58 protein-coding genes and 2 pseudogenes (2 of these 60 cut by a window edge) are annotated in these 53735 nt (G+C 62.2%); 31 read left to right on the top strand and 29 right to left on the bottom strand.

Annotated features, from left to right (window positions below; translation table 11 throughout):
- On the top strand, nucleotides 1-520 hold the 3' end of the coding sequence (locus ABI546_RS13035; RefSeq protein WP_348047010.1) for a hypothetical protein. 632 nt of this gene lie to the left of the window's left edge; 520 of the gene's 1152 nt are visible here — the last part of the coding sequence; the start codon falls outside the window, past its left edge; the stop codon is at nucleotides 518-520.
- Between the two features lie 38 nt (nucleotides 521-558).
- Here the strand turns inward: ABI546_RS13035 and ABI546_RS13040 are convergent, their stop codons facing one another.
- Nucleotides 559-1290 (bottom strand): NYN domain-containing protein, encoded by a 732-nt coding sequence (locus tag ABI546_RS13040; RefSeq protein WP_348047011.1) that lies wholly within the window; start codon nucleotides 1288-1290, stop codon nucleotides 559-561.
- A gap of 160 nt (nucleotides 1291-1450) precedes the next feature.
- On the opposite strand from ABI546_RS13040, the gene ABI546_RS13045 reads away from it, so the two are divergent.
- From ABI546_RS13045 to ABI546_RS13060, 4 genes are all read left to right on the top strand, one after another.
- Nucleotides 1451-3322 (top strand): M48 family metalloprotease, encoded by a 1872-nt coding sequence (locus ABI546_RS13045; RefSeq protein WP_348047012.1) that lies wholly within the window; start codon nucleotides 1451-1453, stop codon nucleotides 3320-3322.
- A gap of 10 nt (nucleotides 3323-3332) precedes the next feature.
- Nucleotides 3333-3911, top strand: a complete 579-nt coding sequence (locus ABI546_RS13050) for a pseudouridine synthase (RefSeq protein WP_348047013.1) — start codon at nucleotides 3333-3335, stop codon at nucleotides 3909-3911.
- Nucleotides 3912-3925: 14 nt separating this feature from the next.
- The gene (locus tag ABI546_RS13055; protein WP_348047014.1) at nucleotides 3926-4543 is read left to right on the top strand and encodes a DUF938 domain-containing protein; all 618 of its coding nucleotides are present in this window, start codon (nucleotides 3926-3928) and stop codon (nucleotides 4541-4543) included.
- A gap of 278 nt (nucleotides 4544-4821) precedes the next feature.
- Nucleotides 4822-5166, top strand: a complete 345-nt coding sequence (locus ABI546_RS13060) for a multidrug efflux SMR transporter (protein WP_348047015.1) — start codon at nucleotides 4822-4824, stop codon at nucleotides 5164-5166.
- Between the two features lie 20 nt (nucleotides 5167-5186).
- Here the strand turns inward: ABI546_RS13060 and ABI546_RS13065 are convergent, their stop codons facing one another.
- The 3 genes from ABI546_RS13065 to ABI546_RS13075 form a co-directional block, all read right to left on the bottom strand.
- Nucleotides 5187-5546, bottom strand: a complete 360-nt coding sequence (locus tag ABI546_RS13065) for a DUF2200 domain-containing protein (RefSeq protein WP_348047016.1) — start codon at nucleotides 5544-5546, stop codon at nucleotides 5187-5189.
- Between the two features lie 61 nt (nucleotides 5547-5607).
- Nucleotides 5608-5967, bottom strand: coding sequence for a metalloregulator ArsR/SmtB family transcription factor (locus ABI546_RS13070; RefSeq protein WP_348047017.1), 360 nt, complete (start codon nucleotides 5965-5967; stop codon nucleotides 5608-5610).
- Nucleotides 5954-6451 (bottom strand): SRPBCC family protein, encoded by a 498-nt coding sequence (locus ABI546_RS13075; RefSeq protein WP_348047018.1) that lies wholly within the window; start codon nucleotides 6449-6451, stop codon nucleotides 5954-5956. Before ABI546_RS13075 ends, ABI546_RS13070 begins: the two co-directional genes overlap by 14 nt.
- A 320-nt stretch (nucleotides 6452-6771) precedes the next feature.
- Between ABI546_RS13075 and ABI546_RS13080 the strand changes: the two genes are divergently transcribed.
- The 3 genes from ABI546_RS13080 (at nucleotide 6772) to ABI546_RS13090 (ending at nucleotide 8638) form a co-directional block, all read left to right on the top strand.
- Entirely contained in the window at nucleotides 6772-6990 is a 219-nt protein-coding gene (locus tag ABI546_RS13080; protein ID WP_348047019.1) for a hypothetical protein, read from the top strand.
- Between the two features lie 8 nt (nucleotides 6991-6998).
- The gene (locus ABI546_RS13085) at nucleotides 6999-7907 is read left to right on the top strand and encodes a peptidoglycan DD-metalloendopeptidase family protein (RefSeq protein ID WP_348047020.1); all 909 of its coding nucleotides are present in this window, start codon (nucleotides 6999-7001) and stop codon (nucleotides 7905-7907) included.
- Between the two features lie 209 nt (nucleotides 7908-8116).
- The gene (locus tag ABI546_RS13090; protein ID WP_348047021.1) at nucleotides 8117-8638 is read left to right on the top strand and encodes a hypothetical protein; all 522 of its coding nucleotides are present in this window, start codon (nucleotides 8117-8119) and stop codon (nucleotides 8636-8638) included.
- A 157-nt stretch (nucleotides 8639-8795) separates the two neighbouring features.
- On the opposite strand, the gene ABI546_RS13095 is transcribed toward ABI546_RS13090, so the two are convergent.
- Both ABI546_RS13095 and ABI546_RS13100 read right to left on the bottom strand, forming a co-directional pair.
- Nucleotides 8796-9431 carry a hypothetical protein gene (locus ABI546_RS13095; protein WP_348047022.1) on the bottom strand — a complete coding sequence of 212 codons (636 nt, stop codon included), beginning with the start codon at nucleotides 9429-9431 and terminating at the stop codon, nucleotides 8796-8798.
- Nucleotides 9432-9688: 257 nt separating this feature from the next.
- Nucleotides 9689-10261 carry a DUF2242 domain-containing protein gene (locus tag ABI546_RS13100; RefSeq protein ID WP_348047156.1) on the bottom strand — a complete coding sequence of 191 codons (573 nt, stop codon included), beginning with the start codon at nucleotides 10259-10261 and terminating at the stop codon, nucleotides 9689-9691.
- A 186-nt stretch (nucleotides 10262-10447) separates the two neighbouring features.
- Here ABI546_RS13100 and trxC point away from each other — a divergent pair, with 186 nt between their 5' ends.
- Nucleotides 10448-10885, top strand: a complete 438-nt coding sequence (gene trxC, locus ABI546_RS13105; protein WP_348047023.1) for a thioredoxin TrxC — start codon at nucleotides 10448-10450, stop codon at nucleotides 10883-10885.
- Nucleotides 10886-11001: 116 nt separating this feature from the next.
- On the opposite strand, the gene ABI546_RS13110 is transcribed toward trxC, so the two are convergent.
- Both ABI546_RS13110 and ABI546_RS13115 read right to left on the bottom strand, forming a co-directional pair.
- Nucleotides 11002-11601 carry a hypothetical protein gene (locus ABI546_RS13110; RefSeq protein ID WP_348047024.1) on the bottom strand — a complete coding sequence of 200 codons (600 nt, stop codon included), beginning with the start codon at nucleotides 11599-11601 and terminating at the stop codon, nucleotides 11002-11004.
- Nucleotides 11602-11911: 310 nt separating this feature from the next.
- Complete coding sequence (locus ABI546_RS13115) at nucleotides 11912-12721, bottom strand: MBL fold metallo-hydrolase (RefSeq protein WP_348047025.1); 810 nt, start codon at nucleotides 12719-12721, stop codon at nucleotides 11912-11914.
- A gap of 119 nt (nucleotides 12722-12840) precedes the next feature.
- Between ABI546_RS13115 and ABI546_RS13120 the strand changes: the two genes are divergently transcribed.
- Nucleotides 12841-13500, top strand: a complete 660-nt coding sequence (locus ABI546_RS13120; RefSeq protein ID WP_348047026.1) for a GDSL-type esterase/lipase family protein — start codon at nucleotides 12841-12843, stop codon at nucleotides 13498-13500.
- Nucleotides 13501-13519: 19 nt separating this feature from the next.
- Here the strand turns inward: ABI546_RS13120 and ABI546_RS13125 are convergent, their stop codons facing one another.
- From ABI546_RS13125 to ABI546_RS13135, 3 genes are all read right to left on the bottom strand, one after another.
- Nucleotides 13520-14131 carry a CinA family protein gene (locus ABI546_RS13125; RefSeq protein WP_348047027.1) on the bottom strand — a complete coding sequence of 204 codons (612 nt, stop codon included), beginning with the start codon at nucleotides 14129-14131 and terminating at the stop codon, nucleotides 13520-13522.
- Nucleotides 14128-14262, bottom strand: a complete 135-nt coding sequence (locus ABI546_RS13130) for a hypothetical protein (protein WP_348047028.1) — start codon at nucleotides 14260-14262, stop codon at nucleotides 14128-14130. The genes ABI546_RS13125 and ABI546_RS13130 overlap by 4 nt, the downstream gene beginning before the upstream one ends.
- Nucleotides 14263-14458: 196 nt before the next feature.
- Nucleotides 14459-15028: a hemerythrin domain-containing protein gene (locus ABI546_RS13135; protein WP_348047029.1), complete on the bottom strand. Its 570-nt coding sequence runs from the start codon at nucleotides 15026-15028 to the stop codon at nucleotides 14459-14461.
- A gap of 270 nt (nucleotides 15029-15298) precedes the next feature.
- Here ABI546_RS13135 and ABI546_RS13140 point away from each other — a divergent pair, with 270 nt between their 5' ends.
- Both ABI546_RS13140 and ABI546_RS13145 read left to right on the top strand, forming a co-directional pair.
- Nucleotides 15299-15736 (top strand): universal stress protein, encoded by a 438-nt coding sequence (locus ABI546_RS13140; protein ID WP_348047030.1) that lies wholly within the window; start codon nucleotides 15299-15301, stop codon nucleotides 15734-15736.
- 90 nt (nucleotides 15737-15826) lie between these two features.
- On the top strand, nucleotides 15827-16027 hold the full coding sequence (locus tag ABI546_RS13145) for a DUF2892 domain-containing protein (RefSeq protein ID WP_348047031.1): 201 nt from the start codon (nucleotides 15827-15829) through the stop codon (nucleotides 16025-16027).
- A gap of 19 nt (nucleotides 16028-16046) precedes the next feature.
- Here ABI546_RS13145 and ylqF read toward each other — a convergent pair whose 3' ends face one another.
- A complete protein-coding gene (ylqF, locus tag ABI546_RS13150; RefSeq protein ID WP_348047032.1) occupies nucleotides 16047-17015 on the bottom strand; it encodes a ribosome biogenesis GTPase YlqF in 969 nt (322 codons plus the stop codon).
- Between the two features lie 432 nt (nucleotides 17016-17447).
- Between ylqF and ABI546_RS13155 the strand changes: the two genes are divergently transcribed.
- Nucleotides 17448-17723, top strand: a complete 276-nt coding sequence (locus tag ABI546_RS13155; RefSeq protein WP_348047033.1) for a hypothetical protein — start codon at nucleotides 17448-17450, stop codon at nucleotides 17721-17723.
- Between the two features lie 21 nt (nucleotides 17724-17744).
- Nucleotides 17745-17957: an oxidoreductase-like domain-containing protein gene (locus ABI546_RS13160; protein WP_348047034.1), complete on the top strand. Its 213-nt coding sequence runs from the start codon at nucleotides 17745-17747 to the stop codon at nucleotides 17955-17957.
- 31 nt (nucleotides 17958-17988) lie between these two features.
- On the opposite strand, the gene gcvA is transcribed toward ABI546_RS13160, so the two are convergent.
- Nucleotides 17989-18954 (bottom strand): transcriptional regulator GcvA, encoded by a 966-nt coding sequence (gcvA, locus tag ABI546_RS13165; protein ID WP_348047035.1) that lies wholly within the window; start codon nucleotides 18952-18954, stop codon nucleotides 17989-17991.
- Between the two features lie 66 nt (nucleotides 18955-19020).
- Between gcvA and ABI546_RS13170 the strand changes: the two genes are divergently transcribed.
- Together ABI546_RS13170 and ABI546_RS13175 are read left to right on the top strand one after the other, a co-directional pair.
- Nucleotides 19021-20157, top strand: coding sequence for an MFS transporter (locus ABI546_RS13170; protein WP_348047036.1), 1137 nt, complete (start codon nucleotides 19021-19023; stop codon nucleotides 20155-20157).
- Nucleotides 20158-20213: 56 nt separating this feature from the next.
- On the top strand, nucleotides 20214-20726 hold the full coding sequence (locus ABI546_RS13175) for a hypothetical protein (protein ID WP_348047037.1): 513 nt from the start codon (nucleotides 20214-20216) through the stop codon (nucleotides 20724-20726).
- Nucleotides 20727-21098: 372 nt separating this feature from the next.
- Here ABI546_RS13175 and gshA read toward each other — a convergent pair whose 3' ends face one another.
- Nucleotides 21099-22670, bottom strand: coding sequence for a glutamate--cysteine ligase (gshA, locus tag ABI546_RS13180; RefSeq protein ID WP_348047038.1), 1572 nt, complete (start codon nucleotides 22668-22670; stop codon nucleotides 21099-21101).
- A 359-nt stretch (nucleotides 22671-23029) separates the two neighbouring features.
- Here gshA and ABI546_RS13185 point away from each other — a divergent pair, with 359 nt between their 5' ends.
- Together ABI546_RS13185 and ABI546_RS13190 are read left to right on the top strand one after the other, a co-directional pair.
- Nucleotides 23030-23755, top strand: a complete 726-nt coding sequence (locus ABI546_RS13185) for a hypothetical protein (protein ID WP_348047039.1) — start codon at nucleotides 23030-23032, stop codon at nucleotides 23753-23755.
- Nucleotides 23756-23825: 70 nt separating this feature from the next.
- Nucleotides 23826-25106 carry an MFS transporter gene (locus tag ABI546_RS13190; RefSeq protein WP_348047040.1) on the top strand — a complete coding sequence of 427 codons (1281 nt, stop codon included), beginning with the start codon at nucleotides 23826-23828 and terminating at the stop codon, nucleotides 25104-25106.
- Nucleotides 25107-25196: 90 nt separating this feature from the next.
- On the opposite strand, the gene ABI546_RS13195 is transcribed toward ABI546_RS13190, so the two are convergent.
- Entirely contained in the window at nucleotides 25197-25859 is a 663-nt protein-coding gene (locus ABI546_RS13195) for an alpha/beta hydrolase (protein ID WP_348047041.1), read from the bottom strand.
- A gap of 284 nt (nucleotides 25860-26143) precedes the next feature.
- On the opposite strand from ABI546_RS13195, the gene ABI546_RS13200 reads away from it, so the two are divergent.
- Both ABI546_RS13200 and ABI546_RS13205 read left to right on the top strand, forming a co-directional pair.
- Entirely contained in the window at nucleotides 26144-26596 is a 453-nt protein-coding gene (locus ABI546_RS13200) for a carboxypeptidase regulatory-like domain-containing protein (RefSeq protein WP_348047042.1), read from the top strand.
- A gap of 87 nt (nucleotides 26597-26683) precedes the next feature.
- Nucleotides 26684-26920, top strand: a complete 237-nt coding sequence (locus ABI546_RS13205; protein WP_348047043.1) for a hypothetical protein — start codon at nucleotides 26684-26686, stop codon at nucleotides 26918-26920.
- 9 nt (nucleotides 26921-26929) lie between these two features.
- On the opposite strand, the gene ABI546_RS13210 is transcribed toward ABI546_RS13205, so the two are convergent.
- Together ABI546_RS13210 and ABI546_RS13215 are read right to left on the bottom strand one after the other, a co-directional pair.
- A complete protein-coding gene (locus tag ABI546_RS13210; RefSeq protein WP_348047044.1) occupies nucleotides 26930-27706 on the bottom strand; it encodes a GDSL-type esterase/lipase family protein in 777 nt (258 codons plus the stop codon).
- A 6-nt stretch (nucleotides 27707-27712) separates the two neighbouring features.
- On the bottom strand, nucleotides 27713-28117 hold the full coding sequence (locus ABI546_RS13215) for a TspO/MBR family protein (protein ID WP_348047045.1): 405 nt from the start codon (nucleotides 28115-28117) through the stop codon (nucleotides 27713-27715).
- 130 nt (nucleotides 28118-28247) lie between these two features.
- Between ABI546_RS13215 and ABI546_RS13220 the strand changes: the two genes are divergently transcribed.
- From ABI546_RS13220 to ABI546_RS13235, 4 genes are all read left to right on the top strand, one after another.
- Complete coding sequence (locus ABI546_RS13220; RefSeq protein WP_348047046.1) at nucleotides 28248-29129, top strand: PhzF family phenazine biosynthesis protein; 882 nt, start codon at nucleotides 28248-28250, stop codon at nucleotides 29127-29129.
- Nucleotides 29130-29201: 72 nt separating this feature from the next.
- Nucleotides 29202-29720 carry a DUF4864 domain-containing protein gene (locus ABI546_RS13225; protein ID WP_348047047.1) on the top strand — a complete coding sequence of 173 codons (519 nt, stop codon included), beginning with the start codon at nucleotides 29202-29204 and terminating at the stop codon, nucleotides 29718-29720.
- A 166-nt stretch (nucleotides 29721-29886) separates the two neighbouring features.
- Nucleotides 29887-30933, top strand: a complete 1047-nt coding sequence (locus ABI546_RS13230; RefSeq protein ID WP_348047048.1) for a methyltransferase domain-containing protein — start codon at nucleotides 29887-29889, stop codon at nucleotides 30931-30933.
- 393 nt (nucleotides 30934-31326) lie between these two features.
- Nucleotides 31327-31851 carry a hypothetical protein gene (locus tag ABI546_RS13235; RefSeq protein ID WP_348047049.1) on the top strand — a complete coding sequence of 175 codons (525 nt, stop codon included), beginning with the start codon at nucleotides 31327-31329 and terminating at the stop codon, nucleotides 31849-31851.
- Between the two features lie 35 nt (nucleotides 31852-31886).
- Here ABI546_RS13235 and ABI546_RS13240 read toward each other — a convergent pair whose 3' ends face one another.
- Nucleotides 31887-32396, bottom strand: a complete 510-nt coding sequence (locus ABI546_RS13240; protein WP_348047050.1) for a DUF1993 domain-containing protein — start codon at nucleotides 32394-32396, stop codon at nucleotides 31887-31889.
- Between the two features lie 227 nt (nucleotides 32397-32623).
- Here ABI546_RS13240 and argE point away from each other — a divergent pair, with 227 nt between their 5' ends.
- Nucleotides 32624-33844, top strand: a complete 1221-nt coding sequence (gene argE, locus ABI546_RS13245; RefSeq protein ID WP_348047051.1) for an acetylornithine deacetylase — start codon at nucleotides 32624-32626, stop codon at nucleotides 33842-33844.
- Between the two features lie 47 nt (nucleotides 33845-33891).
- Nucleotides 33892-34851, top strand: a complete 960-nt coding sequence (locus ABI546_RS13250; protein ID WP_348047052.1) for a tripartite tricarboxylate transporter substrate binding protein — start codon at nucleotides 33892-33894, stop codon at nucleotides 34849-34851.
- A gap of 14 nt (nucleotides 34852-34865) precedes the next feature.
- On the opposite strand, the pseudogene ABI546_RS13255 reads toward ABI546_RS13250, so the two are convergent.
- A pseudogene (locus ABI546_RS13255) lies at nucleotides 34866-35331 on the bottom strand (LysR substrate-binding domain-containing protein); the annotation flags it as partial.
- Between ABI546_RS13255 and ABI546_RS13260 the strand changes: the two are divergent.
- A pseudogene (locus ABI546_RS13260) lies at nucleotides 35326-35454 on the top strand (3-oxoacyl-ACP reductase); the annotation flags it as partial. The pseudogenes ABI546_RS13255 and ABI546_RS13260 sit on opposite strands and share 6 nt — an antisense overlap.
- Before the next feature lie 116 nt (nucleotides 35455-35570).
- Here ABI546_RS13260 and ABI546_RS13265 read toward each other — a convergent pair.
- The gene (locus ABI546_RS13265) at nucleotides 35571-37991 is read right to left on the bottom strand and encodes a cellulase family glycosylhydrolase (protein ID WP_348047053.1); all 2421 of its coding nucleotides are present in this window, start codon (nucleotides 37989-37991) and stop codon (nucleotides 35571-35573) included.
- 319 nt (nucleotides 37992-38310) lie between these two features.
- Here ABI546_RS13265 and ABI546_RS13270 point away from each other — a divergent pair, with 319 nt between their 5' ends.
- On the top strand, nucleotides 38311-39516 hold the full coding sequence (locus ABI546_RS13270; RefSeq protein ID WP_348047054.1) for a multidrug effflux MFS transporter: 1206 nt from the start codon (nucleotides 38311-38313) through the stop codon (nucleotides 39514-39516).
- Nucleotides 39517-39519: 3 nt separating this feature from the next.
- Here the strand turns inward: ABI546_RS13270 and ABI546_RS13275 are convergent, their stop codons facing one another.
- The 4 genes from ABI546_RS13275 to ABI546_RS13290 form a co-directional block, all read right to left on the bottom strand.
- Nucleotides 39520-40377 (bottom strand): PA4780 family RIO1-like protein kinase, encoded by an 858-nt coding sequence (locus ABI546_RS13275; RefSeq protein WP_348047055.1) that lies wholly within the window; start codon nucleotides 40375-40377, stop codon nucleotides 39520-39522.
- A gap of 115 nt (nucleotides 40378-40492) precedes the next feature.
- Nucleotides 40493-40927: an RcnB family protein gene (locus ABI546_RS13280; RefSeq protein WP_348047056.1), complete on the bottom strand. Its 435-nt coding sequence runs from the start codon at nucleotides 40925-40927 to the stop codon at nucleotides 40493-40495.
- Between the two features lie 121 nt (nucleotides 40928-41048).
- Nucleotides 41049-42059 (bottom strand): tRNA-dihydrouridine synthase, encoded by a 1011-nt coding sequence (locus tag ABI546_RS13285; RefSeq protein WP_348047057.1) that lies wholly within the window; start codon nucleotides 42057-42059, stop codon nucleotides 41049-41051.
- A 79-nt stretch (nucleotides 42060-42138) separates the two neighbouring features.
- The gene (locus ABI546_RS13290) at nucleotides 42139-42912 is read right to left on the bottom strand and encodes an IclR family transcriptional regulator (protein ID WP_348047058.1); all 774 of its coding nucleotides are present in this window, start codon (nucleotides 42910-42912) and stop codon (nucleotides 42139-42141) included.
- Nucleotides 42913-43014: 102 nt separating this feature from the next.
- Here ABI546_RS13290 and ABI546_RS13295 point away from each other — a divergent pair, with 102 nt between their 5' ends.
- From ABI546_RS13295 to ABI546_RS13305, 3 genes are read left to right on the top strand one after another with little or no spacing between them, the layout of a single operon-like run.
- Nucleotides 43015-43986 carry a tripartite tricarboxylate transporter substrate binding protein gene (locus ABI546_RS13295; RefSeq protein WP_348047059.1) on the top strand — a complete coding sequence of 324 codons (972 nt, stop codon included), beginning with the start codon at nucleotides 43015-43017 and terminating at the stop codon, nucleotides 43984-43986.
- 10 nt (nucleotides 43987-43996) lie between these two features.
- Nucleotides 43997-44683 (top strand): RraA family protein, encoded by a 687-nt coding sequence (locus ABI546_RS13300; RefSeq protein WP_348047060.1) that lies wholly within the window; start codon nucleotides 43997-43999, stop codon nucleotides 44681-44683.
- On the top strand, nucleotides 44680-45630 hold the full coding sequence (locus ABI546_RS13305) for an NAD(P)-dependent oxidoreductase (protein ID WP_348047061.1): 951 nt from the start codon (nucleotides 44680-44682) through the stop codon (nucleotides 45628-45630). Before ABI546_RS13300 ends, ABI546_RS13305 begins: the two co-directional genes overlap by 4 nt.
- A 94-nt stretch (nucleotides 45631-45724) precedes the next feature.
- On the opposite strand, the gene ABI546_RS13310 is transcribed toward ABI546_RS13305, so the two are convergent.
- The 5 genes from ABI546_RS13310 to ABI546_RS13330 all read right to left on the bottom strand — a co-directional run.
- A complete protein-coding gene (locus tag ABI546_RS13310; protein ID WP_348047062.1) occupies nucleotides 45725-46957 on the bottom strand; it encodes a class I SAM-dependent methyltransferase in 1233 nt (410 codons plus the stop codon).
- A 300-nt stretch (nucleotides 46958-47257) separates the two neighbouring features.
- Entirely contained in the window at nucleotides 47258-48241 is a 984-nt protein-coding gene (locus ABI546_RS13315; protein ID WP_348047063.1) for a dienelactone hydrolase, read from the bottom strand.
- A gap of 167 nt (nucleotides 48242-48408) precedes the next feature.
- Nucleotides 48409-48813, bottom strand: a complete 405-nt coding sequence (locus ABI546_RS13320; RefSeq protein ID WP_348047064.1) for a DUF3592 domain-containing protein — start codon at nucleotides 48811-48813, stop codon at nucleotides 48409-48411.
- Nucleotides 48814-49309: 496 nt separating this feature from the next.
- Nucleotides 49310-50716: an efflux transporter outer membrane subunit gene (locus ABI546_RS13325; protein ID WP_348047065.1), complete on the bottom strand. Its 1407-nt coding sequence runs from the start codon at nucleotides 50714-50716 to the stop codon at nucleotides 49310-49312.
- A gap of 37 nt (nucleotides 50717-50753) precedes the next feature.
- Nucleotides 50754-53735 carry the 3' portion of an efflux RND transporter permease subunit gene (locus tag ABI546_RS13330; RefSeq protein ID WP_348047066.1) on the bottom strand. The gene runs 264 nt beyond the window's last position, so only the last 2982 of its 3246 coding nucleotides appear in the window; its start codon lies beyond the right edge, outside the window; its stop codon occupies nucleotides 50754-50756.

The following is a 53735-nucleotide window of genomic DNA, read 5'->3' on the forward strand; positions in this document are numbered from 1 at the left end:
ACGGTGGGAAGAATTTACAGCGGATACTCTTGCTTCGACTTATCCTTCCGTATCCGCAAACTTAAGCGATGCCGTGGGAAACATTGCAGCATCGGAAGAAGGTGGTGGGATCGAGATAGGGTTTAGATGGTCGCCATTGGTTGTAGCCCCTGTACTAAGCAATGCCGAGAAAACTTTTTTATTCACCAAAAGCAATGCGACTCAGCTTTACTCGATTGCAGCGAAACTTCGTCCAAAGGAATCGTCACTTACAAATAGGTTTATAGGTACTGTAGAAGCACTTCGGGGCGATTTAATAGATGAGAAAAGATCCGGTTGGGTTGAGCTGGCACTACTAATTCCCAACATCGGTATCGTCCGCGCTACAGCCGAATTAAATGCACAGCAGTATCAAATTGCGGATCAAGCGCATATTGATGGTGCACATCAATTCATCGCCATTACAGGGACTGTCGAACCAAGGCCGCGGGTTTGGGTATTTTCTGTAGTTCAGGACTTTGAAGCTGTTAACTCTCCTTAGCATCAATTTCGGTGGAGTACATATATAGCTGCTCTGATTTATCCTTTTTCTGAAGCTTGTTTTAGTCGAACATGGAGATGCACGCCGGCCGAGCCCTCCATGGCAACTTCCTTGACCTCCAGATAAGACTGCCTGCGCATTAGTTCTCCCAGTTTGGAAAAACCATAGTTCCGCGGGTCAAAGGAAGGCTGATTCTTGGTCATCTGGCTGCCAACCGGACCTAAAGCCGACCAGCCGTCCTCACGCGTCACTGCGCCCAGTGCGGCAAGCACCATGGGCTTAAGCGCAGGTAATGCAGGGCCGTCCGTAGTTTTGTCTTCAGCCGGCTCGGTCCGTAAAATTTCCGTATAAATAAACTTGTCGCACGCGGCAACAAAAGCCCCAGGCGTCTTGCGCTCGCCGAAGCCATAAACAACAAGCCCGGCCTCGCGCAAACGGGTAGCAAGGCGAGTGAAGTCGCTGTCCGATGACACCAAGCAGAACCCGTCAACGCTGCCCGCGTGCAACACGTCCATCGCGTCGATGATGAGTGACGAGTCAGTGGAATTTTTTCCGCTCGTGTAGCTGAACTGCTGGATAGGCTGAATGGCCATCCTGTGCAGTGTTTCCTTCCAGCTCTTCAGGTTGGTCGTCGTCCAGTCGCCGTACGCGCGCTTGATGGTGGCGGTGCCGTATCGCGACACCTCCGCCAATAACTCCTGGATGACTGAAGCCTGGGCGTTGTCCGCGTCGATCAACACCGCCAGCCGTTTGTTGTCCTGAGTTGCCATGTTCACCCCTAATGTTGGTGCATCGTACTGGATACGCCGAGCACTGGAAACAAACTGAAACAGCGCCGTTTTGGTGAATTGTTCCCGGCCCATTCAGCGACCAGGCGCATGGCCGCCCGTATGATCGGCCGATTCAAATCAAAACAAAAGGACGTTCCCCATGGCTGCTGCGCGCACGATCCACGCTGACCTCTGGCGGGTTTTTCTGCTGACCCTGGCGTCGCTCTTTCTCATTCCGGCGGCCACGCTGGTTTTCACGCACTACGCGCTGCAGGCCGAAGACCAGAAGTTCATTCAACGCATCAACGCACAAATTAATACCGACAAAGACCTGAGCCCGGCGCAAAAGGCGGACGAGATCGCGTTTTACGACACGCACAGACTGTCGATGGCTTGCGCCGCCACTGGGCCAGAGAACCAGGTCTTTCACGACAAGGTCTGCAGCCCCTACTCCATGCACTGGCACTTTCACTGGGCCGAACGTGTCGCCTTCTGGACATTGATTTTGGGCGCAGCGCTGCTGGTGGCGGCCGGCGTGCTGGGCGCGCTGGCCTTTGTCAACCGCGGGCTGCGCTACGCGAGCTTTGTAACGGGCTGGCGTCTCATGACGTTCTCCAGCGCGGTAGAGGTCACGCTGCAAAGCGTGATGCTGGTATGGCTGTCTTTCTGGCTCACGGCTTACTTCTGGCACAGCTACTACATCAAGCTGGTCGGCCTTGCCGGCATCATGGCAGCCATGGCGGTTTTCTACGCGATTTACACGCTGTTCAAAAAACTGCCATCGGGCAACACCATTGAAGGCGAGCTCCTTTCTGAAGCCGATGCCCCGCGCCTGTGGGACCGCATTCGCCAGCTGGCGGGCCGCGTGAAGACCTCGCCACCGGACCAGATCATTGCGGGCATCGACAACAACTTTTTTGTGACTGAGGCGCCCTGCACGGTGGCCGGGCAGGCCCTGACGGGCCGCACCCTGTTTGTGAGCATTCCGCTGCTGCGGGTGCTGGACACCGCCGAGGCCGACGCCGTGCTGGCGCATGAGCTGGCCCACCTGGGTGGCGGCGACACACGCAGCAGCGCGGCGCTGGGCCCCAAGCTCAACCAGTTTGACCTGTACACCTGGGAAATGCGCAGCGGCGGGCTGACCATCGTGGCGCACTACCTGCTGCGCCTGTACCGCATGGTGTTTGAGTTTGCGCTGGCACGCGACAGTCGCGAGCGCGAGTACACCGCCGACCGCGTGGCCGCGCAATTGACGGCGCCGCAGTCCATCGTGCAGTCGCTGATCAAGATCTCGGCCTATTCCAGCTACCGCAACACGGTGGAAAACAAGCTGTTTGAGCAGGAGCAGCAACACACCGGTGCCTTGGGAATTGCCGGCTTTGTGGCCGACGGCCTGCACCCCTATGCCCGCTCGGGCGAGTTTGCGACGGCCATGAAAACCGCCGCCGTGCCGCACCCTTACGACACGCACCCGCCCCTGCTGGAGCGCATGCGCAACGTGAACCACAAGGTGGCCGAAGACAGCTATGGCGCCATCGTGACCACCGTGCCGCAAGCCACCTGGGCCGATGAAATAGCCACCGCCGCGGCCATTGAGCAGCGGCTGTGGAGCGACTACGAGCAGCGCTTTGCCGCCGCGCACGAGCAAAGCCTGGCTTACCGCTACGAGCCGGCCACCGAAGAAGAACGCGCTGTGGTGCTGCGCTACTTTCCGCCGGTGTCGTTTGACCTGGGCAACGACAAGCGCATTGACATCACCTATGAAGGCCTGCATGCCACCGCAGACGACGGTGTGCCGGTGTCGTGGGACGAAGTCAAGGCCATGGCATTTAACAACAGCAGTTTTGGCAACACGCTCACCATCACCCACTTCGACAAGGGTGTGATTGGCTCGCGCACCAGCAAGGTCAAGCTCAAGGGCCTGGCCAAGCAGGAGGATCGTTTCAAGGCGGTGCTGGGCCACTACTGGGAGCGCCACCAGATCATGCGGGCGCAGCAAAAAGCCCGCGCCGCTGAAGCAGCCGAGGCCTGAAGCACTGCTCATGCCCAACCCGGCCGGCGCCCCGCCGCAGCTCATCTGCTTTAACAAGCCCTATGGGGTGCTGAGTCAGTTCACGCCCGAAGGCCGCTGGCGCGGGCTGAAGGACTTTATCGACCTGCCCGGTGTTTACGTAGCCGGGCGGCTCGACGCCGACAGTGAAGGCTTGCTGCTACTGACCAGCGACGGCCAGCTGCAGGCGCGCATCAGCGACCCACGCTTCAAGATGCTGAAGACCTATTGGGTGCAGGTTGAGGGCGAGCCAGACGATGCCGCACTGGCGGCCCTGCGCAGCGGCGTGCAACTGAACGACGGCCCCACGCGCCCGGCCACTGCCGAGCGCATAGGCGCGCCACCCGGCCTGTGGGAGCGCGAGCCCCCGGTACGGGTGCGCAAGGCCATACCGACCTCCTGGATAGCGCTGGGCATACGCGAAGGCCGCAACCGCCAGGTGCGGCGCATGACAGCCGCGGTCGGCCACCCGACCTTGCGGCTGATTCGTGCGTCCATCGGCCCCTATGCGCTTGACGGCATGGTGCAAGGCAGCTGGCGTGAAATCGAAGAGCAGGCCGAAACTGCCTGAGGCGTCCCCCAACAATGACTCAACCCGACTTCAGCCCCGCTGCCGACCGCAACAAGCAAGTGATTCTGGACGTGCTACGAAAGGTCTTGCCCGAAAGCGGCAAAGCGCTGGAGATTGCCTCGGGCACCGGCCAGCACGTCGCCTGGTTCGCCGCGGGCCTGCCGCAATGGACCTGGCAGCCCACCGACGCGATGCCCACCGCGCTGGACTCAATTGCTGCCTGGGTGGCCGAACAGGGATTGCGCAACGTGCGCCCCGCCCTTGTGCTCGACGTGATGGCTCCCCAGTGGCTGCCGGCCGATGCGCAATTCGACCTGATCTACTGCGCCAACATGCTGCACATCTCACCCTGGGCGACCTGTGCGGCACTAATGCAGGGCAGCGCGCGCCATTTGGCCGATAACGGCGTGCTGGTGACTTATGGGCCCTACCTGGAAGACGGCGTGGCCACGTCAGAAGGCAATCTAAGCTTCGACCAAAGCTTGCGCGGGCAAAACCCCGCCTGGGGCATCCGCCGCAGGGAAGATGTGGAGCAGGAAGCGGCGCGGGCCAGTTTGCGGCTGCGGGCGCGGTATGCGATGCCGACGAACAATTTGTTGCTGGTTTGGTCCGGCGCGTTGCACCAGCCGTAAGACCTGCAGGCGGTGCCGTCGCGAGCTCACCTCGTGCAATCGCGGCCAAGTTTTTTCCGCTACCTGCGCGTCCTCGCATTTTCGGACTTCATGGCATCACCCGGGTGACCCACAAGTTGTCGGTTCTTCTGTCACAAACCGGGGCTGTCAAACGTCTAATAAAGTAGATGACACCGAAATTCCAGTGTGCACCTTCATCCCCCCTATGCCCGGCAGTATCAATGCTCCGCGCTTACCCATCAACCCGAAGCAAAAGCAAAGCATCAGCAAGGAACCCTATGAACATCACCCTCACCCCCACGGCCGCATGGCTGGTTCTGCTGGTTGCCGGCCTTCTGGAAACCGTCTGGGCCACCAGCATGAAAGCGTCTGAAGGTTTCACCAAATTGAACTACACCGTGGTCACTCTGGTCGCGGCCGGGTTGAGTTTTTGGTTGCTGGGCCTGGCCTTGAAGGCACTGCCTGTCGGTTCAGCCTATGCGGTGTGGACGGGCATTGGCACTGTGGGTGCGGCGGTGCTGGGCATCGTGTTGTTCAACGAGCCGGCAACCCTGGCGCGGCTGGGCTGCATTGCCCTCATCGTGGGCGGCATTGCAGGCCTGCAGCTCACCAGCGGGCATTAAGCCGGTGGTATTAAGCCCCGTTAAACGGGTGACTCGCGCAGAATTTTCTGCATCACCTTTCCTTTGGCAAGCTCATCAATCAGCTTGTCCAGGTAGCGTATTTTTTGCATCAGCGGGTCTTCAACCTCTTCTACGCGAACACCGCACACCACGCCTTTGATCAGCGAAGCATTGGGATGCCAGGCGGGGGCCTGGGCGAAGAAAGTTTCAAAATCGTTCTGCTGTTCGATTTGCCGATTCAACCCCGCCTGGTCATAGCCTGTCAGCCAGCAGATGATCTGGTCGACTTCTTCTTTCTTGCGGTGTTTGCGTTCCGCTTTTTTAACATACAGCGGATAAACCTTTGCAAACGCCATCGTGAAAATGCGGGGCTTGGGCATCGTCATTTCTCCTGTGCCGAGATCCAATCGCGGACACGAAGATTGTATGAGCGGCCCTGGCTTAAGCCTCCGCCTCGATCGAAGCCTTCAACCTGCCCAGTGCCAGCTCCCACTGTCGGCCAATGGTTTCCAGTGCCTTGCGGGCTTCTTCCATCTGGGCCGGGTCAAATTGCCACAGGCGTTCTCGGCCCATCTTCAAGTCCTTGACCACACCGGCATCGGCCAGCACCTGCAAATGCTTGGTCACGGCTTGCCGGGTCAGGTCGGTGTTGGCGGTGAGCTGGGCAATGGAGAACGCGCCGCCGGCGCACAGCACGGCGATGAGCTGCAGGCGCGTTCTGTCGCCCAGCGCAAAGAAAACCGAGGCCAGGTCGGTGACGGGCCTGGCCGTTTTGGCGGGTGCCTTGTTATTGCGCGACATAGTTGCCAATGTTGCGCAGCTGGCCTTCCCAGCCGCCACTGTTCATGCGGAAGGCTTCGGCGCGCCGGGCGGCAGGCACCTTGTCAAAACCACTTTCCACCACGGTCAGCAGCGTGCCGTCCGGTGCGTCTTTCAGGGTAAAGACCACGGTGGTGCGTTCTTCTTTTGAATAGTCGATGGCGGCGTCAACCGCGTAGGGGTGCCAGCGGTAGCTGAGCAGGCTCTCGGGCTCGACGCGTTCGAACACGGCGTCAAACATGATCTTGTCGTTGCCGGCCACGGTGAAGTTGATCAACCCCGTGACATGCTGGCCGGGCTTGAAGGGGCCGCCCTTGAGTGTGGCGCCAAACCATTTGCCGAAGTCTTCAGCGTTCGAGATGGACTGCCACACGCGGGAGCGCGTCGCCTTGATGTGGATGTTGCGTTCGATCCGGTCGGTGTTGCCGGTCTGCCTGGCGGGGGCCGCCTGGGTGGTGGTGCTCATGAGGTTCTCCTGTGCAGGGATGATGAATAGGACTAAGCGGCGCAGAGGGAAGGAAACGAACTAAACGAGATCGAGACCAACGAAATCGAAATAATGCAACCGATTAGTTGCTTGTATTTTGCACCTGCTTTTTAAATTGCGCAACCCATTGGTTGCATTTTTTGACCGGCACGACATCAGCTGCCCGGACGCAAGCACTTTCACCCCCGCCAAAACGTCGAGCAAACCCGGCTTTTTCCGACAGACAGACGCTTGTCCAGCGTGCTTAATAGTGTTGAAGCGCCCCAGCCTTGGGAGTGCGTAACCAACAGGAGATAGCCATGCCCCAGTTCGCCATGATTACCGGTGACGTGACTTACACCCCGGGTGACGGAGCCCCCATTGAAATCCCGCGTGTGCGGGTGGAGGTTGCGCTGGAGCCCGACAGCGCCACACTGAGTTGGGACGCCGGCGATGGGGTGCGCGCCGTGACGGCCATTCCGCGCATCCAGTTTGACGACTATGTGCGTGAAGGAAAAATCACGCTGACGCCGCAATAATGGGTGCCATGCCTGATCGCTATTTGCCCCGCGCCGTTCCGTTTACCTCAACTTCCCCCTCGCCTTTCACCCGCCGCGCTGCGCTGTGGGGCGGCTTGGCCTTGTGGGCCCTTCCCGCTTCGCACCTTGTTGCGGCAACGGGCGCCGCACCGCCTGACGTCTGGCCCAGGGCGCTGCAGGTTCCTGGCGGTGTAGCCCGGCTTGCGCTGGGCCCAGCGCCTGAGCGGCCAGTGGCCTATGCGGGCGACATTCCTTTGCTGGTGCTGGGCGATGCCGCCGGCTGGACGGCCATCGTAGGCATTGCGCTTGCCGCCGAGCCGGGTGAAGCCAGCATTGCCATCGAAACACCGGGCCATGGCAGGCGCACTGTGCCTTACACCATTGCACCCAAGCGCTACAGCGAGCAGCGTCTGAAGGTGGCGCCGCGCACCGTCGACTTGTCACCCGAAGACCAGGCGCGCTATGAACGTGAACGCGACCACCAGGCGCTGGTGATGGCCACGCTGACCGAGCCGCCCCACACGAATTCGCTGCAGATGCGCGCACCTACGCCGGGCCGGCACTCGAGCTCGTTTGGGCTGCGGCGTGTCTTCAACGGGCAGGCTCGCAATCCGCACAGCGGCATGGACATCGCGGCGGCCACAGGCACGCCGGTGGTGGCGCCGCTGCCTGCGCGGGTCATTGACACCGGCGACTACTTCTTCAACGGCAACACGGTGTGGCTGGACCATGGCGGCGGATTGCTGAGCATGGTGTGCCACCTGAGCGCGATCGGCGTCAAACCTGGCGACACCCTGAAAACCGGCGAGCGCCTGGGCGCTGTGGGTGCCACGGGCCGTGTCACGGGGCCGCACCTGCACTGGGGCGTGATGCTGAACCGCGCCATGGTAGACCCCGCGCTGTTTTTGGCTGCCTGATGAAAATACCGGTAAACAGCCGGATATTTAAGTGAAATATGGCTGCAGCCCAGTTGGAACGTGCGCAAGCAGCTATCAAAACAATAGCGAAGTCGCCGTAAACAACCCGGGCTCAGCCGATTCTGGACATGCGCCTCTAACCCGGTAGGTCGCCCTCACTAGGGAAAACCTTGATGATGAATCATTGTTCAACCATTGAAGGAAACACCATGACCGCCAAAAACCTGTCGACCGTCGCAACCGACCTCATTGAATCGTCGGGCAACACCGCCCGCCACATGATCAACGCCTACCGCGCCGGCGGCGAACGCGTGGTCAGCCTGCTGGAGCAGCGCTGGAACCGCGCGCTGAAGCAGTCCCGCACCGAGCTGACGGCTGAAACCGCCAAAAATGCAACGGCAGCGCAACTGGCCTTCAGCGTGTACTACACCAAGGGCCTGATGCTGACGACCAACGGCGCACAGCAAGTGGTGAGCCAGCTGGTCAAGGTTCTTGAGACCGGCGTGGAACGCGCCTCTGCCAATGCCAGCCTGTTTGAAGAAAAGACCGGCGTGACCACCCTGAACACGCTGGCCCACGCCACCGCGCCTGGCGCTCTGGCCCTGAGCAAACTGGCCGCGCAAATCGAGCAGAAGTCAGCTGAACTGGCCGGCAAGATCGCCGGTGCGCAAAAGCCCGCAGCCAAGCGTGCCTCGGCTTTCAGCCAGCGCCGCACAGCCAAGGCAGCATAAAGCGTTCAACGACGCGACCATGTGACGCTGAAATACAAAACCCCGGCCTGCGCACTGCGCAGACCGGGGTTTTTTCTTTGGCGGCCTCTTCAAGGTTTCATGAAGCTAGCGAGACCTCAATGAAGACAGAGCAGAGGCCTGGTCGGCTTAAGTCAACTTAACCACGCGGATTAATCATCCGCTCCACTTCGTCACGCAGCGCAGTCAGCTCGGCGCGCAGCTGGCGGCGCTCCTGAGGCGTGACCACACCATCTGATCGGTAGGCGGCTTCGCGGCGCTCAATGGCCTGCTCACGCGCCTGCAAACGCCCGGCCTCCTGCAGGCTCAGACGGTGGGAGCGAACGCCTTCGTCAATGCGCTGGTTGATGGCGAACTCCTGGCTGTCAATTGCGCCCAGCCGGCCATCTTGCTGCGCGACGGGTGTATAGCGGTTGTTGGCAATGGCGCGCTCCACCTCGGCGCTCAGGTTGGCCATGTCGGCGCGCAGTTGCTGGCGCTCTTGCGGCGTGACCCGGCCATCTGATTTGTAGGCAGCCTCGCGGTTCTGGATGTCGCGGTCGCGGCGGTACAGCGTGCGGGCCTCAGACGGCGTGATGCGGCCGGACTGCAAACCCTGCTGGATACGGTCGCTGACGGCTTGCTGGGCGTTGTCAATGCCGGGCGTTTGCCCTTGGCGAGGTGCCGGTGGCGCATACACCGTGTAAGGGCCAGGTTGCGCCATCGCGGGTGCGGCGGCAAAACCTGCGGCCAGGGCTGCGGCAATCATCGATGCGGTCAGAAATTTCGTTTTCATGAGGGGCTCCTTTGCTCAATTTGAGAACCAGCAACCCAGCTGGCAAAGTTTGAAAAAGCCTGAAGGGTTGCTTTCCGAAACACCGGCCTCGGCTGGCCTCTGTGCTTCAGTGGTTTCATCGTGGGCCCCGAAAGTAAAGGGCGTGTAAGGCCAGCGTAGTTTTACCCGCTGTTTACCTCGCAGCATCGGCGAGTATCAGGATGTATCGATGCCTTCACCGCGGCTGTCGGCAAGCTGCTTGCGAGCTATCTATTTATTCATTTCGCGCCGAGCGGCAAATCGTCTACCGTTGCCAGATAGCGGCCGACCAGCTCAAAGAAGCTGTCGTAAAACGTATCCGACGAAATCGTGACGCTGCCTACTCTCACCATGGAGTCATTGCCCGAAATGAAGGGCAATGACACCGAACCAATCGCCCCCACACCGAGGCTGGCGGAATTGTTGCTCTTTTTCAGCTGGTAGCTGTCTTGCAGCGCGGTGACAAACCCCAGGCTAATTTTGCCGTCAACGCTTTCGGGTGCGCACACCACCCTGATCACCATTTGCAGATGCGACTCGGCTTCGGGCTGAAAGCTCTTCTGGCCTTCGACCAGATCGGCGCTGGCCGTGTTGATGATGTAGCCCTGGCTCAGCAGTGCGCGGCGCGAGGCCTCACAGGTTTGCGCCGCTGTCGCGTCAAAAAGGCGCGAATAAGTGGCCGTGGAGCCGAACTTTTCCTGCAACGGAAACGATTTGACGCCGCTTGCGCAGCCGCCCAGGAACAGGGCTGAGCCCAGCAGCACGACGGCCCCACCACGCCCGAATACCCTGCCCGCCAAAGCACTTGCCATGCCCGCTGCCCGCTGAAGTTTCACCACTGTTGCTCCTTTCGTTGTCACAATTCACTGACCTTGTATCCTGACTTTCCCAACTTTTACAGGCCAGGCGGTCTTCACGCTTGAGGACCATGCTACGACGCCCGCGCGCACCCCATGTAACAAGCTTGAAAACCGGCCTCATTGCCCCAGTTAAATCTTATGACCGACCCTCTGCACATCGTCTGCCCCCACTGCCATACCACCAACCGCGTGCAGGCTGCCCAGCTCGGCAGCGAGCCGACCTGCGGCAATTGCAAAAAATCGCTGTTTGTGGCCCATTCCACCGCGCTCGATGAAGCCGCGTTTGACAAGCACATCGGTCGCAACCAGATCCCGGTATTGGTTGACTTCTGGGCGCCTTGGTGCGGCCCCTGCAGGCAAATGGCACCGGCCTACGAACAGGCGGCCGCGCAGCTGGAGCCGCAGGTGCGCGTGGCCAAGGTCGACACCGAAGCCGTGCCCAACCTGGGCGCGCGTTTCAACATCCGCAGCATTCCCACGCTGGCCTTGTTCAAAAACGGCCGCGAGGTGGCACGGCAGGCCGGCGCCATGGGCGCAGCGGACATCGTGCGCTGGGTGCAGGCCAACTCGCGTTAGCACTCGTTAGCACTTGCGCTAACGCCCGCGTCAAGCAGGCCAGACGCAAGAACGCCCCAGGCACCCGCGCAGAGCGGGCAACTGGGGCGAATGTCCTCCTTAACCGTCTTACCGTCTTAACCGCGGCGGCGGTTGTTCATCAGGCGTTCAATCTCGGCACGCAATGCAGTCAGCTCGTTGCGCAGCTGGCGGCGCTCCTGCTTGGTCACGACACCGTCCGACTTGAAGGCGGCCTCATGGCGTTCAATCGAACGCTCACGGCTATGCAGCTTGGCGGCTTCGCGCCGGTTGATGTGGCCGGTGCGAACGCCTTCGTCAATGCGCTGGCTGGCGTTGTATTGGGCGTTGTCGATGCCGTTGGTGTTGTTATTGCCTTGCTGGCCCACTACTTCGCGGTTGGCGATCATGCGTTCGACTTCGGCACTCAGACCGTCCAGGTCGGAACGCAGTTGCTGGCGCTCCTGCGGCGTGGCGTTGCCGTTGGATTTGTATTGCGCCTCGCGCATCGCGATTTCACGGTCGCGGCGGTACAAAACCTGCGCTTCCGACGGCGTGATGCGGCCGGCAGACATGCCCTGCTGGATGCGCGCGCTGATGGCTTGCTGCGCCTGGTCTATACCGGGGGTGTTGGTGCCTTGCGCCATGGCCGGGGCAAGGCCCAGGCCGGCAAACAAGGCCGAGGCCAACAGAGAAAGGGTGAGCAATTTTGATTTCATGGAGGGTCTCCTGTGTTACCTGACATAGCCAGCGCCCAATGGGCAACCAGTCGTGACCGGGAGGAAATCCCGGCGCGGGCAGGCAGCTGTGGAGGCTGTTCCTGAAACGCTGGCTTTTAAGGACCTGGTGCGATTCAGTAAAGCCATTGTTGGCCCGGCCTTGTGGCCCGCATGTAAGGCAAACGGAGCTTTACCCTCTCATTACCTCGCGCTTACAAGGGGCCGAACGTTGCTCGGTGGCAGCAACCGGATCGGGACGGAAGGCAAGGCGGATGCGCGCCGCAGGGGACTTGTTCAGCGCTTCCTTGGCTCACGCGGCGGACGCGGCCCTTTGCGGCAACGCAATGGTCGCAGTGGGCAGCTGGTAGTTTCTATCATCGAACATGTCTATGCCGCACATCAACGACTCGGCCCAGTCAAAGAACTGGCCTATGGCCGGACCCGCCAGCGGCGCACCATGCTGCGGCACCAGCATGCGAATGTCTAGCTGCCGCGCCATGCGAACCCACAGGCGCATCACCTTGCTGGACACCATATAGCGACGGTGAAAACCTTCCATCAGGCGCAGGTGGCCCGCCGAGAGGTCGGTCACCGGCACCTGGGCATCGCGTCCCGAGGTGATGGAAACGCCAAGGTCTCCTGTGAAAAGAATGCGGCTGATCGGGTCGTAAAAGTGGAAGTTGCCTTCAGAGTGCAGGAAGTGGGCGGGCAACAGCCACAGCTCGCCGCGGCCCAGCGGCAGCCGTCCGCCGGCGTCGGCCACGCCGATCACACGGCCATCGGTTTTACCCACCTTGGTGAAGTGCGGCACAAAGCGCTCCCACACGCGCGAGATCACCAGTTGGGCTGGGGTGGAGGTCAGCCAGCGGTCCAGCGACGCAATGATGTCAGGGTCCGCATGCGAGGCAATGATGTAGGAAAGCTTTTGCGGGCTGAAATGGCGCGACATGCCCATAAAAAGCTCATTGAAAGCGAGGTTTCCACCGGGGTCGATTACCGCCCCCGTTCCGTTGTCCACGATGAGAAATTGATTTGCCTGCACGGCCTGGCGGTCCTCTTCGACGAGGTCGGTAAACATCAGGCAGGCGTGATTCTGGTCACGGTATAGCTCGATAGGCATGGGAAGGCTGGCACAACGCCAAGGTGAAAATCCCACTTTAAAAGACCTGCGTGCGGCGGTGTTTGATGCAGATCAAGCGCTGGCAAAATGCCCCGATACGCCCGGCCTAAAATCACGCCATGCCTTTTTCTTCCGATCACACCTTGCAACGCCGGTTGCTGCTGGCGGGTATGGCCTCGGCACTCGCACTGGGCGTGGGCTGCTCCAAAACTGCCAAGCCCCAGGGCACGGCCTTACCGAAAGAGGCGACCTTGCTGTGCCTGGGCGACTCGCTGACGTTTGGGTACGGCGCGCCGGACGGCGCCAGTTATCCGCAGCAACTGGAGCGACTGACCGGCCACGTGACGCAGAACGCGGGCATCAACGGCGACACGGCCGAGGGCGCGTTGGCAAGGCTACCGGCTTTGCTGCAGGAAAACACGCCGGGCCTGGTGCTGGTTTCTATTGGCGGCAACAACTTTCTGCGCAACATGCCGCTGGACGGCACACGAGCAGCCATCAAAAGCATTGTGCAGACTGCCGCCGCCGGCACGCAGGTGGTGTTGATCGCTCAACCCAAACCCGTTCTGCTGTCGGCCGCCACCGGTTCACTGAATGACCATGAGGTGTATGCCGACGTCGCGGCTGAAACCGGCACTGCGCTGTTTGCAGGCGGCTGGTCGTATGTGCTGTCGCGCAGCGAACTGCGCTCGGACCAGATTCACGCCAACGCCGAGGGGTACAAGGTCTTTGCCGAACGCCTGGCGACGTGGTTGCGCGACATGAAATTTGTGGCGTGATGCCTTGCCCGCAGGCGCTTCACACGGATTGGTTCTTTCTGCTCGCGGTGGTTTCCTGAAGGAACGCCTCATGCTTGCCCGGCACCTGAGTCAGGGCGTACACCGCAGCCTGCTCACGAATGGTGTTGCGGTCGCCCTTGAACTGGCGTGTTTCCGTGAAGAGTTTGTCGCCCTTCCCTTCACGGCCCGCAAACAGCCAGGCAAAGCATTGCGTCCCGGCGGGAATGTCGGGGTCGGTGTCGTCTGTGACGCCGGTGTTGGCGATGGCCACATTGGCAGGGCTCTTGTTCAGAGCGCCCCGCGCCATTTCTGTGGCAACCTCTTCGCTGGTGAGGTTGCACCGTGCCATTGTCTCTGCGCTCACGCCCACGCAACGCTGCTTGGCCTGGGGCGAATACACCACGTAAGCACATTCGAGCAAGGAACCAGCCCCGGGCACATCGGCCAGATGCGCAGCAATCAACCCGGCGGTACAGGACTCGGCCGTGGTCAGAACCAATGAGTGGCTTTTCATGTAAGCCGCGACGGCGCGCAGCTGGTTGTTGCCATGTTCGCGGGACGCTTCGCGAAAAGATGCGGAAAGAGAAAAAGAAGAGGAAGCGCTGAGGGCGCCCGCGGTATCACGGGTCATGCGCGGCGGAACAGACCTGAGGTCGTCGGGATGGGGTTCATGGCAATTACTGTGCGCCGCCCCACGGCAAAGAACGATGGCGCGCCACCGACGCGCTCTGTAGGAAGCCGGTGCAGGCAGACGCAGGACATATCTGAATTCTGATCAAAATTGATTTGGCGGTCTGCGCACCGCTATATTTTTAGGAGCTGGTTGCGCTTGCCATTGTTGGGCTGCAGCGTTAACCGCCCAAGTACGCATACCCTGAACGCTCGTGCGCTCGCCCAGGACGAGTCCGGAGTGCGCAACACGCCGCCTGACGGGTCACGCGCGGGTCAGCCGCAAGCCTCAGCCGTCGCCCAAGCCGATGGGCGCCGGCGCCTGCATGACGATGCGCGTGAACAGACGGTCGTACGCCGGGTCGGCGGCGTATTTGCCGGTCAGCGGGTCGCGATTTTGCTGGAAGGCAGCATCCAGCGCCTGCCAATCGGCATCGGTCAACACCTTTTCCGCCTCCGGCAGGATGACGGTTTCCTCCAGCCGCATGTGCTCAAGGTAGAACTTCACATAACGCTGGCACTGCACCTCGAATTCCGGTTTGCGTTGCTCACCCAGGAGCTCCCAGGCCAGCAGCAAGTGCTGCAGTTCTCGCACGGCCTTCTCGCCGCTCATGTGGTCACGCTCGAGTTGCTCCACGGTGGCCATGACCGACGGCGAGGAGCGCACCACACGCGGAAACAGCAGGTCCGACTCTTTGGGATGATGCAGGCGTTCCGGGAACTCATCAATGTAAAAAAGCATGGCCCGAAAGACGTCGAAAAACTGTTGCGCGCGATCACCCGGTCCGCGCGTCACCATCATCTGCATGGACCGCAGCATCGCGGAAAGGGAGGCGTGTTCATCAAGGATGATTTGCACGCTGGCATGTTTGTGAATGGCAGTCTCCGGCGGGGTAGGTGCCACCAAGAATGCCACCAAGCGCCACCCTGAACTTGACGAAGATCAAGCCATGCGGATTTTCTTTCCGGCATGGCCTGGGAACGCATATCAGCCCTGCCGCTGCCCATTTGAGGCGATGGCTTGATCTGCATCAAGGCCGTTTGGCGGCGGTCACCTAGAGTGGAACTGTTTCGTGCTCAAGGTTTGCCGCGTCAGCAGTGAATCGCCCGAGATGATCAGGAGATTCTCATGTTCAAACACATCCTTTTACCGATCGACGGATCGCCCGCTTCGGATCGGGCGATCGCACAGGCTCTGGCCTTCGCCAAGGACGCCCAGGCCAGGATCACGGGCTTGCACGTGATGCAGGAGTTTCACCTGCTGACCTACCAAGTCCAGATACTGGAAGAAACGCGGGACCAATTCACGAGGGAATGCCAGGCCCAGGCGGATGCATTCCTGTCCGCGCTGAAAAACGCCGCCGACAAGGCGGGCGTTCCTTGCGAAACCGTTTGCGTCGCAGGCGAGTATCCCTACGAAGTCATCGTCCGGATGGCGGACGGCAAAGCTTGCGACCTCATCGTGATGGCTTCGCACGGCCGCAAGGGCATCGCCGGTTTTCTTCTGGGCAGTGAAACCCAGAAGGTACTGGCCCACAGCAAAAAACCGGTGCTGGTGCTGCACTAAACGCTGCAGACCGCCCAAGCCCGGCTAATCGCGCGCAGCAGGGGACTTGTTTAGCGCTTTTCCTCAACCACTTTTCCCCAAGGACTCAACATGAACAAGAACGCAGGCACCGCCGACCGGGCGGTGCGCATCGTGGCAGGACTCGTCATTCTTGGCCTGTATTTTGTGGTGGACCCCGCTTACCGCTGGTGGGCGTTGCTGGGAGGGGTGCCGCTGCTGACGGGCTTGCTGGGTTGGTGCCCGGCGTACACGCTGCTCGGCATACGCACCTGTAAAACCGCCCCCAAGTGAGCCAGCGCAGACGCTGGTTTCAGGACTCGTCAGGCTGGTCGGAACGGGGCGGACGCGGGATTTTCTTGAACTTGATCAACCGGTTGGTCTCGATCTTGTCTTTCTTCACTTGTCGCTCGGCATCGAGCAGCTGGCCGGCGGCCAGCCATTCGGCGTACTCCGCCGGGGTTTCCAGTGTGATACGGCCCAGCGTGGCGCCTCGGAATTCGTAGATGACGATCTCGGCGGCTTTCTGCAGGTTGATGCGGCCTTTGCTAAGCACCGCGCCGCGCTTGCGGCCGATTTCTTCGAGCATCTGTTCGTCTGTCACGCCGGGCGTGACCTCGACCTTGTAGCGCGCCTCCAGCAGGCCGGGGTAGTGCTTGATCAGGTAGTCGAGCAGCTCAAGTGCGACTTCTTCCTCGTTGAAGGCATTGCGGCCAATGGCGCCACTGGCAGCCAGGTTGTAGCCGCTTTTGGCGACGATGATGCGCGGCCACAGCATGCCGGGCGTGTCCCACAGATAAAACCCGTCGGCCAGCACGAGCCGCTGCTCGACCTTGGTGATGCCGGCTTCGTCGCCGGTCTTGGTGGCGCGCTTGCCGGTCAGGGTGTTGATAAGGGTGGACTTGCCGACGTTGGGGATGCCGCAGATGAGCACACGCATGGGCTTGACCATGGTGCCTCGCGTGGGCGCCAGCGCATGGCAGGCATCAATCAGGCGCCGGGCCGGTGTGGTCTCGCTGGCGTCCAGCTCGATGGCGCGGGTGGCGGGCAGGCTGTTGTAGTGCTCCAGCCAGAGCGGGGTGCGGGCGGGGTCGGCCAGGTCACGCTTGTTGAGCACCTTGAGCGCGGGCTTCGAGCCGGTCAGTTCGGCCAGCATGGGGTTGGCGCTGGAGCCGGGCAGGCGCGCGTCAAGCAACTCAATGACGACATCAATTTCCTTGATGCGCTCACTGATGGCTTTTTTGGTCAGGTGCATGTGACCGGGAAACCACTGAATGGCCATCGGGGAATCTTTCTTGCTTGCTTGCTTGGATTCAGGGTCAGAGTCCTACAGACCCCGCGACCCCCGATTGTCGCCGCTGCGGGCCCGACCCGGCATGTGAAACCTCAGTGACCGCATGGCAAGGATATTTTGCTACGCACTGAAGGGAATGGTGCCGCCGCGAATTTAAGGACTTTTTAGCGGTATTAAGAAATTGTTAAGCGCCTGGTTTTGCGGCGCGCATAGCATCTGCCACCGCTGAAACCGGTTGACCTGCGATGTAGGACAATCAGGGGGTCCAGGCCTGTTGGCCGGACCGCGGGCGAACAGGGTGGCGTCACCTCAAAGCGCCCGCCCGAAGCATGTCGCCGGCGGCGGCCACCGCAACGGCCCCGGCCGGTTGCCCATCCCGCCTCACCCCAGCCCAATCACCCCAACACGAGCCCTCTTGCCATGCCCTTACCCGCCGCACCCGACCGTAAACCAACCGTTCCCGCCCGCCGGCAGGCCGCAGCCGACCTGAAGGCCAATAACGAACTCATGATCAAAGGCATTCTGTGTGTGCTGATTGGCCTGGGTGTGGTGGTCTCGCCTTACTTCATCACCTCGCCCGGTATGCAAAGCATCGTTGCGCGCTCATCGCTGGTGGGCTGGTTTGCCCTGGTGCTGGGTTGTGCATTCATTGGCCTTTACGTGCGCCGGCGCATGGCGGCTTCCGCCAAGTCCTGACACGCCTTTGATCGAAGGCCCATGCCCGAAAGCCCCGTTGATCACGACGCCGCGCTGGTGATCTTTCGCACCCTGCAGCAGCGCGCTGCTGCCGCCGGCGTCGGCTTGCGGCTGCCACCTCCTGCGCCCACTACCTGCTGCGGGCGCGGTTGCAATGGCTGCGTATGGGAAGCCTGGTACGGTGCGGTGGACTACTGGCGTGAAGAGGCGTTGCTGAAACTGCGGGTGGATTAGAGACCCTCTGTGAGGGTCCGCCGGGCCTGTTTTATTCAATTCCCATTGCCGGCGAATCGGCCCCAGAAGATGTAGAGTATTTCAACTCTTCCTCAACTCCCCCCCAACTCCTCCCAACTCCTCCCAATTCCTCCATGAGCCACTGCACAAAATGCTGTGTCTCTGGCGAAGGTTGGGGGGCCATGCCGAAATAGTGGCCAGTCAGCGGCAGCCGCAGTGCCGGCAAAGGGGATACCAGACGTCCTGAGGCCATGTCATGGACGATCAGGGATACCGGTGCCATGGCGAAACCCAGGCCGTCGACGGCGGCCTGCAGGACAAAATGCAGGTGATCAAACTGCAGGCAGCTGGCGGGCTTCAGCCCGGGCGCATTTACCTGTTTTTTCCAGCCCTCCCAGTCTTTGCTGCGCGATTTGGACAGCAGCAACACGTGAGACGCCAACGATTGTGGACTGGTCACGGGGCGGCTGGCGAAGAGTGCGGGAGACCCCACCACAAGCACTTCGTCTTCCAGAAAGGGTTGAACCTGCATTCCCGACGGCCAACCCCGGGTGCCCCGCCGAATGGCCAGGTCAAATTCATCGGTCGCCTTGTCAGGTGGCAAGGTGCTGGTCATGACTTGAGGTTCGATGTCGGGGTGTTTCGCCACAAAGCCCGGCAGCCTGGGGATCAGCCATCGAACTGCGAAGGTGGGCCTGACGTTGACTTTGACGCTGCGCAATGCAGCGCCACCCCGAAGCAATTCAGCCGCAGCACCAATTTGCTCCAGCGCTGGCCCGATCTGCGCGTGGAACTGGTGGCCGGCCGCCGTGAGCAGCACTTGCCGGGTTTTCCGCTCGAACAGGTCAACGCCCAGATGGGATTCCAGTGCCTTGATCTGCCGGCTGATCGCGCCGTGCGTGACGTGCAGTTCCAGGGCGGCCCGGGTAAAGCTCTGATGGCGCGCCGCCGCAGCAAAAGCGCGGACCGCGTTCAGAGGGGGCAAGCGGGGCAACATGCGTGCAATTTTCTCACACATACCGCGCAGCAATATGGTTTGTCAGCCCAGGCGCCACCGCGCACCATGCAGGCCATGCCACAACTCACTGCCTCTGATTTCGACCGCAACTCGCGCCATGCAGCCCTGGCACTGGGCTTGTCACTCCCGGGCGACACGGTGCTTTACCTGCTCCTGCCGATGTTCGCTCCCGCGTTTGGCATTAGCTTGTTTGAGGCTGGCATCTTGCTGGCCGCAAACCGTCTTGTGCGCATTGCAGGCTATGGCGCAGTAGCGAGGTTTTACGCGCACCATGGCGAGCGACTCACCTGCTCTTTGGCGGCTGTAGCGGCCGCTGTGTGTGCACTGGGTTACGCCACCCTCAGCGGGTTCATTGCCTTGCTGTGCCTGCGGCTTCTGTGGGGCCTGGCCTTTGCGGCGCTCAATCTGGCGACCCAGGCCCTGGCCACGGTCGAGCCGGCAGGGGCCGCGCGCCGGGCCGGGCGATCACGCGCCTTTGCAGCGCTGGGCCCCATGCTGGCCTTGCCGGCGGGTGGTGTGTGCGCTCTCTGGTTGGGCCCCCGGGTCATCTTCTTCGTGTTTGCGGTGCTTGCGTTGTCCGCCCTGTTGGCCACACGTCACTTGCCAGCCGTCCCGCATCCCGCGCCGCCGCCCGGAAAAAAGTGGAGCCGGTTTCCGGGCCGCCTTGATCGTTTTTCCTTCATAGAGGGGCTGGTGTTGGACGGACTGTTCATCATCGGTTTGTCCTACCTGGGCCGCGACCTGCTGCCGGGCAATCCGGTCATCGTGGCGGGTGTTCTGCTGTCGGTTCGCTACCTGGCGGAGATTGTCTTGAGCTCGGCGGGCGGCGACCTGGCGGAGCGATATGGCGCCGAAGTCCTGCTGGTCTGCCTTGCCGTGCTGACTTCTGTCGCGCTGGTGGGTTTTGGCTTGGGGTGGCTGTGGACCTGCGCGCTGGCCATTGTGATTTTGCGTGCCCTGCTGCTGCCGCTGTTGCCACCCCTGGTCGCGCTTCGCACCCCGGGGCCGGGCCGAATACAGGCCCTGGCCACACGGTCGATCTGGCGGGACCTGGGCGCCGGTGCCGGCCCGGTGCTGGCCGGCATGCTGTTGCCGATCGTGCCGTCCGCATGGATTTACGGCGTCGCGGCCCTTCTTCTGTCGGCCACCGCCATTGCCTGTTGGGCGCCGCGCAGCGATTAAATGCACACCGGCCACTACCGCCCTCCTTCCTTTCAACTTGCTCTGGAGAACTGCACTTGGATATTCACACCACGCTCATCCGCTGCGCCGGCGGCACGGTCGACTTGCCTGCCAGCCCCATGAACCACCGAAGTGACGGCGGGCACTTGCTCGTCAACCCACCGCGCCCCGTTTGGGAAAGAAGTGAACTGACGCCCGAAGAACTGGCCCGCTGGGCTTGCCTGGTGGCCGCCACCGGGCGGGCCATGCTCGACACATTGCCTCAACTTGCCGGAGGCTGCCTGAACTACTGGGAGGCCGGTAACAACGCGCTCAACCCGCTGGCCCATCCCCATGGGCCCAAAACCCCTGAGCTTCACCGGAAGATGCACCTGCATGTGTTTGGAAGAAGCCCACAGGCGGCCCACCCTGATTGGCGGTGGGGCGAACCTCCCCAGTTTCCGAAATTTGCGTTGTCACAAGCCTGGGCAGCGCAGTTCACCTGCCTGGAGGCCGATGAATGCGCCGCTGTTGGCGCGCGAATCCAGACCTTGCTGGACACGAGGTACGCGCTGGGTCTTGCGGCCTGAGGGTGTTCGCCCCCTCTTGTTGCGCGGCCCTTTTTGGTTTCCCTCTTTTGCAGGCGCAGTTACGCAAACACCATCCTCGCGTTACCAGCCGTTCACATAACGCGGCCAAACTGCCTGTGGCCGCACTCCATCTGGTGGTGGATCCGCTGGCCGGTTCCGGGGCGGCGCAAACCACACCGGGTGAACGACGCGGGCCGTCGCCGGGCGCACCGCCTGCCGGCATGGGGGGGGCCCGGGAAGCGGCAAGCCGCTGGATGCGGCCGCCCGCCTCTCTCTGTTGGTGCCGGGCAAACCAAAGCACTGACCCCCGCGGAATGCTACTTATTTGATAGCTGCTTGCGCTCGCCAGTACTGGGCTGGGAGGCGATTTTATTAAATGGTGACGGCCTCGCGGCCGGGCATGCCCAGGCGTTCAGCCGACACATATTGCTGGCGGTACACCTCGAACGGCATGGTGTCCGAAGCTTCGATCTTCTTTTGTTCCTGGATGGAAGCCTCGGTCAGGGCGGCGAAGCGGACGAGCTGGTCGGCGGACAGCGGCAGGGCCTGCAAAACGCCCTGCGTCTTTTCAGACTGGGCGCGCGTGAATCCGATAAAGGAGTTGTCGTGGCCGGCGGCCATGGCGGCCAGAACGCGGGCCGAAGGCAATGTGCCGGGGTCAAGCAGCGCGGCGCTGGCGGAACTCAGGGTGTCGCTGTATTGCGTGCCGCCATGCACGGCGTCCAGTGCCGTGGCGATGGGCCCGCACTGGGCCACTATTTCGGCGGCCCATGCCGTCAGCGTGACCTCATGGCCGCCGCGCTTGAGTTTGAGGCCCGGCTCGCGCCCTCGTGCCGCCGTCTGGTGCTGGTTGTGCTTGAGCTCGGCGATCTCCTGCGGCGTGTCCTTCGGGCTGTCTGACAGCAGGCAGTGCAGCAGGAACACGTCGAGAAAACGCATGGTCTTCGCATTGATGCCCACCGGCTCGAAAGGGTCCAGGTCCATCAACCGCACTTCGATGTATTCAACACCGCGCTCGCGCAGCGCATGCAGCGGCCGCTCGCCGGGGTAAATCACGCGCTTGGGGCGGATGGTGCCGTAAAACTCGTTTTCAATCTGCAGCAGCGTGGTGGCCAGCTGGTTGTAGTCGCCGCCGGGGTTGCGTATGTCCACCGCCTCATAGGCGGGGTACGGCCGCGTGAGCGCGTCCTGAAGCGAGGCGCCATAGCCGTCAAGGCTGTTGTAGCTCACGGCAAGCGAGGCCTGTGCATCGCTCTGGTAACCCAGCCGCCCCATGCGCAGCGACGTACCGTAAGGCATGTACATGGTGCTGTCGCTCAGGGTTTGCAGCTCATGCTGGCGCCCCTCGACAAAGGTGGAGCACACGGCCGGCGAAGCGCCAAAGAGGTACAGCAGCAAAAAAGCCTGGCGGCGAAAGTTGCGGATCAGCGCGAAGTATTCTTCGCTGCTCACGCCGGGCAACGACCAGTTGTAGTGAATGCCCGAGATCGTCTGCATGCGCCGGCCATAGCGGTGCGACAGGCCCATGCGGTAAACGCTCTTGGCTCGCCCGACATTGGAGGAGCCAAAGCGCGCGATGGGAATGGTTTCGTCGGTCGGCAGACCACACGGCATGCTCGACACCCAGAGCATTTCGTCGCCGACTTCCTGCATGCTGCGGTAAGTGAACTGGTGCAGCTCGGTCAACTCCTGCAGCGTGGCCTCAGGGCTGGGGTGGGCGGCGGTGACGAGTTCGACCTGCGATTCGCTGAAGTCCGTGGTGATGCCGGGGTGCGTCAGGGCCGAGCCGAGGGCCGCGGGGTGCGGCGTGAGGGCCAGGCCGCCGCCGGGTTTGGCACGCAGGCTTTCCTTCTCGATTCCGCGGCGCATGCCTTTGAGACGGTCTGGAGTGAGCGCTGTCAGGCGGCCCTGTAACGCGCCGGCGCGTGCCTGCAACTTGGTCATATCGTCATTCCCCCAGAGTCTTGAATTGGCGTGGAAGTTATCACAGCATGGCGCTTTGCGCTGGCGCATTGGGGCTTGTCAGCACAACCCGGGTGGGTCTGCCGCGGGGGCTGCGCACGTTGCCTGGATTTGCGCCATGCGCCGTATTTCGCGCAGAAATCCACGCTTTCGCTCGCTGAATGTGGAAAGCGAGCGACGCCGCCCCGCAACTTGCCGACATTCCCTTGACTTGTCAGACAAGCTGGACGACGATAAAAAACATTACGTAACATTGCGGTCTCTTTCTTCGATTTCCTTCTGACACGGCCCCTTTCTCGGGTGCGTGGGTAGAGGAAGCGTAAGAATCCAGCAAAAAAAAAATGAAAAAATTGATAGCCAGCCTGTTCGGCAGTCCGTCCCCTGCAGCCTCGTCCAAACGCCCAGGTTCGTCCAGTCGGGACAACCCGCTGACCATTGAGGACGGTTCGGACAATGCCACGCGCCGCCAGCTGGTCCAGGTGCTGCTGCGCGATGCGATGCGCAAATACGGCATTCCCCCGCGCTGGATCGACTGCCAGATGCTGCTGGTGTCCAGCCGCAGCCGAGGGCCCGGCATGTATGTGCGCCTGGTGGTACGGCAATGGGATGACCGCCTGATGAAGTACGCCTTTGCGTTCCAGAACGCCCTGATGGCGGAAATCACCCACTTTGAACCCGGCGCCACCCAATGGCTGCACGGAATTTCGTGGCAACTGGACGTGGCGGACACCTGCCCGAACCCGACCATGCCCGACAAAACGTTTTGGGCTGATCCGGTCCGACCACCGGCGGCTCGCCCCTCCCGCGCCGCGCCCCTGTCGCCCACTCCCGCTACAGCCGCCGCGGCCGTTGGCGCCGCCACTGCTCCCGCATCGGCGGCGACCACGGCCGCGCCTGCCGCGCCAAGCCAACCGGCTCCCATGGCGATGCAAGCCTCGCCCACCGTGCCCGATCCCGAAGCCATGAAAGATCTGGAACGCCTTTTCCGCATCCGCGACCAGGAACTGGGCCCGTCAGAAGGGAACGTCGCCGCGGGCTATGAACCCACAAGGCCTTCCCCGCTCTGAGAGGACGACAGGCCGCGCCCCACAGGCCGTTTAGCTGCCGCAAGGCGCTTGCTGGTGTACGCTAGCGCCGATGCAATCTCCCCTCCCGACACCGGCGGCCGCGGCGCAAGACGCCACCCTTCTTATCGATTCACGCTATGCCGTGATGCGGCTGATCGTCACCCTGGCCCTGATGACTGTCGGCGCCAGCGGCATGTACGTGGTGTCCGTGGTGCTGCCGGCCGTGCAGGCCGAGTTCGGTGTGTCACGGGCCGATGCGTCCCTGCCCTATACCTTTTTGATGATCGGCTTCGGCGTCGGCGGCGTGCTGATGGGCCGCCTGGCCGACCGTTTCGGTGTGATGGTTCCACTGCTGATCGGTGCGGCCGCCCTGGGACTGGGCTTCGCCCTGGCGGCCATGGCCGGCAACATCTGGATGTTCTCGCTGGCCCATGGCCTGCTGATCGGGTTTCTCGGCTCCGCTGCCACTTTTGCGCCGCTGCTGGCTGACACCTCGCTGTGGTTTGTACGGCGGCGCGGCTTTGCCGTGGCGGTGTGCGCCAGCGGCAACTACCTGGGAGGCGCTATCTGGCCGCCCATCGTGCAGCATTTCATCGAAACCGTGGGCTGGCGCCAAAGCTACCTGTGGCTGGGCCTTTTCAGTTTTGTCACCATGACGGCGCTGGCGCTGCTGATGCGCAAGCGCCCGCCGGTCGCCGTGGCCTCGGCGGTGGGCAACAGCGGCGCAGTGGCCACCACCAGCGACCGGCCGTTCGGGCTGCCGGTCGGCACGGCGCAAATGCTGCTGTGCGTGGCCGGGGTGGCCTGCTGCGTCGCCATGGCCATGCCGCAGGTGCACATCGTGTCGTACTGCACCGACCTGGGCTACGGCGCTGCGCGCGGCGCCGAAATGCTGTCGCTGATGCTGGCCTGCGGCGTCGTCAGCCGGCTGGTGTCGGGCGCGATCTGCGACCGCATCGGCGGGCTGCGCACGCTGATGCTGGGCTCGGTCCTGCAGGGCATTGCGCTGCTGCTGTTTTTGCCCTTTGACGGGCTGGTGTCGCTCTACCTCATTGCCGCGCTGTTCGGATTGTTCCAGGGAGGCATCGTGCCGGCCTACGCCATCATCGTGCGCGAATACTTCAAGCCCGCCGAAGCTGGCGCGCGTGTGGGCACCGTCATCATGGCCACGCTGCTGGGCATGGCGCTGGGCGGCTGGATGTCGGGCAAGGTGTTTGACCTGACGGGCTCCTACAACGCCGCCTTTCTCAACGGGATTGCGTGGAACCTGCTGAATTTCAGCATTGCGTTTTTCCTGCTGTGGCGGGTACGCAAGGCGGTGCGGCTGAAGCTGGCGGCGCGGCCCGCCTGAGGCACGTCAATTGCTATTATTTTGATAGCTGGTCGCGCACGTCTAGCACGGGCTACGGCCATTTTTTGTTTGAAAACTGCCTGATTTTTCTCAGGCGAGCACCTTGCGCAGCCACTGCGCCAGGTCGGTGATTTCCTGCGGGCACACCGAATGCTCCATCGCATACTCATGCCACTCGACGGGGTAGCCCATGGCGTTGAGCGCATCGCGGGTTGCGGTGGCTCGCGGCAACGCCACCACGCCGTCGCGCGTGCCGTGGGCGAGAAAGATCGGCACGTCCTGGTTGGCGGCGCTGCGTTCGGCGGCTGTTTTGTCGGCCAGTGGCAAATAGCCCGACAAGCCGGCAATGCCAGCCAGCCGCTCGCCGTGGCGCAGGCCCGTCATGAGCGCCATGGCGCAGCCCTGTGAAAACCCCGCCACCACAATGCGACTGGCGGGAATGCCGCGCGACTTTTCCCGCGCAATCAGCGCCTCGATGTCGGCTTGCGACTTGCGCAGCCCGGCTTCATCCTGCCGGCTCACCAGGTCCGCACCCAACAGGTCGTACCACGCCGGCATGACATAGCCGCCGTTGATGGTGACCGGGATGCTGGGTGCGCTGGGAAACAGGAAACGCACATCACCCACACCGGACAAATCCAGCTGTTCGGCAACGGGCAGGAAGTCCCGCCCATCCGCCCCCAGACCATGCATGATGAGAACCGTGGCAACGGGGTTGTCGCCCGTCTGGGCTTCAATAACTTCAAGAGACATGGGCGACGATCCAATGGGTTAGATGACAAACGATAGAGCGGTTGGCGCTGCCGGCATGCAGTTGCAAGCAAACCGGTCGGTGAATTTTAGGCGCGTCTTTGGGGCCTTCTTTTCACACCCCCGGTCTCTCCTGAGTGCCTTCATTCTTTGATGACCGCCCAGCCTAAAGCCGACCCGCAAACGCTGGTTTAGCGCGGCGGCTGACGATCCATGCAAAAAATCTGTACGGTGAGGACGTCAACCATCATGGTTAAGAGCAAGAAAACTAACAGGAGCATGCCGAAATGAACACACTGATTCACCGAGCCGCATTGGCGACCCTTCTAGGTGCGCTGACGGCGGGCAGCGCGTTCGCGCAGGCCAGCTCGCCACTGCCTCCGGTACGCAGCAGCGGCTCGGTCCAATACCTCAGTGGCGGCATAGGGGTTGACGAATCCGCCGCGATACGCAGCGCCAGCGCCCAATGGCCGTTGACGCTCGAATTCGCCATCAAGGGCAGGCAGCGTGCGGATTTCGCCGCCGACGTGACGGTACGCGTACGTGATACCCGCGGCCAGGACGTGCTTCAAGCCACCTCGGAAGGGCCCTTCCTGCTGGCAAGGCTCGCACCTGGCAGCTATACGGTGGAGGCCACCCTGGGCGGGCAGACTCTGCAGCGGAAAGTGGAGGTGAAGTCGGGGCAATCTGCCAAAGAGGTGTTCCTCTGGGCTGCGGATGCCGACAAAACGCGGCCTTGAGGCAAGGAGGGAAGCCCGGCTTGTGCCATTGCAGGCGCTTTGCTAGCATTTGCCGTCAGCATTTTCTGACGCAGGTTGGAGATTCACATGAAGCTCATCATTGCCGCCATCGCCCTGGCCGGTTCTTCCCTGGCTTTTGCCCATAACTGCCCCAACGAGATGAAGGCGATTGACGCCAAGCTCTCCACCAATCCCAAACTCTCACCCGCCGACATGACCAAGGTGAAAGAGCTTCGCGCCGACGGCGAGAAGTTTCACAAGGAAGGCAAGCACGACGATTCCATGAAAGCGCTGGGCGGCGCCAAGAAGCTGCTCGGGATCTGAAGCCGCGCCTCAGCCCTGGCGGCGCAGTGCCGCCAGCCGGCTTGAAAAGTCCGCCTGCTGGTTGAGCTCGTGCCACCACAGGCGGTAGCCCGCATCGCTGGGGTGCAGCCCGTCCCCGGCGTTGAGCTCATCGGGCCGCAAGGCAAACGGATCTTCGGCCTTGTCCTTGTACAGGTTCACATACAGCGCGCCGTTGTCTTTGGCGGCCTCGCGCACAAAACCGTGCAGCACCTGTGAGCGTTTGGTCATCAGCCACGACCACGGCGCAAAGAAAAAGGGCGCACTGCCCACATTGCCGCACGGCATCATCACCACCAGATTGGCATGGGTGCGCGCCAGCTCGGCGGTCCGTGCGATGTCCTGCTCCAGCGTTTCATAACGCGTGAGGCGGATCACGTCGTTGCCGCCACCCAGAACCAGAATGGCGTCAAAGCGCTGGGCTCCCAAGGCCTCCAGCTGCCTGGCAATGTCGGCAAACTTCGCGCCGTCCTTTGCGCGGTTGGTGACCTTCAGGCGTGGATGCGCCAGCCCGATCAAACCGGCCACGCTGCCCGCGGGCGACGATGCGCCGGTGCCCACGGCAGTACTGTCGCCCACCACCAGCAGGCTGGCAACTGCACCGGTGGGCGAAGCCTCAAAGGGTTCACTTTGGCGCGCAAGCTCTACGGATTGGCGTATTCGCCAGGCAGCGCATCCCGACGTGGCAAGGACGGCTAACGCGGCGACCACGGCGATGGCCGACAGCATGCGGGGACGCCGGCGCCATGTGGTGTAGGTATGTCGCATGGCGGGCTAGCGGTTCAACCAGGTGATGCTGAGTTGCAGCACGGTGGCAAACGCCACCCAGAGCAAATAGGGCATGTTGGCCAGCGCCACCCAGCGAACGCGGCGCCAGATGGCGCCCAATGCCCATAGCAGCGTACCCAGCACCAGTAGGATGTCCACACTGGCCAGTGCATTGTTCTTCAGGCCGAACTGGATGGGCGTGTAGGCCAGGTTGAACACCAGGTTCAGGATGAAGGGCAGCAGCACACTGAACGGCAAACGGCGTTTGAGGGTTTGCAGCAGCACGTAACCGAAGCTGACGGCAATAATGAGGTAGAGCACGCTCCACACCGGTCCGAAAACGTAGGCGGGTGGCGCAAAAAAAGGTTTGGCGAGTTGCGCATACCATGCGGCGCTACGGGTACTGTCCATGGGATGACCGGAGGAAGAACCGGAAGAAGTGGCAATGGCTTTTTTTACCATTGGCGTTGTGCCGGCGGCGCAATGAAGCCCTGATAGCCGGGTAGGACACCGCCGCGATAATGCCCGAAGGAGCCCCTCGATGACCCCCAACCCCTCCTTGTCTGGCCTCGGTTTCTATCAGGTCGATGTCTTCACCCACGAAGCGCTGGCCGGCAACGGCCTGTCGGTGTTTCTGCCAGACAGCCCGCTCCCCGCGCGCCTCATGCAGCGACTGGCCATCGAAATGCGGCAATTTGAAAGTATTTTTCTCTCGCCTGATGGCCCGGGAAACCGTTTCGAAGCGCGCATTTTCACCATGGAAGAAGAGCTCGACTTCGCGGGCCACCCCCTGCTGGGCGCAGCTGGCCTGCTGCACCACCTGCATGCGGCCGGCCAGCCTTCTGCCGACTGGACGCTGATGCTGGGAACACGGGCGGTTGCCATCAGTACCACAGGCAAAGAAGGTACACCGGGCACTTACGACGCCAGCATGAACCAGGGTATTGCCAGCTTCGGGCCCGTGCTCAGCCACGCCGACAGCCTGCCGTTTCTGGCGGCACTGGGGTTGGGGCCTGCGCAGCTGGACGTGCGTTTTGCATTGCAGGTGGTGTCTACCGGCCTGCCCTACCTGCTGGTGCCGATGGTCGGCGGCCTTGAACGCGTGAAGATTGGTCACCCCGCTTTTGAAGCGCTGCTGGCCACTGTGGGCGCCAAATTTGCCTATGTGCTGGACGTGTCGGCGCGCGAAGGCCGCACCTGGGACAACGCCGGGATGGTGGAGGACATTGCCACGGGCAGCGCCGCCGGGCCGGCGGGCGCTTACCTGCTGCGCCACGGTGCCGCGAAAGCGGGAGAAATCATCACCATCAAGCAGGGACGCTTTGCCGGCCGCCCCAGCCGCATCACCGTGCAGGCCAATGCGGCCGGCGAGATGCTGGTCAGCGGCGGCGTGGTGATGCTGGCGCATGGCCGGCTTCTATAAAGGTTCACATCCGTTGGCACGCCACCTGCGTACCTTCGGGTATGTTGCACTGATTCTGAGAAAGATCGAACCATGACCGCACGCCTGATCCGTTTGAACCTTGTAATGCGCATGACCCGGCGGATTGCTGCCGGCTGTGCGGCGCTGTGGCTGCTTGGCGCGGCTGTCCCGGTGAGCGCGGCGCCGCTGACCGCGGCCGACGAGAAAAACGTGGGCGCCGTGGTGCAGGCCCAGCTGGATGCATTCAGGAAAGACGATGCGGTAAAAGCTTTTTCGTTTGCCGCGCCCAATGTGCGGCAGGCGGTGGGAACGGCGAAAGGATTCATGACGATGGTGCGCCGCGACTACCCGGTGGTGTACCGCCCGGCATCGGTCGCATTTCTGAACCCCGAAGGCAAGGACGGCCAGGCGATTCAGCGTGTGCAGATGACTGATGGGAACGGGGTTTCGTGGTTGGCGGTTTACAGCCTTGAACGGCAAAGCAACAAAGCGTGGCGCATCACCGGCTGCGTGGTGGCCGAAAACAAGGGACGCATGGCCTCACGCACGCCGTCTGGTTTTGATGTGTTACCTGTGTCGCTAGCGGCATAAGCCTCTCAGGAACGCACGCAACAGCGTTGTGAAGGCCGAAGGAGGCGCGCGCGGGCGAGCGACTCACGGTAAGGAGACCGATACGCGGCTTACAGCGGGTTACTCCGCCTTCGCTGTCCGGGGCTAAGGTGGTGTGTACTGCTGCTTTGCGGCGCTCCGGACCTCCATGAACCTGCCTGCCAGCTCCCTTGAACTCCCACGCCTGACAAGTGAAGCGCCCTCTTCCGCGTTCAGGGAAGGCGTGCAAACGTCGCGCCAGCGTTCACTTCAAAGCGGCGCGTTACCGCGCGCGTCGGCGCTGAAAACTCGCACCGAGTGCCCTGCCTGCCTCGACGCCTCCCTGGAGCTGGTTTTCGAAGAACCGTACACCGGCCCCGGCCTCAAGGCTTATCTGGCAAGGCACTATGAGGGCCATGCGTCCAAAGCTGCCGACGCGGGCACTTACGCGCTTATGCGCTGCAACCACTGCAGCCTGGTGTTTCAGCAACAAGTGCCTGACGACCCCTTGCTGGGCGAAATCTACAACGACTGGGTTCCCGGCACCGACCTGGAACGCGAGCACCGCAATTACAGCCTGGACGAATACCGTTATCTCGCTGAACAGGTGCAGTTCATGATCCAGTACTTTGGGCTTTCGCCGGGGGAACTGGACGCGCTGGACTTTGGTTTTGGCTGGGCCCACTGGTCACGAATGGCCATGGGTTTCGGCTGCAACGTCTGGGGAGTGGAGCTTTCCGAAGAGCGCGCCCGCCATGGGAGATCCGTGGGACTGCGCGTAGTCAGACTGGAAGATTTGCCGTCCCGACGATTCCGTTTCATCAATACGGAGCAGGTCTTCGAGCATCTGACGCAGCCCAGGCTGGTGCTTGAAAAACTGCGCGATGCGCTGTCATGCGACGGGCTCCTCAAAATCAGCGTCCCCAATGCGGCAGCCGCGCTGAAAAAGATCAGCAAGGGGAAAGATTTCGGCGCACTTTCCGCCAGCGACCAGATGCCCATCGCGCCGCTGGAGCACATCAACGCCTTCAGCCACGAATCGCTGGTCGCCTTTGGGAAAGAGTTTGGCCTCAAACCCCTGCAGCCCAATCTTTACCGGCTGTACAACAGCGCCTCCGGCCTGCTTCAGCCCGTTAACCTGGCCCGGGTCATCGCCCGGCCGGTCTATCGCCACATTTTTCCGCGCACCACGTTTGTTTACTTTGTGCGGGCTTAACAAAGCGCCGGACAGCGCCCAGACAGAAATAAAACACCCGAACCTCAGGGATGGTCAGCTCCCGGCGCAACGCAGAATATTTACATAAAGATACAAATAGTGGCTTTTTACTTCTGGAGTCATAGCACTCGCGCGGTATTGGTGGGCTCACAGCATCGGCTCCTCAAAAAAGACTCCGTGGGCTGATGTTCCTCCGTAACACTCACCGTCCCCAATGACACAGTTGCGCCAATTCGGGCACATTTTCATGAAAAAGTTCCGGTTTTGACACGTCCCCTGCTTGACTAAAAAGTTCGGGTCGCCGACATTGTTAACACTTTGTAACACGCGACGTAGGCCGGTGATTTGGGAACAAACGCTCTGGCCGGACGCTCGCCTCACGGGATCGGCACCATGAAACTTCATCAGCTCTTTGGACTGAAAAACCAGGCTAAAACTGCAGCGAGCGCCAGCGCTCCGGAATCAGAAGGCTCCATGCCCCCCGAAGAAACCTCCGCCAATGCGGTGCGGCAACAGCTCATTCAGGTATTGCTGCGGGATACCGCGCGCCGCGCCGGCATTCCGTCGCATTGGCTGGACTGCCAGATGCTGCTGACGTCCAGCCGCGCGCACGGTGAAGGCATGTATGTGCGCATCATCATGAAACACTGGGACCTGCGCATGTTGACCTACGCAGCGGCTTTCCAGAAAGCATTGATGGCAGACATCATGCGTTTCGAGCCACGCGCCAGCGAGTGGCTGCATGGCATTTCCTGGCAGCTCGATGGTGGCGAGAGTTGCCCCCACCAGGATCTCCCCGACCCGACCTCTTGGATGCACAACCCCGCACGGCCGCGTGGCGGTTATACGCCTCGCCAGCCAGCAGAGCAGGCCACGCCTGCGCCTCTGGCGCAAGCGCAGAGCCCAGCACATCACTAAGGTGCACGACGGCGCGCCATCGCGCCGGTGAGGCCTCAGTAGGTGCCTACGTAATCCTTTTTGCCAACTTCCACGCCGTTGTGACGCAGGATGGCGTACGCCGTGGTGGTGTGAAAAAAGAAATGAGGCAAGCCGTAGTTCAAAAGGTAGGACTGGCCGGCAAAGCGCTTTTCCTTGGGCGTGCCTGCCTGGGTGATGACTTCACGGGTCGCCGCCTCGTCAAACTTGCCCGCGTCCAGTCCTTCGATGAAAGCCAGCACGGTGTCAATGCGGGTCTGCAGTTCGGCAAAACTGGTTTCCTTGTCTTCCATCTTTGGCACCTCTACCGCGGCAAGCCGGGCCGAAACGCTTTTCGCGAAATCAGCAGCCACCTGCACCTGGCGAAGCAAGGGAAACATGTCGGGGAAAAGCCGGGCCTGCAGCAAAGCGTTCGGGTCGATATTTTTAGCCGCGGCATGGGCCTCTGCTTTGGCCAACACGCTCTTAAGGCCGCCAAGCATCTGCTTGAAAACGGGAATGGACGTGGTGTAGATGCTGCTGGTCATGGGGTACTTTCGGTGAGATGAGAGATTTGGCGAGCCGCCGCGCGACCCGAGGTCCAGCCGCATTCTCGCCGGGTTGGGCTGCAGGCGCTTGACGTGCGGGCAATGGCCCCGCCCCGCACGCCGCCTGGCAAACGCAAACAGAGCAGCTGTCATACAATTTTGACGCACCCCCGGTGGTTGCTCCTATCTCATAGCCACGGCCTTGCGGCCTGTTCACAAAGGCTCCCATGAACGCCCCCCTTCCTCCCACCACGCAGCATGCGGTCCAGGCAACCGACCTCGCCGCCCTGCCCCTCATTGAAAAATGGGTGTCTTTTGCTTCCGTTTCGCGCGACAGCAACCTTCCCATCATCGAGTGGACCCAGGCACGGCTTGAAGCGCTGGGTGTTGAGTGCCGCCTGACGTATGACGACAGCGGCAAGAAGGCCAATCTGTGGGCCACCTTGCCCGCGGAGAATGGCGAAACCAAGGTGGGCGGCCTGGTGCTGTCGGGCCACACCGACGTGGTGCCGGTAGACGGTCAGCCGTGGGACACCGACCCGTTCACAGCGCAGGTCATTGGAGACAAGCTCTACGGCCGGGGTGTCACTGACATGAAGAGCTATGGCGCCACCGCGCTGATGATGGTGCCCGAGCTGCTCAAGCGCAAACTCAAGCGCCCCGTGCACCTGGCCTTCAGCTACGACGAGGAAGTCGGCTGCATCGGCGTGCGACGGCTGATTGCCGACATGGTGGACCAGGGTTACAAGCCTGCGGGCTGCATCGTGGGCGAGCCCACCGGCATGCAGGTGGTGATCGCCCATAAGGGCAAGCACGCCTACAAAACCTCGGTGCGCGGCTTCGAGGCGCACTCCTCGCTCACACCGCTGGGTGTCAATGCGGTGGAGATCGCCTGTGAGTTCGTCACCAACCTCAAATCCATGCACCGCCGCCTGGTGGCCGAAGGGCCATTCGACCCGATCTACGACGTGCCGCACACCACCATCCACACCGGCGTGATCGCCGGCGGCACGGCGCTCAACATCATCCCGCGCGACTGCGACGTGATCTGGGAGATCCGCCACCACCACATGAATTCGCCGGTGACGCTGTTCAACGAAGCCAAGGCCTTTGCCGACAGCCTCATCCCGGCCATGCAGGCTGTGGCGGCCGACACCGGCATCACTCACAAACTGAACTCCGTCTTGCCCGGCTTCGCGACGGACGCCGACAGCGAGATTGCCCAGTTGTGCTTCAAGTGCGCGGAGGTGGACGCGAGTTCCGGCGCAGGCAAGGTCTCTTTTGGCACGGAAGCTGCATTGTTTCACCAGGTCGGTGTGCCAACCATCGTGTGCGGCCCCGGCCACATCGCGCAAGCGCACCAGCCCAATGAATGGGTCGCGCTGGAGCAACTCGCCTGGTGCGAACGCTTTATGCGTCGCCTGGCCGACGAGATCTGCGTGAACTGATCCCTTAACCGCCATCGCAACCATCACTTCAACTGAAAGAGTATTCCATGATGCAACGCAGAGATTTCCTGGGCACCAGCCTGGCCCTCGCCGCAGGCGGCGCACTGGCGCAGGCCAATCCCAAGATCGCACGCATCGTGGTGCCTTTTGCGCCCGGCGGCGTGCAGGACTTGCTGGCGCGCGCCATGTCCACCGAACTCGGCCTGGCGCTGGGCCAGACCGTCATCATTGAAAACCGGCCCGGCGCAGGCGGCACCGTGGGCACGGGCTATGTCGCCAAGTCGGCGCCCGACAGCGGCGCCATGGTGCTGGGTGCCGCCAGCCACAACATTGCCGGCACGCTCTACACCAAGCTTGCGTACGACCCGCAAAAAGACTTCGCCCCGATGGCGCATATCGGCACGGCCGACTATGTACTGATGATTCACCCCGACGTGCCGGCCAAAACCGCCGCCGACTACATCCGCTACGCAAAGGCCAACCCAGGCAAGCTCAACTATGCCACCGCGGGTGTCGGCAGTGCCACCCACCTTTCGATGGCCTACTTCAACGGCCTGGCGGGCATCGATGTGGTGCATGTGCCGCTCAAGGCCACGGGCGAGGCGATCAATGAAGTGATTTCGGGCCGCGCACAGGCCGTGATTGCCGCCAGCATTGGCGCGCTGGCTTTTGCCAAAGATAGCCGCATCCGCCTGATCGGTGTGACTTCGCCCAAGCGCTCCAAATACCTGCCTGACGTGCCGACCATCTCAGAAAGCGGCCTGCCCGGCTACCAGTTCGACTCGTGGTTCGGCCTGCTGGGCCCCGTCGCCACACCGGCGGCCGAAATCAACCGTGTCAACGCGGCCATGGCCAAAGTCTTGAAAGACCCGGTGGTGCTGGAACGCCTCGACAAGCAAGGCATCGAGCCGCTGGCCATGAACAATGCCGACTTCGCCAAATTGCTGGCCGTCGACTACAAACGCATGGCCGAGGTAGTAAAGGCCTCGGGCGCGAAAGTCGAATAAACCGGGGCCGCGGTTCAGCGCCGCGCCGGCTGCAGGTTCTCCATCAGGAAGTCCACAAAAGTCCGTACGCGCAACGACAAGTGGCGCGCATACGGATACAGCAGGGTAAAGGGCCGCGAGCTGCCGCCGAACTGTGGCGTCAGCTCGACCGGGTCCCCGTTCTTCAAGTCTTCCTCAAGGATGTAGCGGTAGGTTTTCACCAAGCCTGCGCCGCTGCGTGTCAGGTCGCAACGCCCAGCACATCTTCCGAGCAGCAATAGCTGCCCGGCCTTGCGACGTCGATATCTTTGCCGTGCACCCGAAAAGTCCATGGATCCTGCGGCCGGTGTTGGGCAATTCGAACTGGATGCACTCATGCTTTTGCAGGTCTTCCAGAGTCTTAGGCTTCCCGGCACGCTTCAGGTATGACGGCATAGCCGCCATCACCAGTTACGCGTCTTCCAGCCTGCGGGCAATCAGGCTGGAGTCATCTGGCTCGCGATGCAGCCCACCATGAAAGTGCCGGCGCTGCTGCCCGTGCTGATCAAGGGCGGACTGAACAGTGCGACCCGCGCGCTGGCGCTGGAGTTGGCCTCGTCCAACGTGAAGGTTTCTGCCGTCGCGGGGCGCGGCCGGCGAGAACGTGACCACGCTGCGCAAGCGGGAGGCCGCCTCCGGGGGCAGTGCGAGCTAGCCGTGCGGCAGCGCCTGCGAGCACCGGGCGTGCCGGGGCCGTGCTATTACAGCGCCATCCCGGCCGTGCTGGCCAGGTAGCGCTCCAGCACGGCCAGCTCGGCCAGCGTGGGCGCACCCTTGCCCGCGATGACCGCATAGAGGTTCCCCCGGAAACCTTCGCGCGGGTAATAGCTGATGTAGCCGCAGCCCATCAGCATCTGGGTGAAAGCGCTGGGCGCGAAGGTCGCGGCGGCGCTGCCGACTTCAGCGGAATCGAGGCGCAGCTTTTGCGCGCCAGCCACCGATGCCAGCGCCAGCACCGCCGGCGTGTTGACGGCGAGCCTGGTGGGAGCCAGCAGTTGCACCGTCAGGCCCTTTGAATCAATCCACCTGGCACGCGGCTGGCCGTTGAGAAAGCCGAGTTCCGAGGTTTGCGGGTCTTCCGCCTTGGAAGCCTGGAACACCACGCCGGTGTTGGTAGGCGCGGGAACGCTGAGGGCCGCGATGGCGAAGTGCGCATCCTCGAGGTTGTAAGGCACGCGGTTGCGCGGGTTGGGCTGCACGCCAGCCATGCGGCCGGATTTTTTGCACCAGAAGCCGAAAGACTCAGGCACGCTATGGTCGGAGTTTTTCTTGCCATTGGTCACGCGCATCACCGGCACCGACATTGACCCTGTGGCGCCGCTGTCCTTGTTCATCCAGTTGATCATCTCCATCGCATTGCCCGGGCTGGATCCGTAGCCTGAATCCGACACGGCGCGCACTGCCTGGCCTGCTGCTGCCGGTGCGCCCAGCAGGTAGTCGGTATAGCCGTCGGCCGGCTCCCATTTGCAGGCGCCGTATTTGGCGATGACGGCGAGCGCAGCATCGGCGAGACTCGTCGCGGCATAGCCCGCCGGGTCGGTCAGCGAAAACACCTTGCGCGGCGGCGGCACCTGGCCGGCCAGTTGCCCGTCGCTGGTGTAGCTGAGCGTTGCAATCTGGTTAGCCGCAGGCGTGTAGGTGAAGCTGTCCTGCCCGTTGGCGCCGGCGGGGATGGTCAGCCGCGATTTGCTCAAGGTGCCGCCCTTGTTCGACGCCACCGTCAGCACCACCGGCTGGGCCAGATTGCCGCGCGAGTAGACCGTGATCGTGAGCGGCGTGCCCGCCAATGCGTAGCCCGGCCCATCGTCGAACAGCGCGGCCTGCACAGTGCCGGTCGCGGCCTTGAGTACGCCAGACACCGATGGCTCCAGCGTCTTGTTCTGGTGCCAGCCCGGCACGTGGTTGATGGCGTAGTTGTGAATGGGCCAATGGTTGCCCCCCATCCAGGTGTAGACCTCGCAACCCGACTGCGCGGCAAAGACCGCCGCCTGCGCGAACATCGTCTCCCAGCGCGGATCGTCAATCGGCATGCCGACTTCGGTGAGCGCCAGCTTCACGCCCTTTGCCTTGGCCCAGTCCACCGCGATCTTCAGCCGGTCCATACCAGTCGAAGCCTTGATGGCTCCTGAGCCAAAACCCGCACTGTAGTTCTTCGCCACCTCCGTGTCATAGTCAAAAAAAGCGCCGTTGCTGAAGGCGTCCAGGTACATGTGGACCTCGTAGACCAGGTTGGTTCCCGCCAGCGGGAAACCGGGGTTCTTGGTACCGATGTACATGGCCGAGTCGTACAGGTTGCCCGACACATAGATAGGGTTGACCGTATCGACCGCGCGTATGGCCTGGATGGCCGCTTGTGCGAACGTGGGCCATATCGTGAGGTCTTCGCCGCCCTTCACCGCTTCCTCGTTCGATGCGATGATGCCGCCCGGTTTGGGCATGTCATGTGGCTCGTTCATGAGGCCGTAGCCACCGAAGCCCGGGTGGTTTTTCCACTTGGTCGCCGCGCGCGTCCAGAAATCGGTGAAATTCGCGACCTTGAGTGTCGCGCCCAGCGCCAGCGAAAAAATCCGCGACTGGATCTGCACCGAGTTCGTGGTGTAGGGCCTCAAGAGGCTGGGCGGCACCGTCAGGCCTATGACCGAGCCGTCGGACTGGAAGCGGAAATCCTGGTAGCGGCCGTAGTTGTGGTTGTCGATGATGCAACGCGTGCCGGCGGCGGCATGGGCATCGAGCACGCCAGTGATAAAGGCCTCGTAGCCTGCGTGGAAGGCGCCCGGATTGCCGATGGCCGCTTTCGCGGCCGCATTGGCCACCGTGTCGTGCAGCATGGGCTGCAGCAACTCCCACTGAATAGGCAGGCGGTTCTTCATGAAGCCGCAGTTGGCCAGGTAGGCCACGTCAGCCTTGCGCGGCACAGTGAAATGCAGGTTGGGCGCCGAACTGGTATTGGCCCGCAAACCGGGCTTGGCCCATTCCATGCCCGACAGGTTGGTACCCATGGCAGGCATGCCTGCGGCAGCACGCGCTGCGGCGGCTTGAACCGGCCGGCTCACGGCGAGAGGGCCGAGCGCCGCCAATGCGCCAGCCAGCAAGGTCGTTTGAGAAAATTCGCGTCTTTGCATGAAAGCCTTTCCTGAAACGTTCAGGTTAAGGCCCAATCCGGCGGCTTCATTACAGTTTGACGCACCACTGCGCGCTGCTTACATTTCAGGTCCGTTCGGCCCTGTCAGATCTGACAGCGGGGCTGTTTTCGGAAACCGCGCCTGGCGTCCCGGCACACGGCCATCGGGGCCGCCGCCAGCGCGATCGCCGGAGGTCGGCGACAATGGCGTTACGATTTTTTGCCATTACCGCACGCGCGGTGATGGCGCTACCGCCGCTTGCGCGCCAGGCCCCCCTTGCCTGTTGTTGCGCAGACCGGTTTCCTGAAAACACCTGTTCATGACAAAAAATTTCTTCCGGGCAGCCCTGGTGCTGGGTTTGCTGTCCGCCATCGGCCCCTTCGCCATCGACATGTACCTGCCCGCCCTGCCTTCCATCGGGCAGACATTGGGGGCTTCCATGGGTGCGGTGCAGGCCAGCCTGATGGCGTTTTTCATCTCGCTGGGCATCGGGCAAATCATTTATGGGCCAGTGTCCGACATGGTCGGCCGCAAGCCGCCGCTGTATTTCGGCTTGCTGCTGTTTGCCGCCGGCAGCATTGGCTGTGCGCTGGCGCCTGATGTCCATACGCTGGTGGTACTGCGTTTCATCCAGGGCCTGGGCGCCTGTGCGGGCATGGTGGTGCCGCGCGCGGTGGTGCGTGACCTGCACACCGGCCACGACGCGGCCCGGCTCATGTCGCTGCTGATGCTGGTCTTCAGCGTCTCGCCCATCCTGGCACCGCTGGCCGGCAGCTTCCTGATCGAAGCCTTCGGCTGGCGTAGCGTGTTCTGGGCCGTCACGGTGGCCGCCGCGGCCGGCCTGCTGCTGGTCGCCTTCACCCTGCCCGAGACGCGCCCGCCCGAGCAGCGCGTGGACAGCAGCTTCGGCAGCGCGCTCACCGCTTATGGCGTGCTGCTGCGCGACCGCCATTTCATGGGCCTGGTGTTCATTGGCGCCTTCGGCATTTCCAGCTTCTTTGCCTATCTCGCCAATTCGTCCTTCGTGCTGATTGACCATTACGGCCTGACGCCGCGGCAATACAGCATCGCCTTTGCCGTCAACGCGGCCTCGTTCATCGGGGTGTCGCAGTTCACCGGCAAGCTGGCGGCGCGCTTCGGCCTGGTGCCCATCGTGAAAGTGGCCGTCACGGGCTACGCCGCCGTGATGACGCTGCTGCTGGTGCTCAATATCGCTGGCGTCGAGCGGCTGGACGTGATGATTGCCCTGCTGCTGGTGGGCTATGGTTTTCTGGGCCTGGTGGTGCCAACGACTGCCGTGCTCGCACTGGAAGAACACGGCGCCATCGCCGGCACCGCATCGGCCCTCATGGGTACCCTGCAGTTCGTGACCGGTGCGGTGGTGATGGCTCTGGTCGGCGTGTTTGCGGACGGAAGCGCCCTGCCCATGGTGGCCGGCATTGCCGGCTGCGCGCTACTGGCTTACGCCATGTCACGCGGCACGCTGGGCGGCGTGCGCACCTCGGCCGTCCCGACAGCTGGTTAATCGCTAAGCCTGCTGCATGCGCAGGCGGCGCGCCGCCTCTTCGGCACGCGCGTCGTCAATCTCATCCATCACCGCGCCCAGGTTGACCGGGCCGGTTTTGTGCATGAAGCGGCCCGTGAGCACGGACTCAGGCTGCAACACGCCGCGCTGGTACAAGTCCCAGATCTCGCTGCCGTAATCGGTGTGCAGCAACTCAGGCGCAAAGCGGCCGAAGAAGCCGCGCAGGTTGCCCACGTCACGTAACAGCATGCGGCCCGCGTGGTTGTTGCCCGCGGCGTCCACCGCCTGGGGCAGGTCAATGATGACCGGGCCGGGCTTGCCGTCCGTTTCGCCCAACAGGATGTTGAACTCCGACAGATCGCCGTGCACGACGCCGGCGCACAGCATGCGCACCACTTCCGTCAGGAGCGTGGCGTGGTGCAGGCGTGCGTCTTCGGGCGTGAACTCCACATCATTTAAACGCGGAGCGGCATCGCCGTGCTCGTCCGTGACGAGCTCCATCAGCAACACGCCGTCGCAAAAGTTATACGGTTGCGGCACGCGCACGCCAGCCGCTGCCAGGCGGTAGAGCGCATCGACTTCAGCGCTTTGCCAGGCTGCCTCGGTCGCTTGGCGGCCAAAGCGCGTGCCCTTGGCCATGGCGCGCGCCTGGCGCGTGTTCTTGACCTTGCGATTTTCGGTGTAGTCGACTGCTTGTCTGAAGCTGCGTTCAGCGGCGTCTTTGTAAACCTTGGCGCAGCGGGTTTCGTCGCCGCAACGCACCACGTAAACCATCGCTTCCTTGCCGCTCATGAGCTGGCGCACAACGGTATCGATGAGGCCTTCCTCCAGCAGCGACTGCAGTCTCTTCGGTGTTTTCATAGGCTACATTTTGCGCCTGTGGCCGCGAGGAACTTGCGGCAGGCCCAGATGCCGAAAAAAACCTGCCCGTGTGAGCGGGCAGGCTGGCGTGCGTCATATGACGTTCAGTACGGCATCAGTTGTTCAACACCAGTTGCGCGATCACACCCGTTGCGATGGCAATCAGCGCATAGTTGCCATCGGCCTGCACCCATTGCTGGCCTTGCTGCGGAGCGTGGAGGTGACGGCCGCGCCAGTCATTCACCACATATTGATGGCTCCGGTATTCATTCGGGATCCGGCCGCCACGGTAAAACTGCGTGCGTTGCGCGTCAAAACGCCGCTCATCGCGCGCCTGTCGACGGTCAAAGCCGCGCTGATCGTGTCCGTAAGAAGGTGGATACACAGGGTTCTGCACGTAACGATTGCCGGAGGCAGGCGAGGCCCTGAGCACTTCCCCCCTGGGCGCGTCACCCCGAGAGCCGCGTCCATCGTAGCCCTGCGCGAATGAGAGCGAAGCGAAGCCCAGCGAGGCAGCTGCAATGGCACACACAATGGCTTTTGATTTCATGATCGACTCCTTGGTTGGTGAGCCTTCATGGTGGACCGGTGCCGTGTCGGCGCTGCAAAGCCGCGGGAGTGTTTGTGTAAAGCCTGGTTGCAAGCTGTGCGGTTCAGCTCCGCTCGCGCCATCAAACCATTGCAGGCAAAGACAGCTTCGGAGAAAGCATGGAGCGCTTGGTGCCTTCGCTGGCTTGCAGCAGCCCTGCCAGCCATGCATCCACCACCACCGGGTCGTTGATGGTTTTGATCGCCTGGTAGGCGACTTCCGCTTCAGGAAACCGCCGCCGTAAAAAATTAAGCCACTGCTTGAGCCGCCCGGCCCTCGCGCGTGCCTCAAGCCGCGAGCAGACGATGTGCCAAAAATCTGCAATCAACGGCAACAAGGTCGGCCAGCTCACAACGGTGATGGATTCGTTCGCCATCTCGGCTTTGATCGCCAGCCCCAGGCCTGGGTCGCGCACTGCGCCGCGGCCGATCATCAACATGTCACACCCCGAAACTTCGCGACAGTGGCGCGCATCTTCCACCGTCCAGATTTCCCCGTTGGCGACGACCGGGATTTTCACGGCAGCGCGAATGTCGGCGATACGTTCCCAGTATGCCGGTGGCCTGTAGGCCTGCGCCTTGGTACGGCCGTGCACAACCAGCTCCCCCGCACCACCCGCCTCAATCGCCAGCGCACACTCAACCGCTCGTGCATCGTCGTCGTAACCCAGCCGCATCTTGGCTGACACCGGCATGTGCGCAGGCACGGCACGGCGCACAGCACCCACAACGGCTGTCAGGGTTTCTGGTTCCCGAAGCAGCGATGCCCCGCCGCCATGGCGGTTGACGACCGCCGCCGGGCAGCCGAAATTAAGGTCGATGCCGGCGGGCCCAAGGCTTGCCAGCCGCGCAGCGTTCTCCGCCATGCAGCCCGGGTCGGAACCGAGCAATTGCGCACGCACAGGCACACCCGCCAGCGTGCGGCCGCCGTTGTGCAGCTCGGGCACGATGCGCAAGAAAACCCGCTCGGGCAGCAACTGGTCGGTGATGCGGATGAATTCTGAGACGCAGCGGTCTATGCCGCCGACACGCGTGAGGATGTCGCGCAGCACGAAGTCCAGCAGGCCCTCCATGGGCGCGAGCAGAATGGTCATGGTGCCGTAAACGTTTTTGATTGCGGCCAAACGCCAAAGCGAAGCCACCCTGGCGGCGTGTGCCGCGTGACCAGCAAGTTTAAGGGTGCCATGTGGAAACAACCTGGGGCGTTTGCGCCGACCGGCTGCCGGCCAAGGCGTACGACAGCTGGTTCGCCGCGTCCATCACCGTCTTTGCGTGGGCCTCAAGCTTCGATTTTGACAGCCGCGAGCTCGGTCCCGAGATACACATGGACCCGAGCAGCCGCCATCCAAGGCTGAACACCGGCGCCGCGACGCTGGCGACTTCCGGCTCCCGCTCGCCCATGGATACGTGATAGCCGCACTGGCGAATTTGTTCGTAGACCTTCCCTTTCTCGCCCGAGAACGCCAGGATGACGCGACCAGGTGCTCCCTTGTCGAGCGGCAGCCGTTCGCCAATGCGCACGTGGTGGCGCACGGCCTGTAGCCCTTCCACCCGCGCGATGCATGCGCGTATGTCGCCCTCACGGACATAGAAAGAACCGCTCTCGCCGGTCACCTGGCTCAATCTGCGCAGGGTCGGCTCCACGACGTTGTTGACGTCAAAACCCGCCTGGTAGCGCGCGCCCAGCCAGCCGGTAGCGGGACCCAGCCGCCATTCCCCGTCTTCCCGTTGAACCATGTAGCCAGACAGCGCCAGCGTGCGCGCAAGCCGCAGCGCGGTCGTCTTGTGCATGCCGGAACGCCGACTCAGTTCAGCCAACGAAAGGCTGGCCTCACCCACGCTGAAGGCTTCCATCAAAGACAAGGCACGGGTCACAGCGACGACTCCGCCGCCATGGGCTGGATCAAATTCGGGAGGCGCAAGGGCAGGATTTTTGGTGTTTCGCACAGTGAACCATGGACTGCATAGTGAAACCTGATTGTATTGAACGAAACGAACCCATAAAGTCCCCCCACTGGGACGCAGATCCCATAACCCGCAGGAGACAACATGCACTTCACTCGTCGCGCCGCGCTTGGCCTGGCACTGGCCACCGCTTTTTCCACCACTGTGCTGGCCCAGGCCTGGCCAGCCAGGCCCATCAGGCTCATTGTTCCGTTCCCGGCCGGCGGTGGCACGGACATCATTGCCCGCGAACTCGGCAACAAACTGACCGGCACCACAGGCTGGACCATCATCATCGACAACAAACCCGGCTCGGGCGGCAACTTGGGAGTGGACGCCGCCGCCAAGGCCCCGGCGGATGGCTACACCCTGGTGCTGGGCCAAACCAGCAACCTCGCCATCAACCCGACGCTGTACAGCAAGCTGCCCTACGATCCGCAAAAAGACCTGACACCCGTGAGCCTGGTCGCCAGTGCGCCGCTGGTGCTGGTCGTAGCCGCCGACTCGCCCTACAAAACGCTGGCTGACCTGGTCAGCGCAGCCAAGGCCGAGCCCGGCACGCTGAACTACGCCACTTCCGGCAATGGCACGGTCGCTCACTTGGCGACCGAGCTGTTTCAGAAGACGGCCAACGCCAGGCTCACCCATGTGCCGTACAAAGGCGCCGCCCAAGGCGCGACTGACTTGATTGGCGGGCAGGTGCAGGTGTATGTCTCGTCCGTGCCCACGTTGATCGGGCATATCAAGAACGGCAAGATGCGTGCCCTGGCGGTGACTTCCGCAACGCGCGCTGACGATCTACCGCAGGTGCCCACCGTGGCCGAGTCGGGCTACAAAGGTTTCGACGCCGTGACCTGGTTCGGAATTGTTGGCCCGGCCGCACTGCCCAAAGAGATAACGAAGCGCCTCAACGCGGAAATCAACAAGGCGCTGCAGGCTCCCGACCTGCAAAAAAAGCTGGGTGATCAAGGTGCCCACATTGCCGGCAGCACGTCCGAAAAATTCGCCACCCTGATTCGCGAAGACATTGCCCGCTGGAGCAAGGTCGTCAAGGAATCGGGCGCCAAAATCGACTGAGGAGAAAACCATGAGCAACTACCCCGACATCATTCGCGACTTCGAGCGGGTTCCCGCCGCCCTGATTGAGCGCGCCGCGCAGTTTCAGCCCGCCATCCTCGCGGACGTGGCCGGGCGCCGCGGCGCCTTGCATGGGCGCATCCAGGCACTGCGTCCCCGCATGAAATTCGCGGGAACGGCCATCACGGTCGAAGTACGTCCTGGCGACAACCTGATGATTCACGCGGCCATGGCTTTGGCCAAACCGGGCGACGTGCTCGTGATCGACGGAAGGGGCGACCAGACATCGGCCCTGATGGGCGCGATCATGATGACGGCCTGCAAGCAGTTGGGCATTGCCGGCGTGGTGGTGGACGGCGCGGTGCGCGACAGTCTGGAAATCGACGAAATGGATTACCCGGTCTTCTCGGTGGGAACCAACCCCAACGGCCCGACCAAGCAGGTCAGCGGGCGCATCGGCCATCCGGTCACCGTCGGCGGCGTCACCATCCATCCTGGTGACTTCATCATTGGCGACGGTGACGGCGTGGTGGCGGTGGAGCGCCTGAAGATCGAATCCTTGCTGCCCTTGGCCGAGAAAAAAATGGCTGACGAAGCAAAGCGGATTGCCCAAATCAAACAGGGAAACACCAGCGCTGCCTGGCTGGCCACGGCACTTCGTACCGCAGGCGTATTGAGACCGGAGGAAGTGCTGTGAGCAGTTCGAAGCCGGCCATTCTTGTGACGGCGGCCGACCTGGCGCCTCAGGCGCTGGCACTGCTCAAAGAATATGAACTCGTTTTCGCGGGCAAGGCTCCGCAGGTGGATGACCTTGTTGCCCTCGCCCGCGTGCACGACCCCGTGGCCATCATCGTGCGTTACAGCCAGATCACGCCCGAGGTGATGGACGCGGCGCCCTCGCTGAAAGTCATTTCCAAGCACGGCAGCGGCACCGACACAATTGACAAGGAGGCCGCCAGGACGCGCGGCATCGCAGTGACTGCCGCAGCCGGCGCCAACGCCGCCGCGGTTGCCGAGCAGGCGCTGGCCCTGCTGCTGGCCTGCAGCAAGTCGGTGGTCTGGCTGGACAAACGCATGCATGAAGGCCACTGGGACAAGGCAACGCACAAGAGCGTGGAACTGCACGGTCGCACCGTTGGGCTGATTGGCCTGGGCGCGATTGGACAGCGCTTTGCGAAGATGTGCGACGCCATGGGCATGCGCGTGATCGGCTTTGACCCTTTCGCTCAAAACCTGCCGCCCTATATTCAGCCGGTTGATCTGGCCGCGCTCTGGCGTGAGTCTGACGCAATTTCGTTGCACTGCCCGCTGACAGCCGACAACAGGCAGTTGCTGAATGCCGCCACACTGGCACAGTGCAAAAAGGGGGTGTTCGTGATAAACACCGCGCGTGGTGGCCTGATCGACGAGCCGGCACTGTTGGCGGCTGTGCAGTCCGGCCAGGTCAGCGCCGCCGGCCTCGATAGTTTCTCGGTCGAACCCATGACCGCGCCGCATATTTTCCATCACCAGCCCGGTTTCATCCTGAGCCCCCACATTGGCGGGGTAACGAGTGATGCTTATGTGAGCATGGGGGTGGCTGCAGCGAAAAATACCTTGGCTGAGCTGCACAAGCAGGATTTGCAGCCTGCCGTCACCACCTGACCCCGAAAATCGCATGATCAACAAGGTCAGACGAGAAATCCACTTGCTTGAAGGTTTTCACTCCAAGGCCTCACCGTGTCATCACATCCCAGGGCTATTTGGCAGCCAATCGCCACAACGAGGTGACTTCCGCCGCGCGCGCCGCATGCAGCGCGTCGGTGGCGTCGGTGGCCTTGGGATGGTGCGGCTGCGCGTCCAATCGATCCACCACCTTGAGCCCGGCAGCGTCTATGGCGGCGAGCAGCCATGCGCGCGTGCGCAAGCCCAGATGCTCGGCGATGTCAGACAGAATCAACCAGCCCTCGCCTTTGGGTTCCAGGTGCGCCGCCAGGCCATTGAGAAAACCCAACAGCATGCGGCTGTCTTCGTCATACACCGCATGCTCCAGCGGTGAACCAGGCCGCGCCGGTAACCACGGCGGGTTGCAGACGATGATGTTCGCCTTGCCTTCGGGGAAAAGATTGGCCTCGCGCACTTCAATCTGCGGAAATCCCAGGCGCTTGAGGTTGTCACGCGCGCAGGCCAACGCACGCGGGTCCTGGTCGGTGGCGATCACACGCTGCACACCGCTGCGCAGGGCCAGCACGGCGGCCAGCACGCCCGTGCCGGTGCCGATGTCAAAGCCCAGCAGGTCTTCGGTGCCCTCGGGCACAGGCGCCTGGGCCACCAGGTCGATGTACTCACCCCTTACCGGAGAGAACACGCCGTAATGCGGGTGGATGCGGTTGTGTGGCCCGTCTTCGCCGAGGGCGGGAATCGGCACGCCCTTGCGGCGCCACTCATGCGAACTGATGAAACCCATCAGCTCGCGCAGCGATGCCACGGATGCGCCGCCCTCAGGGCGGGCGGGCCCCCAGGCTTCGGCACACGCCTTCTTCGCATCGGGCGCGCGGCGCAGCGGGATGCTGTAGTCGGCCTCAAACGGAATCAGCACCATGCCCAGCACCCGCGCGCGCTGTGCTTGCGCCTGGCGGTGCAGGTGGAAAGCCTCGGGAAACACCGGCGCCGCGGCAGTGGGCTCGGGGCTGGCCTCACCCGCTTTGTGACGCTTGTCGCGCTTGGGTTTTGCGGGTTTGTCGACACGGCGCGCCAGCGCCTGCAGTAACAACCGGGCGTTCTGGAAGTCGCCACGCCAGAGCAAGCCGGTTCCCTCACAAGCCAGGCGATAGGCCGTGTCGGCGGCAAGGGTGTCGTCGGCAATCACCACCCGTTTGGGAGGCGCCGCGCCGCGCTCGGAACGCCAGCGTGCAGAAAGGGCTTTGCCGCCCTCCGTCCATTCAAGGGTGGAGGTGGCGGGTACGGTTGGGGTAGGAGAATTCAGTGACATCAGGGGACTTCAGGGGCAAACGCAGGGAAAGAAGCCAACTGTTTTAACAGATGGATGCCGCCCCAGACGCTGGCCGGGCCATCAAACCAGCGGGAAGCGGCGATTTTCAACCTAAAAAAGCGTCCCGACCTGATCCAGCCCTCATCCGGAATTGATGCGGCACCTATCCGGCACCCAGCCAGCCACCTATCGGCTGGAGCCTGTCAACACGTATCCGGGCTCAAGCCGGTTCGGGAAGCGCGTTTTTTCAATCAAATTGGCCTGCAGCCCAATAATAGCGTGCGCGGCCAGCTATCACTTTTATAGCAAATTTCTAACAAAAAATACCGTAATCCTTCGGTTCAGCTCAGGCACCACTGACGCGCGGTCAAAACCCGGCGGGTCCGCCGTGAGTTCGCCCACCAACCCATTGAGCCCAGGTGGCAAGGGAGACAACAAAGCCCCATGCCCACCGGTCTGAATATCCATCAGCCGTTCACAGCTTGCGCACGCGCCCAGAATCGCGTCGCTGTGGTACCGCGGATTAAGCCATTTGTCCTGCCGCGCCGTCACGATCGCAAGCGGAACACGCGGTGCCGCCAACGACATCGCATCGAAATCAGCCGCGAACGGAACACCGGCCACGATGGCCGCGATTCGCGGGTCGGTGTGGGTGTACCAGGTTGAATCTGCCAGCCTCCAACCGAGGAACCATCGGACGACCGCCGTTTTCGCGCCATCAAGGACACCGCCAGTCAGGCGCATGAACGGTCCCGCACAGGCATGAAAGTCTTCAGTGATAGCGTTTTCGCAGTGCTCCCGCAATCTGGCAGGCGACCAACGGCCGCCCGCCAGCGTCAACGCCGTATGCCCACCCGCCGACATGCCGTACATGCCCACTTTGTCCAAAGACAACAGGGACCGAAAACGCGGGTCGGCGGCGATCACGTCGATGGCACGAGAAACTTCCAATGGCCGGCGCTTCCAGCTCGGGGGGCCAGGCTCGCTGCCGTCCTTGTAGTTGTCCGCATGGTGCTCCGGCAGCGCCACCACAAAGCCCGCCCCGACAAGGACCCGGGCCAGGTCGGCATATACCCAAGGGGAGGCAGGCGAGCCGTGCGATATGACAACCAGCCGCCTGTTGCCCACCTGCGGAGCACCATCCACGGCGACATCCAGCATGAACGAGCCGCGTTGTACTGGCCTTGGCGCATCGCCCGACGCATAGAAAACGGTGACCGGCCCGCCGTCAGCGTCGCCGGGGATTTCGGTCAGACCAACAGCCGCAGTCGCCAGGGTGGGCATAAGCGCCAAGACTTGGCACAACGCCCATTGAAAAAGCATGAGCCGCAAGTGAGTGGTCTTTGGCATCAGCATGCTTGGCATTTCCGCGGGTTTTACAACGCCCAGTACTGACAAGACGATCTCTATGGGACTGACTGCACGCTATGCAGGTACAGCCAGATCACCAATCAAAGGAGGACAAGTGCTGCAACGAGCAGAGCGGCACCTATCATCACGAGGGTCCACGGAGCCCTCTGACTTGAGAAGACAAACGTACTCGGATCGTTCGGCATGTACGCGATCTCCACGGGCTTCCCCGATTTGAAGTCAGCCAAAACTTCTTCCGGAAAAGAATGCTTCGCGGTGATCTTGCGCCCGTCCTCTGTCGTAAAGTGAAACTCGGCCGTATACGTGGACGAGCCACTCTTCTTGAACTCCGTGTATTTCGAAATGGGCTCGACCACAACTCGTTTGCCACGCTTCTGGATACCGGAAATCTCGGATCGCTCCTGGAATCCGAACACGATGAAGACAAGCCCCACCAGTACGCCGAGAATTTTGAAAACTATCTTCCCTTGGTGATGGACCCTCATGTAACTCCTCTCTGTACTTGTTATGCCACGTGCGACGATTGCGCAGCATATAGTTTGCCATGGAGAACGTGGGTGGCCAACCGGGTTTGGAACGCCTTCTCGGTTGCCTGCTAGGCTGCGCCAAGATGTGGCGCTTGCATGCCATAGCGTTGAACATGACTAGTTGGGCATAGGCGGGAGAAGCCAGCCACGAAGCGCGCGCGCAGATCTATCCGTACCTTCCACGCAGGCAATCCGAAATAAGCGAAATGGATCCACCCAACGAAATATTTCGTTCCCCAATTAACTTGATTGCTAGACAGGTTTCGGGCGTGACGCTATTAATTCGATAGCTGCTTGCGCCCGGCTCCATTGGCCTGGAGGCCAAAATGACTAACAACCAGCTCAAAAGCAGCGCATGGCCTTCGCGCAAGCAAAACCCTGGCCGCTCGGCCAGGGTTGCTCACACACTTTGAGCGTAAGGATCAGCCAGGCGTTTACTAAACGCCCCCACCGCTCAAACCCAGCCGCCACCCAACGCCCGGATCAGTCCCACCGTGGCCAGGTACTGCGCTGTCTTGACCTGCAGTGCCTGCCGGCGGTTGCGCAGTTCGCTGCGCTGGGCGTCCAGCAACTCGAGCTGGCTGACAAAGCCGTTGCGGTAGCGTGAGTCAGACAGCACCGTGGCGCGTGTGGCGGAGGCCACCGAGCGTGACTGCGCTTCGGACTGTTCCGCCAGCAGGCGGATAGCCGAAAGCTGGTCTTCCACGTCTTTGAAGGCAACGAGGATTTGCTCGCGGTAGTTGGCCAGTGCGATGTCAAGTTCTGCATTGGCGTTCTGCACACCGGCCTGGCGCCGGCCGCCATCAAAAATTGGCAGCGATAGCAAAGCGCCGATACCCCAGGCCTGGGTGGAGACCTTGAACAGGTCTTTGATCTCGGGCGCGGCATAACCGCCATTGGCGGTGAGCGAGAAAGTCGGGAACCAGGCGGCCTTGGCGACACCGACACGCGCCTGCGCGGCCTGCATGGTGCTTTGCGCGGCCGACACGTCGGGCCGGCGCTCCAGCACCGTGCTGGGCACGCCCGCTGGAATCACCGGCAAGGCGGTGGACCATTCGGTAGGTGCGACAGCAAAGTTCGATGCCACTTCACCGACCAGTACGGCAAGGGCATGCTCCAGCTCGGCGCGGCGGCGGTCCAGGGCCAGCGCGTCTGATTCGGTCGAAGCGACTTCAGTGCGCACGCGGGCCACGTCCAGCTCGGCCACGTCGCCTTCGCGAAAGCGCACTTCTGTCAGGCGCAGCGTGTTGCGGTAGGCCTGCAGCGTGTCGCGCACCAACGTGCGTTCGGTGTCAAGCGCGCGCAGGTTGAGGTAGGTTTGCGCCACGTCGGCCTGCACCAGCAGCTGGGTGCTGCGCAGCAGGGCTTCGCGGGATTTCGCATCGAGCGAGGCGGCATCGGAATTGAGCGAGAGCTTGCCGATCAGGTCAACTTCATACGAGAAATTGGCAGCCGCCGTCACCGTGGTCTGCGCCACGCGGTTGGTGGTGATGTTGCTCTGGCGCACAGCGCCTCCGCTGAGGCCAATCTGTGGCGTGCGGTCGGCGTCGGTGTTGCGCAGAATGGCACGGGCCTGGGCCAGACGGCCGGCCGCCACCTTGACGCTGTTGTTGTTGGCACCGGCCTGCTCAACCAGGTGGTCCAGCACCGGGTCGGCAAACGCCTTCCACCAGGTGCCTTGCGCTTGCGCCGTTGCGGGGACGGCGGCCACCACCGCAGTGGCGGCGTTTTCCTTATAGGCGGCAGGCGCGGCCGGAATGCTGGCCGGGTCTACCGAAGCACTGGTGGCGCAGCCGGCCAGTACCAGCGCAGCCAGCAGCGGCAGCAAAGCCGTGCGCAGTCTTGAAGTCGTGTGGTTCATGATGAACTCCTTGCTTGTTCTGTTGTTGTAGCAATGCTTATTCGTGCTTGCCGATAGCCGCCGCAGGCTGGGCGTGCGCTGCCGCACCACCACCGCCGGCCGGACTGCCCGCAAAATCTTCGGCATGCGGCACCTCGCCATGCAACTTGAGCGGGCGGTTACCCGTCAGAGCGCGCAGTGTGACGTAGAAAACCGGCGTCAGGAAAAGGCCGAAAGCCGTGACACCAATCATCCCGAAGAACACAGCCACACCCATGGCGTAGCGCATCTCGGCGCCGGCACCGGTCGACAGCACCAGAGGCAGCACGCCCATGATGAAGGCCAGCGAGGTCATCAGGATGGGGCGCAAGCGCAGGCGGCTGGCTTCAATCGCGGCTTGCAGCGGCGTGCGGCCGGCAAACTCGAGTTCGCGCGCGAACTCAACGATCAGGATGGCATTCTTCGCCGACAACCCCACCAGGACGATCAAACCAATCTGCGTGAAGATGTTGTTGTCGCCGCCGGTGAGCTTGACACCCAGCATGGCAGCCATCAGGCCCATGGGCACGATCAGCACAATGGCGATCGGCAGGGTCAGGCTTTCATACTGCGCGGCCAGCACCAGGAAGACCAGCAGCAGCGCCAGCGGGAACACCCACATGGCCGAGTTACCCGCGATGATTTCCTGGTAGGTCAAATCGGTCCACTCGTAGCTGATGCCGGGCGGCAGGGTTTCAGCGGCAATGCGGGCGACCGCATCCTGCGCCTGGCCCGATGAATAACCGGGAGCGGCGCCGCCATTGATATCGGCCGACAGGAAACCGTTGTAGCGCATGGCGCGTTCCGGACCGAAGCTCGGGGTCACGTTCATCAGCGCCGACAGCGGCACCATTTCACCCGTGCTGGAGCGCACCTTGAGCAGGCCGATGTCTTCGGCGCGGGCACGGTAAGGCGCGTCGGCCTGGACCCGCACGGAATAAGTACGGCCGAACTTGTTGAAGTCGTTGGCGTACAGGCTGCCCAGGTAGATCTGCATGGTGTCGAACACATCGGTCACCGGCACGCCGAGCTGGCGGGCCTTGGTGCGGTCAATGTCGGCGTAGAGCTGCGGCACGTTGACCTGGAAGCTCGAGAACAAACCAGCCAGTTCAGGCGTCTGGTAAGCCTTGCCCATGAAAGCCTTGGTGGCTTTGTCCAGTTCGGCATAGCCCAGGGAGCCGCGGTCTTCGAGCTGCAGCTTGAAGCCGCCGGTGGTGCCCAGGCCCTGCACCGGTGGTGGCGGGAACATGGCGATGAAGGCTTCCTGGATGCCACCGAACTTGCCGTTGAGCTGGCCAGCGATGGCGCCCGCGCTCATGTCCTTGCTCTTGCGCTGGTCAAACGGTTTCAGCGACAGAAACACGATGCCCGAGTTGGAGCTGTTGGTGAAACCATTGATCGAGAGGCCCGGGAAGGCAATCGCGTGCTCCACGCCGGGCTGTTTCATGGCGATGTCGCTGATCTTGCGGATCACGTCTTCGGTGCGGTCCAGCGTGGCGCCGTCAGGCAACTGGGCAAAACCGATCAGGTACTGCTTGTCCTGGCCGGGCACAAAACCACTTGGCACGGCCTTGAAGAGGCCCGCGGTGGCCAGCACCAGCACCAGATAGACACCCAGCATCACGGCTTTGCGCGAGATCGCACCCTTGACGCCGCGGCTGTAGTTTTCAGAACCGCGGTGGAACAGGCGGTTAAAGCCGGCAAAGAAGCGGCCAAACACTTTGTCCATACCGCGGGTCAGCGCATCTTTCGGCGCGTCATGGCCCTTGAGCAGCAACGCGGCCAAAGCGGGCGACAACGTCAGCGAGTTGATGGCCGAGATCACCGTCGAGATCGCGATCGTCAGCGCAAACTGTTTATAGAACTGGCCCGACAGGCCGCTGATGAAAGCCAGCGGCACAAACACGGCGATCAGCACCAGTGCAATCGCAATAATGGGCCCGGAGACTTCCCGCATGGCCTTGTAGGTGGCCTCTCGCGGACTCAAGCCGTTTTCAATATTGCGCTCGACGTTTTCCACCACCACGATGGCATCGTCCACCACAATGCCGATGGCCAGCACCAGCCCGAACAGGCTGAGCGCGTTGATCGAAAAACCGAACAGGTGCATCACCGCGAAGGTGCCGATGACCGAGATGGGCACAGCCAGCAGCGGGATGATGGACGCGCGCCAGGTCTGCAGGAAGATGATCACCACCAGCACCACCAGGGCCACGGCCTCCAGCAGGGTGTGGACAACGGCCTCGATGGACGAACGCACGAACTGCGTGGTGTCATAGACGATTTCGTAATCCACGCCTTCAGGCATGCTTTTCTTCAGGTCCTTCATCACGGCCTGCACGTCGTCCGAAATCTGGATGGCGTTGGAGCCTGGTGCGGCAAACACCGGTACGGCCACGGCCTGCTTGTTGTCCAGCAACGAGCGCAGGGCATAGTCGGAGGCACCCAGCTCCAGGCGTGCGATATCGCGCAGGCGCGTCACAGCGCCATTGCGGTCGGTCTTGACGATGATGTCGCCAAACTCTTCTTCGTTCTGCAGGCGTCCCTGGGCGTTGATGGACAGTTGCATGTCCACACCGGGCAAACCGGGCGATGCACCCACCACACCGGCGGCTGCCTGAATGTTCTGCTCGCGGATGGCGCGCACGACATCGCCGGCGGACAGCCCGCGTTCAGCCACTTTTTGCGGATCCAGCCATACACGCATGGAGTAGTCACCCGACCCGAACAAATTCACCTGGCCCACGCCGTTGATGCGCGCCAGACGGTCTTTCACGTTGAGCACCGCGTAGTTGCGCAGGTAGGTCATGTCGTAGCGGTCGTTGGGCGACAGCAAATGCACCACCATGGTCAGGTCGGGCGAGCTCTTGATCGTGGTGATGCCCAAGCGGCGCACTTCCTCAGGCAGACGCGGCTCGGCCTGCGAGACACGATTTTGCACCAGCTGTTGCGCCTTGTCGGGGTCGGTGCCCAGCTTGAAGGTGACGTTGAGCGTCATGAT

This window comes from Polaromonas sp. (assembly GCF_039932935.1).
In the GTDB taxonomy this organism is placed as follows: Bacteria; Pseudomonadota; Gammaproteobacteria; order Burkholderiales; family Burkholderiaceae_C; genus Polaromonas.

Excerpts from the sequence above, each read along its gene's own strand:
- ABI546_RS13040 (WP_348047011.1), bottom strand. The coding sequence starts at position 1,290 with ATGGCAACTCAGGACAACAAACGGCTGGCGGTGTTGATCGACGCGGAC.
- ABI546_RS13045 (WP_348047012.1), top strand. The coding sequence starts at position 1,451 with ATGGCTGCTGCGCGCACGATCCACGCTGACCTCTGGCGGGTTTTTCTG.
- ABI546_RS13050 (WP_348047013.1), top strand. The coding sequence starts at position 3,333 with ATGCCCAACCCGGCCGGCGCCCCGCCGCAGCTCATCTGCTTTAACAAG.
- ABI546_RS13055 (WP_348047014.1), top strand. The coding sequence starts at position 3,926 with ATGACTCAACCCGACTTCAGCCCCGCTGCCGACCGCAACAAGCAAGTG.
- ABI546_RS13060 (WP_348047015.1), top strand. The coding sequence starts at position 4,822 with ATGAACATCACCCTCACCCCCACGGCCGCATGGCTGGTTCTGCTGGTT.
- ABI546_RS13065 (WP_348047016.1), bottom strand. The coding sequence starts at position 5,546 with ATGCCCAAGCCCCGCATTTTCACGATGGCGTTTGCAAAGGTTTATCCG.
- ABI546_RS13070 (WP_348047017.1), bottom strand. The coding sequence starts at position 5,967 with ATGTCGCGCAATAACAAGGCACCCGCCAAAACGGCCAGGCCCGTCACC.
- ABI546_RS13075 (WP_348047018.1), bottom strand. The coding sequence starts at position 6,451 with ATGAGCACCACCACCCAGGCGGCCCCCGCCAGGCAGACCGGCAACACC.
- ABI546_RS13080 (WP_348047019.1), top strand. The coding sequence starts at position 6,772 with ATGCCCCAGTTCGCCATGATTACCGGTGACGTGACTTACACCCCGGGT.
- ABI546_RS13085 (WP_348047020.1), top strand. The coding sequence starts at position 6,999 with ATGCCTGATCGCTATTTGCCCCGCGCCGTTCCGTTTACCTCAACTTCC.
- ABI546_RS13090 (WP_348047021.1), top strand. The coding sequence starts at position 8,117 with ATGACCGCCAAAAACCTGTCGACCGTCGCAACCGACCTCATTGAATCG.
- ABI546_RS13095 (WP_348047022.1), bottom strand. The coding sequence starts at position 9,431 with ATGAAAACGAAATTTCTGACCGCATCGATGATTGCCGCAGCCCTGGCC.
- ABI546_RS13100 (WP_348047156.1), bottom strand. The coding sequence starts at position 10,261 with ATGGCAAGTGCTTTGGCGGGCAGGGTATTCGGGCGTGGTGGGGCCGTC.
- trxC (WP_348047023.1), top strand. The coding sequence starts at position 10,448 with ATGACCGACCCTCTGCACATCGTCTGCCCCCACTGCCATACCACCAAC.
- ABI546_RS13110 (WP_348047024.1), bottom strand. The coding sequence starts at position 11,601 with ATGAAATCAAAATTGCTCACCCTTTCTCTGTTGGCCTCGGCCTTGTTT.
- ABI546_RS13115 (WP_348047025.1), bottom strand. The coding sequence starts at position 12,721 with ATGCCTATCGAGCTATACCGTGACCAGAATCACGCCTGCCTGATGTTT.
- ABI546_RS13120 (WP_348047026.1), top strand. The coding sequence starts at position 12,841 with ATGCCTTTTTCTTCCGATCACACCTTGCAACGCCGGTTGCTGCTGGCG.
- ABI546_RS13125 (WP_348047027.1), bottom strand. The coding sequence starts at position 14,131 with ATGACCCGTGATACCGCGGGCGCCCTCAGCGCTTCCTCTTCTTTTTCT.
- ABI546_RS13130 (WP_348047028.1), bottom strand. The coding sequence starts at position 14,262 with ATGTCCTGCGTCTGCCTGCACCGGCTTCCTACAGAGCGCGTCGGTGGC.
- ABI546_RS13140 (WP_348047030.1), top strand. The coding sequence starts at position 15,299 with ATGTTCAAACACATCCTTTTACCGATCGACGGATCGCCCGCTTCGGAT.
- ABI546_RS13145 (WP_348047031.1), top strand. The coding sequence starts at position 15,827 with ATGAACAAGAACGCAGGCACCGCCGACCGGGCGGTGCGCATCGTGGCA.
- ylqF (WP_348047032.1), bottom strand. The coding sequence starts at position 17,015 with ATGGCCATTCAGTGGTTTCCCGGTCACATGCACCTGACCAAAAAAGCC.
- ABI546_RS13155 (WP_348047033.1), top strand. The coding sequence starts at position 17,448 with ATGCCCTTACCCGCCGCACCCGACCGTAAACCAACCGTTCCCGCCCGC.
- ABI546_RS13160 (WP_348047034.1), top strand. The coding sequence starts at position 17,745 with ATGCCCGAAAGCCCCGTTGATCACGACGCCGCGCTGGTGATCTTTCGC.
- gcvA (WP_348047035.1), bottom strand. The coding sequence starts at position 18,954 with ATGTTGCCCCGCTTGCCCCCTCTGAACGCGGTCCGCGCTTTTGCTGCG.
- ABI546_RS13170 (WP_348047036.1), top strand. The coding sequence starts at position 19,021 with ATGCAGGCCATGCCACAACTCACTGCCTCTGATTTCGACCGCAACTCG.
- gshA (WP_348047038.1), bottom strand. The coding sequence starts at position 22,670 with ATGACCAAGTTGCAGGCACGCGCCGGCGCGTTACAGGGCCGCCTGACA.
- ABI546_RS13185 (WP_348047039.1), top strand. The coding sequence starts at position 23,030 with ATGAAAAAATTGATAGCCAGCCTGTTCGGCAGTCCGTCCCCTGCAGCC.
- ABI546_RS13190 (WP_348047040.1), top strand. The coding sequence starts at position 23,826 with ATGCAATCTCCCCTCCCGACACCGGCGGCCGCGGCGCAAGACGCCACC.
- ABI546_RS13195 (WP_348047041.1), bottom strand. The coding sequence starts at position 25,859 with ATGTCTCTTGAAGTTATTGAAGCCCAGACGGGCGACAACCCCGTTGCC.
- ABI546_RS13200 (WP_348047042.1), top strand. The coding sequence starts at position 26,144 with ATGAACACACTGATTCACCGAGCCGCATTGGCGACCCTTCTAGGTGCG.
- ABI546_RS13205 (WP_348047043.1), top strand. The coding sequence starts at position 26,684 with ATGAAGCTCATCATTGCCGCCATCGCCCTGGCCGGTTCTTCCCTGGCT.
- ABI546_RS13210 (WP_348047044.1), bottom strand. The coding sequence starts at position 27,706 with ATGCGACATACCTACACCACATGGCGCCGGCGTCCCCGCATGCTGTCG.
- ABI546_RS13215 (WP_348047045.1), bottom strand. The coding sequence starts at position 28,117 with ATGGACAGTACCCGTAGCGCCGCATGGTATGCGCAACTCGCCAAACCT.
- ABI546_RS13220 (WP_348047046.1), top strand. The coding sequence starts at position 28,248 with ATGACCCCCAACCCCTCCTTGTCTGGCCTCGGTTTCTATCAGGTCGAT.
- ABI546_RS13225 (WP_348047047.1), top strand. The coding sequence starts at position 29,202 with ATGACCGCACGCCTGATCCGTTTGAACCTTGTAATGCGCATGACCCGG.
- ABI546_RS13230 (WP_348047048.1), top strand. The coding sequence starts at position 29,887 with ATGAACCTGCCTGCCAGCTCCCTTGAACTCCCACGCCTGACAAGTGAA.
- ABI546_RS13235 (WP_348047049.1), top strand. The coding sequence starts at position 31,327 with ATGAAACTTCATCAGCTCTTTGGACTGAAAAACCAGGCTAAAACTGCA.
- ABI546_RS13240 (WP_348047050.1), bottom strand. The coding sequence starts at position 32,396 with ATGACCAGCAGCATCTACACCACGTCCATTCCCGTTTTCAAGCAGATG.
- argE (WP_348047051.1), top strand. The coding sequence starts at position 32,624 with ATGAACGCCCCCCTTCCTCCCACCACGCAGCATGCGGTCCAGGCAACC.
- ABI546_RS13250 (WP_348047052.1), top strand. The coding sequence starts at position 33,892 with ATGATGCAACGCAGAGATTTCCTGGGCACCAGCCTGGCCCTCGCCGCA.
- ABI546_RS13265 (WP_348047053.1), bottom strand. The coding sequence starts at position 37,991 with ATGCAAAGACGCGAATTTTCTCAAACGACCTTGCTGGCTGGCGCATTG.
- ABI546_RS13270 (WP_348047054.1), top strand. The coding sequence starts at position 38,311 with ATGACAAAAAATTTCTTCCGGGCAGCCCTGGTGCTGGGTTTGCTGTCC.
- ABI546_RS13275 (WP_348047055.1), bottom strand. The coding sequence starts at position 40,377 with ATGAAAACACCGAAGAGACTGCAGTCGCTGCTGGAGGAAGGCCTCATC.
- ABI546_RS13280 (WP_348047056.1), bottom strand. The coding sequence starts at position 40,927 with ATGAAATCAAAAGCCATTGTGTGTGCCATTGCAGCTGCCTCGCTGGGC.
- ABI546_RS13285 (WP_348047057.1), bottom strand. The coding sequence starts at position 42,059 with ATGACCATTCTGCTCGCGCCCATGGAGGGCCTGCTGGACTTCGTGCTG.
- ABI546_RS13295 (WP_348047059.1), top strand. The coding sequence starts at position 43,015 with ATGCACTTCACTCGTCGCGCCGCGCTTGGCCTGGCACTGGCCACCGCT.
- ABI546_RS13300 (WP_348047060.1), top strand. The coding sequence starts at position 43,997 with ATGAGCAACTACCCCGACATCATTCGCGACTTCGAGCGGGTTCCCGCC.
- ABI546_RS13310 (WP_348047062.1), bottom strand. The coding sequence starts at position 46,957 with ATGTCACTGAATTCTCCTACCCCAACCGTACCCGCCACCTCCACCCTT.
- ABI546_RS13315 (WP_348047063.1), bottom strand. The coding sequence starts at position 48,241 with ATGCCCACCCTGGCGACTGCGGCTGTTGGTCTGACCGAAATCCCCGGC.
- ABI546_RS13320 (WP_348047064.1), bottom strand. The coding sequence starts at position 48,813 with ATGAGGGTCCATCACCAAGGGAAGATAGTTTTCAAAATTCTCGGCGTA.
- ABI546_RS13325 (WP_348047065.1), bottom strand. The coding sequence starts at position 50,716 with ATGAACCACACGACTTCAAGACTGCGCACGGCTTTGCTGCCGCTGCTG.